The following is a 50,302-nucleotide window of genomic DNA, read 5'->3' as shown; positions in this document are numbered from 1 at the left end:
CCAACAATACTCTATAACAACTGTTCCGCACTGCGGAATCAAATTCTGCTTGACGGTTCAACTCATCGTATCAGGAAGGCAAAGAAGCGTAAAGACGAAGCGCAAAAGCGATGCGACGGGTGAATTCGCACTGTACCGGCTTGCTTGAACCCTTTAGCCGGATGAAGGTCGGAACTCATTATTAAAATTGCAATGTCCGCATGCCAGTGACCCGTTTTTCCACTTAACCTCTCATGGAAGGAGCAGATGCCATGGATGCAGCGATTGATTTCATCAATGAAATCCTGTGGAGCCACCTGCTTATCTATGGGCTGCTGGCGATCGGCTTGTTCTTTACCATTCGGCTACGCTTCGTCCAGTTCGTATTCTTTCCCGAAATGTTCCGCGCCGTCCTCGGAAGCGGTGAAAAGGATCGTGCCGGAATCACGCCATTCCAGGCGCTATGTACCAGCCTCGCCTCGCGGGTCGGCACCGGCAATATTGCAGGCGTGGCCGTTGCCCTATATCTGGGCGGACCGGGGGCGATCATCTGGATGTGGATGGTTGCGTTGGTGGGTATGGCGACCGCTTATGCGGAATCCACCCTCGCCCAGCTTTATAAGGTCCGGAATGCGGACGGCGAGTACCGTGGCGGTCCCGCCTTCTATATAACCAAGGGACTCAAGGCGCCATGGGCCGGCGCCATTTTCTCGATTTGCCTCATCCTGGCGTTCGGGCTGGTCTTCAATGCCGTGCAGGCAAACTCGATTGCCGAAGCGATGGAAGGAGCATTCGGCGTGCCGAAGATGTGGGTCGGCACGGCAATCGCCGTCATGGCAGCGATCGTCATCTTCGGCGGTATCCGGCAAGTTGCCCGCGTTGCCGAAATCGTCGTACCTTTCATGGCGGCAAGCTATCTGCTCGTCGCCCTGTATGTCGTTGCCATCAACATCACCGAGGTGCCGGGCATGCTTGCGCAAATCGTCAGGGGCGCTTTCGGCCTTGACGCGGTCAGCGGCGGCATTGCCGGAGCATTACTTAACGGCGTGAAGCGGGGTTTGTTTTCCAATGAAGCAGGTATGGGATCGGCGCCGAACATCGCCGCCGCCGCGACGCCCGACCCGCACCATCCGTCGTCACAAGGCTTGGTCCAGGCGCTCGGCGTGTTTATCGATACCTTGCTCGTCTGTACCGCGACGGCGCTCATGATCCTGTTATCCGGCGCCCTGGTGCCGGGATCGGAGGTCACCGGCGCCCCTCTGACGCAGGCCGCGATGCGGGAGCATATCGGTGTCGCAGGCGAATATTTCGTTGCCATCGCCATTCTCTTTTTTGCCTTCACCTCCATCATCGGAAATTACGCCTATGCGGAAAACGCCATGGTATTTCTCCGCGCCGGGGGACGGGTGGGCGTAACGTTGCTACGCATTTGCGTGCTGCTGATGGTGCTGTGGGGTTCCTATGAGAGCGTTACCACGGTATTCAATGCGGCAGATGCTTCCATGGGGCTGATGGCCACTGTCAACATCATTGCGATTGGCTTGCTGTCCGGTACGGTGGTCAAGCTCACGCGGGACTATCGTAACCAGCGCAAGACAGTGCGCAAGCCGATATTCGATGCGGCCGATTTTCCTGAGCTTGCGGGTGAAGTCGATACCTCGATCTGGTCGCGAAACCGCTAAAAAGGTTTGGGATCGGAACGCGACCGGTGAGTATCGGGCTCCAGCGATACACGCCGACCGTGAAGAGCAGCCGCAGAATGGTCCATGCCGCGAATCCGGGCAACGTCCAATTGGTAAAGCGATACGTCAGCTCCCGCACATGATCGCTTCACCGACTTGCGCCACGATGCGGCTCCGGTCGTCAGGACGCCAGCGGAATAAAAAGTCGCCCCGCCGCCGTGTCGGCCAGCTCGAAGCGGCAGTCGAACGCTTGTCCCAGAATATCCGCCGTCAGTGTCTCCGATGCAAGTCCCGACCAGTGACGGCCGTTCGCGAGGATCAGCACGTGGGTTGCATAGCGCGATACGAGGTTGATGTCGTGACAGGCGGCGACCACCGCTTTCGTACCCGATTGCGAGAGTTCGCGCATCAGGCCCATGACGGCAAGCTGTGATGCCGCATCCTGCTGCGCGGTCGGCTCATCGAGCAGCAGGATGTCCGGGTCCTGCGCCAGCAGGGTCGCCAGGGCGACACGCTGGCGCTCGCCGCCCGACAACTTCATGATGTCCTTGCCGGCGGCATCGGCGAGGCCAACGGCGGCAAGCGACCGCAAGGCAATCGTCCGGTCCTCCTCCTGGTCCCACCCCAGGCCGAGCTGATAGGGATAGCGCCCGGCAACCACGGTATCCAGCACCTTGCTTGAAAACGCATCCACCTGTTGCTGCGCGAGCAGGCCTCGATAATGCGCCAGGGTTTCCACCGACAGGCCCTGGATATTCTCCCCATGAATGTCGATGCGGCCGGCAACCGGGTCGATCAGGCCGGCGAGCGTGTGCAGCAAGGTGCTTTTTCCGGCACCGTTCCTTCCGAGCACGCACCAGAATTCGCCGGGAGCCACACGCAACTGGAGGCGGTCGCATAGCGTCTTCCGGCCGGCCTGTACCCGCAGCCCGGTAACCTGCAACACCGGTGCGCTCATGCCCTGCTCCTCGACAACAGCCAGAGAAATACCGGAACGCCGACGATGGCGGTGATGACGCCCACAGGAAGCTGGGTCGGCGCAACCACCGTCCTTGCCATCAGGTCGGCCAGCGTCAATACCGTACCGCCCGCGAGTGCGGACGCCGGCAGCAGGATGCGCTGGTCGTTGCCGAAAACCAGCCGTATCGCATGCGGCACGACCAGACCGACGAAACCGATGGTGCCGGCGACGGTCACGGCGACCGCGGTCGCCACCGATGCGACGCACAAGGTCGTCAGGCGCAAGCGCACCACAGGCACGCCGAGTAGCTGGGCAAAGTTTTCGCCGCGGGCCAGCATGTTGAGACTGTGGCCCTTGGATACCGACCAGCCGACGACGGCCAGCAAGGCAAGCCAGGCGGGGAGAATATAACGATTGCCCTCCAGATCGCCCAGCAACCAGAAGATCATGCCGCGCAGTTGCGCATCGGGAGCGAGACTGAGTACCAGGGTGATCAATGCACCGAATCCGGACGCGATCATGACGCCGGTAAGAATCAGGCGATGCCCGAAAACGAAAGGCGCCGAAGGCAGATGCCGCAGAGGCTGGCGCACCAGCGCGAAAAGCAGCAGCATTGCGAGTCCGGACCCGAGCGCGGCGCCCAAACCGGCGGCGCCGTCCTGCGCGATGCCGAGGTGAATGGCGCCGACCATGGCGATGAGCGCGCCTGCCGCCGCGCCGCCGGATAAGCCCAGCACATAGGGATCCGCCAGCGGATTGCGCAGCAGGACCTGCATCAACGCGCCGGCCACCGCCAGCAAACCGCCGACGGCGAACGCTGCCAGCACGCGCGGCACACGCAGCAACCGGATCACCGGATCGGCGTCGCCGGGCAGCATGCACCCGGTGCTGCCGCACAGCGCCGATCCGGCAAGCGCGAGCACCGACAGCAATGCCAGTCCGGTGAGTATGGTCAGCGCGCGCCGCATATCGTGCCGTCGGTTCAGGACCGCAGAATCACGGTTGCCAGCTCAGCCCGACGAACACGCCGCGCGGCAACTGGTTATAGCCATAGGCGGTCTGGTATTCGCGATCGAACAGGTTCTCCACCCGGCCGAAGACCGACAGGCTTTTGGAGACCGCATAGCGTGCGGTGAGATTGGCGAGCCAGTAGGAACCCAGCCGGTTGGCGGCGTCGGGCCGGCTGCCGGTATAGCTGAGGTCGCCGCCGGCCTGCCATGGTCCGAAGCTCCGGTTGGCCGACAGCGATGCCAAAGTCTTTGCACGCCGGCGCAGGCGTTGGTCGGTGATGTCGTCACGCGGGTCCTGCAATGTCAGGCTTGCCCGCAGATCGGTGTCGATCAGCTTGCCGCTGGCGCTGACTTCGACCCCGCGGTTGCTCGCCCGCGAAACATTGTCGAAGCGGTTGCTGACGAGATCGTACTGAAGCTGCTCCTTGACCCGGGTGGAGAACACGGTGGCGCGCATCAGCACCCGCTGCGCCGCATACTGCAGTCCAACTTCCGTCGAACGCGCACGCTCCGGCTTGAGCGCCGGGTTGCCGAACGAGGGCGAATAGAGGTAGCCGAGTGTCGGTGCGCTGAATGCGGACGACAGGCTGGCGATCGCCTTGACGCGCTCGCTGATGTTGTAGCCGTAGCCGAGGTAGCCGGTGCTGGCGGAATCCACATCATCAATGCGATCGTGGCGTGCATTGAGCTGCACCTGGTGTGCCCCGGCCTTGCCCTGCACGCCGGCATAGACGCTGCCGGTGTTTCGCTTGGTGCCGAACAGCGTGCCGAAGCCGTTGTCGCTGTCCAGTTCCTGCCACTGCCGCTCCACGCCGGCGGTGGCGGTCCAGTCCGCCGATAGCATGACGTCGTGATTCCATTGCAGCAGCCGCGTCTTGCTTTCGAACCTGTTCCGGCTCGGGCCGAATCCGGTGATGCTGGAATTCGCGTTTTCATCGCGCGACTCGGCGTAGGACAGGCGTGCCGTCCAGTCGGCGGAAAAGCGGTTCTGCGAAAACACCGTCAGCGTGTCGACATCGGTCTTTCCGGTATAGATATCGGTGCGGGCGCCGAAGCTGCTGTCGTAGTCGAATTTGCCCCGCGCGGCGGAAAAGCGCACGCCGATCTCCTGGTCTTTCGCCCATGCGGCCGACAGCGCGCCGCTGACGCTGGTGTTCCTGTATCCGTCATTGTCGGGATTGGTTGTCGGGAATTGCGCCGGATTGAGCGCCGAGATGCCATCGGTGCGGAAGTTGGATGCGGCCAGCGAATAGCGCACCGCGCCGGACGAACCACTGACGCCGGCCGACAGGCGCTGGGTGTCACGGGAGCCGGCCTCCGCATTGACGCTCACCCGTGGCGGGCCTTCGCCGCGCTTGGTGAATACCTGGATCACGCCGCCGATGGCGCCGGAACCGTGGATCGCCGAGACATTGCCGCGCACGATTTCGATCCGGTCGATCTGGTCGAGCATCAGGTGTTCGATGCTGGTGGTGCCGGTCGCATCCTGCTTGGTCAGCGGTACGCCGTCGATCAGGACCAGCGTCTGGCGGGTCTCGGTGCCGCGCATGAACAGGCCGGCGGCGGAGCCATAGCCACCGGTCCGGGTCAGCTGGAGCCCGGCTTCATGCCTGAGCAGCGACGGCAGGTCGACCGCCTGCGAATTACGGATATCGTCCGCCGTGAGCACAGTGGTGTGCGGCAGCGCGTCGGTCTGCAACTGCTGCGTGCGCGAGGCGGTGACGACCACCGGTGCGAGCGCCTGCTCGCCGGAGGATTGGGCTGCCGCAGGCAGGATGGAAGCGGACAGCATGGAAACCAGGGCGAGCGGCGTCCAGGCCGACTTGCCGATGCGTGAAGAGGAGCGATTCATGTGATTCATTTTCGAAAGATGCGTCCGGCCTGCTTCCCCGCAAGCCGGATTCAATGGAAGATGGGACGGCATGATCGAAAACGAATGGATGGCGGCTGGCGGACTGCACCGGGCGGCGTCGATTCGTGTTTGCGACCATCCCCGTCCGCAGCACTTCCCCCTGTCCTGGCCGGTATCCGGGCTGACAGGTCGAACCGCTCTACCTTCCCATGCGATGCACAGTGGCTTGAAGTAGCGGCCGGCCACCCTGAATGAACCGGGCGGCGCCTGTCTTACCGTTGCGGGGGCAGCACACGTTAGCTTGCCGGCCGGGCCGAAGCCGAAGCAGGCAAAACACCGTGTTTCCCGTTTAACTGCGCGCATGAACATGCGCGCGGGCACCAAAACCGGTGAAGTGTATGCCGGCAGGTGGATATCGTCAAATTGACAATGCCGGCAACCAACTTGCGGTCATGTCCGGGCTTGGTCGCAGTGATAGCCAACCGCTACACTAGTGTCTCGATTCCTTCACGGCGCAGCCAATCCACACAATGAAAAATCCAGGCGACTACTACAACCGTCAACTCAACGCCCGCGCAGCCATCCCCGACCATCCTTATATCTTCACCCGCTGGGTCAAGGAATCAGCACACGCCCGTCGCACCAACGCCGCTCTGCTGGATATCGCTTATGGCGACGCCAGCGGCGAGCGGCTCGATTTCTTTCCCGCCAGCCGTGGTGGCGCACCACTCCTGGTATTCATCCACGGCGGCTGGTGGCGGTCGCTGGACAAATCGGATTTCTCGTTCGTCGCCGGCAAATTTGTGCGTGCCGGTTTCAATGTCGCGCTGACCAATTACACGCTGGCCCCGGCGGCACCTGTGGCCGGGCTCGTTCGCCAGCAGCTCGACGCGCTGGCCTGGCTGTACCGGCATGCCGATCAATACGACTTCGACGCCCGCCGGATTGTCGTTGCCGGGCATTCCGCCGGCGCGCACCTCGCCGCGATGATGATGGCCGCCCGATGGCCCCTGCTTGGCGATGACCTGCCGTTGGATTTGGTAAAGGGAGGCATTCTGCTATCAGGCATCTACGACCTGGAACCCGTGCGCCACGCGGATTTCGTCAATGCCGATCTGAAGCTGGGCGCCGATGATGTCGGACCGCTCTCCCCCGCCTGGATGCCACAGGCGCATCCGGCGCCGTTCCTTACTGCGGTGGGCGGCCTGGAATCGGACGAGTTCAAGCGCCAAAACGGCTTGATCGCCGAACGCTGGAAGGAAAACCATCGCGCGGACATCGCGCTGCCCGACGCGAATCACCTGACCATATGCGATGCCTTTGCCCAGCCAGGCCATCCGCTGTTCGAGGCAAGCATCGGTCTGATGTCGTCGCTGGCACCGAATGCCTGAACAAAGCATGCAACAACCCGTGCATGCCGGACTTGGCTTGCCCATGGTCAAGGCTATATGATGGGGTAGCCGCGTGATGCGGATGCGGCGGCATGAAAATTAAAGAATCAGAATTTGCCGCCGTTGTTATGACACGGACTACTACCAATAAATACGGGGAAGCACTGATATGACCGAGGCGCAAGACGATTTTGAAGCATTATTTGATGAAGTGGCCGCCCAGCGGACCGAAACAGTCACATCCCCACCCCCTCCAGCCCCCGAATTCACGCCGCAGGCCGCCGCAGTTGATACTGACGGCGGCGACAGCGCCGGTCTCTCCGGCGAGGCGCCGGAAGATCAGTCCGACAAACCCATGTACGAACGTCTCGGCGGCATCGTGCGCATGCTGCACGACTCGCTGCGCGAACTGGGCTACGATCGTTCGCTGTCCGATGTGGCCAGCCAGATCACCGATGCGCAAGGCAGACTGGAGTACGTAGCCACGCTGACCGAACAAGCCGCCAACAAGGTGCTAAATGCCGTGGATAACGGAATGCCCGAACAGGATGCGCTTGCAAAAAAGGCAAAGGATATCGATGGTCGCTGGGCCGATCTGTTCAGCGGAAAAATGAGCATCGAGGAATTCAAGACGCTTGCCGGCGACTCCAGGCAATTCGCCGCCACCGTTGCCGACGCCACCGAGGCGGAGAAGGCGCGCCTGCTGGACATCATGATGGCCCAGGATTTCCAGGACATCACCGGCCAGTTGATCAAGAAGATCGTCGCCATTACCAGCACCGCCGAGAAGGAACTGGCCCAGCTGCTGCGGGATAACGCACCGCCGGAAGTAAAGGCCGCAATGGCAGCCGAACACAAGCCGGTCGAACTGATGCAGGGTCCGTCGGCGCCGGGCACCGCCATGGCACAGGACGATGTCGACAGCCTGCTTGCCGATCTGGGGTTCTGATGGATGACATGCTCAAGGAATTTGTCGTCGAGGCACTGGACCTGGCGACGAACGTAGAAGAGCATCTGCTGTCTCTGGAGCGCCGCCCGGACGACATGGATACTCTCAACGCGCTGTTCCGCTCCTTCCATACTATTAAAGGCGGCGCCGGCTTCATGAATTTGCCGGCCATCGTATCCGCCTGCCACCTGACGGAAAACCTGTTCGATGCGCTGCGTACCGGCAAGGCGCCGGTCACGCCAACCGCGATCGAAGCCAGCCTGCAGGCCAGCGGCTTCGTCGCCGATCAGCTCGGCCAGCTCGCCAATGGCGCCGCACCGGAATCGCTGCCTGCGATGCCGGCGGAATTGGAAGACATCCTCACCCATGCGATCGAAGGCGGCACCGCGCCGTCTCTCGCACCCGCGCCCGACGTCCTGGTTGAAGCGGAAGTCACGGCGGAAAATGCGGGCGATTCCGGCTCCACCATGGGCGCCGATGGACTGGATTGGGAAGCGCTTTACCGGGCCGTGGTGCCGCCAGGGTTGCGGCTGGTATCGGATGAAAGCAATTCATCGGCGCCCCCGGCAACTGCAACAACCGCCACGGCTATGGCAACCCCTCGAGCAGACGACATGGGCGCGCGTGCAATCGTTGCACCAGTCAAGGAAGACAGCATTCGCATCGATGCGGTAAAGCTGGACGCGCTCCTCGAAGTGGCGGGTGAATCGGTGCAGGCGGCCAATCAGGCGAGCGTGCTGCTGGAAAAGCTTCTGCAGTTCAAGTTCGACGGCCAGGCGGCGACGCTGATGGCCAATCTGGCGGAAACGCTGAACCGGGCATCGCGCTATTCCACCGAACTGCAACGTGCGACATTGTCCACCCGCATGCAGCCCGTCGGCCGGCTGTTCCAGAAATTCCCGCGCCTCGTGCGCGAGCTGGCGAAGGATCTCGGCAAGGACGTCGAACTGGTGATCGAGGGCGCGGAGACGGAAGTTGACCGCGTCGTGGTCGACAGTCTGTACGATCCGCTGGTGCACATGCTTCGCAATGCGCTCGACCACGGCATCGAAGATGCGCAGGCCCGCGCCGCCACCGGCAAGCCGCCAAAGGCGACCATCTCGCTCAAGGCATGGCAGGAAGGCAATAGCGTAATGATCGAATTGTCCGATGACGGCAAGGGCATGGACCCGGACCAGTTGCGGGCGAAGGCACTCGCCAAGGGACTGATCGGCGAGCATGCGGCGCAGAGCGAAGCGGAAGCCTATCAACTCGTGTTCCTGCCCGGTTTCTCGACCAAGGAAGTGGCATCGAGCGTATCCGGCCGCGGGGTCGGCATGGACGTGGTGAAGACGGCGGTGGAAAAGCATCGCGGTGCGATCAGCATCGATTCAGCGCTCGGCCAGGGCACCCGCTTTACCATCCGCCTGCCGATCGAGCTGTCGATCGTGCCGACCATGCTGGTGCGTACCGCCGGCGCCGCGCTGGCGATGCCGATGGCGGTAGTGCAACGGGTGGTGGAATTGCCGGAAGAATTCGCCGAGGTTGGCGGCGCACCGGTCCTGCGCGACCAGGGTCGTCCGCTCGCGGTGCGGTCGCTGGCCGGCATACTCGGCTACGAGCCCGGCAAGGAAAAAGTCGGCATCGTGATCGCTGCGCCGCAGCCGTACATCCTCGCAGTGGATGCGGTGGACGGCACGGCGGACTTGGTGATCAAGCCGTTGACGGCATTGACGGTACCGGGTGTGAACGGTACGGCGCGATCGGCGGAAGGTGAACTGGTGCTGGTGATCAGTCTTGCGTTTCTGCTGGATGGGTGCAAGACGACGGCGGCGCGGCTGGCGGCTTGAGGGGCTTAGTTGCCTCTGTGCAGATGCAATGCAGGTCGTTTCGCTTCACGCAGCACTGAATGGCCGCTGTCAAGCTACTACCGGAGAGCTCCTTCCCCCTGCAAGGGGGAGGGAACCTTTTCTGAGCAGCGCTGCCAGTCGGGACCGAACGGCCTTCGTCCAATTTATTCCTTCCCGCCGCCCTGCACTACCTTCTGATTAATCGCACCAAATATCGATTTTCCCTGCGCGTCCAGCATCTCGATACGCACCGTGTCGCCGAACTTCATGAACGGCGTTTTCGCTTCACCGTCGGCAATCATTTCCAGGCAGCGCTTTTCCGCGATGCAGGTGTAGCCCTTGCTACTGTCCTTGTTCGAGACCGTGCCGGAACCGACGATGCTGCCGGCGCGCGCATTGCGCGTCCTGGCCAAATGCGCAATCAGCTGCGGAAAGCTGAATACCATGTCGATGCCGGCGTTCGGTTGCCCGACGATGACCCCGTTCCAGGTGACCCGCAGAGGCAGATGCACTTTTCCGTCCTGCCAGGCGCTGCCGAGTTCGTCCGGCGTGACGGCGACCGGCGAAAAGCTTGATGCCGGTTTCGACTGGAAGAAGCCGAAACCCTTTGCCAGTTCGGTCGGGATCAGGTTGCGCAGCGAGACGTCGTTGACCAGCATGAGCAGCTTGATATGGGAGGCGGCTTGTCCCGCCGTGGCACCCATCGGCACATCATCGGTGATTACCGCGACTTCGCCCTCGAAATCGATGCCCCACTCCTCCGACCCGAGCCGTATGTCGTCGGTGGGTCCGATGAAATCATCGGAACCGCCCTGGTACATCAAGGGCTCATGCCAGAACGAGGCCGGCATTTCCGCGTTGCGTGCCTTGCGGACCAGTTCCACGTGATTGACATAGGACGATCCGTCCGCCCATTGGAAAGCGCGTGGCAGCGGCGCCATGCAGCGTGCCGGATCGAAGTCGAACGATCGCGTGGTCTTGCCCGCGTTGAGCTGCTCGTAGAGCGCTTCGAGTTGAGGCGCCATGAAGGGCCAATCGTCCAGCGCCCGCTGCAGTGTCGGCGCGATGCCGTCGGCGACATGGGCAGTTTTCAGGTCACGCGAGACGACGATAAGCTGGCCGTCACGGCTGCCGTCTTTGAGAGTCGCAAGTTTCATGCAATATCCGAAGTTAATTTTTAGTCGAGGCCGAGCTTGCGCTGTTTGATGAGCGCATGCCAGCGAGCGGTTTCAGTTCTGATGTAGTCCGCCATCTGTTCCGGCGAACCGGACAGCGGCTCAACGCCGAAGTCGGTCAGCTTTTTAGCCACCTCCGGCGCGGCGATGGCCTTGGTCAGCTCGCCGTTCAGCCTGGTGACTACCTCCCTGGATGCGCCTTCGGGAAGGACGACGCCCTGCCATGCATAGATTTCGTCATCGCCGAGTCCGACCTCCTTGAGCGTCGGTACGTCGGGTTGCAAGGACAGGCGTTTGCCGGACAGGACTGCAAGCGCGGTCAGCTTGCCGGTCTTGATATGCGGCATCGCCGTGGCCAGGTCCAGGATCATCATCGGCACCTGTCCCGCCAGCACATCCTGCACCGCCGGTCCGGCGCCGCGATAAGGAATATGGACCATGAAGGTGCCGGTTTTCTGCTTGATCATTTCCATCGCCAGATGGTGCGGACTGCCGGCGCCGACCGATGCGTAATTGTATTTGCCGGGGGCGCTCTTCATTTTTTGCAGCCAATCTTTTGCATTGGTGAAGCCGGCCCCGGGATTGGCAACGAGCAGCAACGGAAAACGGGCGATCAGCGTCACCGGCACGAAATCCCTTTGCGGATCGTAGGGCAGCTTTTTATACAGTGCGCCGTTGAAGACGAACGTGCCGTTGTCGCCGGACATGAACGTGTAGCCGTCGGGCGCGGACCGCGCTACCGACTCGGCGCCGATGATGGTGCCGGCGCCCGGCTTGTTTTCGATGATCACCGGCTGTCCGACCTGCTTGGACAATTGGCCGCCGATCGTTCGGGCGATCACGTCGGAACCGCCGCCGGGCGGATACGGCACCACCCACCGCAGCGGCTTGTTCGGATAGTCCTGTGCGTTGGTGAGGGCACTGCCGGCAGCGAAAACGATGCCGGCGACGAGTTTGATCAGGATGGGAAAGCGCATGTTGTCTCCTTGGTTGGCCGAAGCGAGAAAAGGCTTCTACAGTTCGGCTCGGATTACGTATTATTCAATCAATTCACCATTTCGTAATGGTACAAGGCATGCGAATACCAAGACAACCCACGGATGAAGACAAGCTGCGCCCCGACAAACAGCAGGGCATTCAATCGGTCGAGGTGGCCGCCCCGCTGCTGCTGGCGCTGGCGAACGCCGGCGGACCACTGACGCTTTCCGTGCTGGCAAGAAACGCCGGCATGGCGTCGGCGAAAGCGCATCGTTATCTGGTGAGCCTGATCCGCATCGGGCTGGTCGAGCAGGATGGTGCCTCCGGACTGTATGACCTTGGTCCGCTGGCGCTGGAGATCGGCCTGGCGGCCTTGGGGCGGCTGGACGAAGTCAGACTGGCCGACGAAGCGCTGCGCAGCCTGCGCGATGCAACCGGCGAGACGGTGGCATTGGCCACCTGGGGAAATTTCGGCCCGACCTACATCCGGCTGCTGCAGTCGCGCCGGCCTGTCACCGTGAACCTGCAGATCGGCAGCGTCATGCCGCTGACCTATACCGCCAGCGGCCTGTGCTTTGCCGCCTTCATGCCGGCAAACGAGGTGGCGCCGCTGCTGGAACAGGAGCTTGCGTTGAATCGCCGCGAGAAAATCGATGCGCCGTCGGATGAGGCCATGTTGGCGCCGGTGCTTGATGAAGTACGCCACTGGCGCCTTGCCCGCGTCATCGGCCGGCTTGATCCTTCCGCGGTCCGCGTGCCGGCAAGCCGGGTTGCCGAACGCCTGCTGGCGGGTTTCAACGCCTTTTCCGCTCCGGTATTTGATCATGAAGGACGGATGCGATTCGCACTGACGGTGGTAGGGTCGACTGCCCATATCGATCAGGATTGGAACGGCCTGATCGCACGACAGACGCTGGCCCATGCGCAGAAGCTTTCGCGGCGCCTCGGCTATCGGGCACCCGAATGACGCCGCATCGCTGAATTGCCCGGACCGGTGCCGGGCAAGGCGGTCCACCCCGCGTCTACTTCAGCCGGCAGGTAAGCATCCAGTAATGCGTCAGGCGCTGGATTCGGATGTCCTTCGCATACGGTCCGATCTTCTTGCGCAAGGCGCTGTCGGTCGGGAAGTTCTTGACCACTTCGAAGCGTTCGCCATCAGGGAGCGTGCGGATCTGATAAGTGTTGCCCTCATGGTCCGTACGCGCGACCGGCATATTGGCATCCTCGACGAAGGCATTGTCGATCATGACCAGCAGGCTATCCTTTTGCAGTACCTTGCGCAGCCCGACGAGAAATTTCGCTTGATCCTCACGCTTCACGTGCGACCACCAGAAGCCGGCGAAACAGGCATTGAAATCTCCCTGCACATCCAACTTGTAGGCATCAGTGACTGCGAAGCGGACCTTTTCCGCAGGAATATCTTTCGCTTGGGCGTAACGAATGACATTGGCACTGACATCGGTCGCCAGGACCGATGCGGCGCAGTCGGCGATCCGTTCGGTCCAGTATCCCGTACCGCAGGCGATTTCCAGTACATGATGATCGCGCAAGGCGTCGCATACAGATTCCTGCAGTTGCGCCAGGTCGGACTGGCGTTCCGGCTTGTCGTACACGTCCTCGAATGTCGCTGCGCGCTTGGTGTAATAGGCCACCATATCGGTGCTGTCGGTCATGTTCTTGCTCTCAGGATGGCTTGCGCCGCCTCGACGAAACCGGCACCGTACGCTTGTTCGGCAACGTAGGCCGGCGGCCTGGGCAGGCGGCTGATATGGCGGGCGACATTCGCCACGCCGATGGTTAGAGGATAGTGTGCAAACATGGTGGCGTCATTGCCGGAATCGCCGATGAATACATAATGGCGGCGGGCGTTATCGTCACTGACACCAAAAACCTCGGCAAGAATCCTTTGGGTGGTTGCCTGCTTCGAAAATTCCACCACCGACGCATGCAGGTGAATGCTGCTTGATGCAGCAAAGAAACCTTCATCACGCACAAATCCAGCCGCTTCGTCCACCAGCGGCTGCGGCAGCGGCAGGATCTGCTCGCCGATGTCGAATGTCAGGTCGCCGACTCGTTGCGGCGCGTCGGCGGCAACAGGGATGACTGGAAAGCGCTCCTGCAGACGCAATGCCAGGCTTTCCAGGGAATGACGATGCAGGAGACGCGTCGATGCGTCGGCATAGAACCATGCCTGCTGCACACCGCGGTCGTCCAGCCAGAAAGCGGAAGCACCGTTCTCGGCGATCACCGCATCGAAGTTGCATAGCCGAAGCAACGGCTGCGCCCAATAGGTCGGCCGTCCGGTTACCGCAATCAGACGCAGGCCGGCCTGCCGCAACTGCTCCAGCCTGGACAGCACTTCGGAGGTTAGCCGGCCCTCCGTGGTCAGCGTATCGTCGATATCGGTCAGCACGCCGCGAACGCCGCGCAGCTCGGCCGTCGGCCAGTCTTTCAATGCTTGCATGCGCACATCACAACTCGTAGTCATCCTTCTGCCCGGTCAGAAGCTGCTCGATCAGCTTGCGGTTGAGGGTCGGCGCCAGGAGTTCGATGAAGGTATATACATACCCGCGCAGATAAGCGCCCTGCTTCAAGGCAAGCCGGGATACATTGGTGCCGAACAGGTGGCCGACCGAGATTGCCCGCAGATTTTTGTCGCGTTCGGCATCGAAGGCCATGCCGGCGATGATGCCCACTCCCAGGCCCAGTTCCACATAGGTCTTGATGACGTCCGCATCGATCGCTTCGAGAAGCACATCGGGCTGCAGGCCGCGCAGCGAAAACGCATGGTCGATCTTTGCCCGGCCGGCGAACGCCGTGTCATAGGTGATCAGGGGATAGGCGCCGATTTCCTCCAGCGTGATCGCCTTTACCTTCAGCAAGGGATGATCCGCCGGCACGATCACCACGTGCTCCCATTGGTAGCAGGGAATGGTGATCAGATTGTTGATGTCAGCGATCGCCTCGGTCGCGAGCGCCACGTCGGCCTGATCCTTGAGAACCATATCGGCCACCTGCTTCGGATTACCCTGAAGCAACGAAAGCCGGACCTTCGGATATTTTTGCGTGAATGCCTGCACCACTTTCGGCAACGCATAGCGCGCCTGGGTGTGCGTGGTTGCAATGGTGAAGCTGCCGGAGTCCTGGGCGGCGAATTCCTTGCCGATGCGCTTCAGACCATCGATCTCCTGCATGATCAGCTCGACCGATCTCAACACCGCCCGTCCCGGTTCGGTCAGCCCACGGATGCGCTTGCCATGCCGGGTGAATATATCCACGCCCAGTTCTTCCTCCAACTCGATGATCGCCTTGGAAACCCCGGGCTGTGAGGTGTAGAGGGCTTTCGCAGCTTCCGTCAGGTTGAAATTCTGCCTGACTGCTTCCCTTACGAAGCGCAATTGGTGCAGGTTCATCGGTTTTTGGCCTTATTGCTTATCAAGCAATTATTTGCATAAATCCATATACCGCATAAGCATATAAGCAAATAAATACTCTGTAGTTTGTAATAAGAAATTAGTTTATTACGATTCATGCTACTTTGCGTGGGGGTATATGACTCTTTCTTATGTGGTTTCCGGATTTGCTGTCGGCCTGCTGGTTGGATTGACAGGGGTGGGCGGCGGCTCGCTGATGACGCCACTGCTGACGTTGTTCTTCGGCGTCTCCCCTACCGTCGCCGTTGGCACCGACCTGGCATTCGCTTCCACGACCAAGGTCGCAGGAACATTTGCCCACCGCTTCCGCGGTACCGTGAAATGGGACATTGTCCGTCATTTGTGCATCGGTGCCCTGCCTGCCGCCGTGCTGGCCGCCATCTCCCTGAAATACTTCGGCGCCCTCGACAAGGAAATCGGCCAGATCATCCGTTATTCGATCGCCGGTTCCGTATTGCTGACCGTTGTGGCCCTGCTGTTTCGCGGCCGCATGCAGGCCTGGGTCGTCGCTCACCCGGAAAAGCAGTTGCAGGGACGCAACCTCGTCATCACCACGATCATCATCGGCGCGATACTCGGCACGCTGGTCACCGTGTCATCGATCGGTGCCGGTGCCATCGGAGCAACTTTGCTCGTGCTGCTGTATCCTCGCCTGTCGCCCGCGGAAATTGCTGGCACCGACATTGCGTACGCCGTACCATTGACCGCCATCGCGGCGGCCGGCCACTGGTGGCTCGGCTCGATCAACTGGGAACTGCTCGGCACATTGCTGCTCGGCTCCGTCCCCGGCATAACGATCGGCTCACTGGCTGCACGTGCCGTACCCGAAAAAATCTTGCGTGCGCTCCTGGCAACCACACTGACCGGCGTGGCCGCAAAACTCGTTTTTTAAGGACTGAAGATGTATCGCTACGACAAATATGACCATCAGATCATCAAGGAGCGCGTCGCCCAATACCGCGACCAGGTTCGCCGCCGCCTTGCGAATGAACTGACCGAAGAGGAATTCCGTCCGCTGCGCCTCCAGAACGGCCTGTACCTGCAGCGCCACGCCTATATGCTGCGGATCGCCGTGCCTTACGGACTTCTGTCGTCCAACCAGATGCGCATGTTCGCCCACATCGCCCGCGAGCATGACCGCGGCTATGGTCACTTCACCACGCGCCAGAACATCCAGTTCAACTGGATCGACATGGAAGAAACGCCAGCCATCCTGGAAAAACTCGCATCAGTGGAAATGCATGCGATCCAGACATCCGGCAACTGCATCCGCAACATTACTTCCGACGAATACTGCGGCATCGCGCCGGACGAAATCATCGATCCACGGCCGTATGCGGAAATCCTGCGCCAGTGGAGCACCTTCCATCCGGAATTCGCCTACCTGCCTCGCAAGTTCAAGATCGCGATCAACGGCGCGCTGGAAGATCGCGCGGCGATCGCGGTGCATGACATTGGACTGTCGGTCATCAAGAACGAGCAGGGCGAAATCGGTTTCCGCGTGCTGGTCGGCGGCGGCATGGGCCGCACCCCGATTCTCGGCAGCGAAATCCGTTCCTTCCTGCCCTGGCAGCATGTGATGAGCTATATCGAAGCCATCATGCGTGTCTATAACCAATACGGTCGTCGTGACAACATTTACAAGGCCCGCATCAAGATTCTGGTGAAGGCCATCGGGATCGAAGAATTCGCCCGACAGGTCGAGGAAGAATGGCAGGACCTGAAGGACGGCCCGAGCACGCTGACCGAAGAAGAGCTCCAGCGCGTGGCCGCCTATTTCCCGGCGCCCCCCTACGAAACACTGGCGCCGGTCGACGACGCGGTCGAAAAACTCAAAGCGGAAAACAAGGCGTTTTCGAACTGGCTCAAGCGCAACGTCAAGCCCCACAAGATCCCGGGATATGCAGCCGTCGTCCTGTCGCTGAAAAAAACCGGCGTGCCGCCAGGCGACGCCACCGCGGAACAGATGGATTTCATCGCCGATCTCGCCGACCGGTTCAGCTTCGGCGAACTGCGGGTGACGCATGAACAAAACCTGGTGCTGTCCGACGTAAAGCAATCGGATCTGATCACCGTCTGGAACGAAGCCAAGGCACACGGACTGGCGACGCCGAACATCGGCCTGCTGAACGACATGATCTGCTGCCCCGGCGGCGATTTCTGCGCGCTGGCGAACGCGAAATCGATTCCGATCGCGGCCGACATCGCGGAGCGCTTCGACAATCTCGACTTCCAGCATGACATCGGCGAGATCGAGCTGAACATTTCCGGCTGCATCAACTCCTGCGGACACCACCACGTCGGCCATATCGGCATTCTCGGCGTCGACAAGGATGGCGCCGAGTGGTACCAGGTGTCGATCGGCGGTGCGCAGGGCAATCAGTCGAGCATCGGCAAGATCATCGGGCCATCCTTCTCCGCACACCAGATGCCGGAAGTGATCGACCGCATCCTGAAGGTGTACCTGAAAGAACGCGTGGAGGATGAGCGCTTCATCGACACGGCCCGCCGTATCGGTGTTGCACCGTTCAAGGAGTTCGTCTATGCGACTCCCATCAAGACTCACCATGCAGCGGGAGAAGACGCATATGCGTGACATCATCAAGAACAGAGCAGTCGTCGCGGACGACTGGACCGTATTGCGCCTGAATGAAGGTGAAACGCCCGAAGCGGTGACTGTCCCCGAGGGCAAGGTCATTGTGCCGCTGAAGGTCTGGCAGGTGCAACGGGCCGCACTCGACAACCGCGCCGAACTCGGCGTATGGATCGGCAGCAGCGAACGCCCGGAAGAATTGAAAGGTGAACTTGACCGCTTCAAGGTGGTGGCCGTCGATTTCCCGAAATTCGCGGACGGACGCGGTTACTCGATCGCCTATAACCTTCGCGCCCGGCTGGGCTATGCCGGCGAACTGCGCGCCATCGGCGACGTGCTGCGTGACCAGCTGTTTTATATGTCGCGCGTCGGCTTCGACGCCTTCGCGGTGCGCGCCGACCGTGACGTCCACGATGCGCTGAAGGGCCTGACCGATTTCTCCGAGCCGTATCAAAGCTCGTGGGATAGGAAGTCGCCGCTGTTCCGCCGCGTGCAACGCGCAGGAGAACCGGCATGAGCGACTACGCTGCGCTGGTAGCGGATACGCGGGCAACGCTGGAGCGCATCGCGCGCGACTTCACCCCGGCGGTCTTCGCATCCAGCTTGGCGGCGGAGGACATGGTGCTGACCGACATGATCCTGCGCGCAGGCCTGCCAATCCGCATCTTCACGCTGGAAACCGGCCGCCTTCACAAGGAAACCATCGAGGTGCTGGACCGCATCAAGGAAACCTATGGCCATGACGTCGAGCTGTACAAGCCGGATACGTCGGCCGTCGATGCCTACGTGCGCAACAACGGCCTGAACGCTTTCTACGACAGCATCGATATGCGCAAGGAATGCTGCCGCATTCGCAAGGTCGAGCCGCTGAACCGCGCGCTCGCCGGCAACAAGGCCTGGATCACCGGCCAGCGCCGCGCTCAGTCGACGACCCGCGCCGCACTCGATGTGCAGGAAAACGACGAGGCGCACGGCATGACGAAGTTCAATCCGCTGGCGGACTGGTCTGAGCAGGACGTATGGAACTACATCCGCGCCAACAGCGTGCCGTATAACCAGTTGCACGACAAAGGCTATCCATCCATCGGCTGCGAGCCGTGCACCCGGGCGATCCAGCCGGGCGAGGATGTGCGCGCGGGCCGCTGGTGGTGGGAAAACCCGGAAACCAAGGAATGCGGCCTGCATGTGGTGGACGGGAAGCTGGTGAGAATCAAGGCCGTACCCGTAGCATAGAAAGAACGTCCCTCCTCCTTCAAGGGGGAAGCCAGGCAGGGGGCGGGTTGTGTCAGACGCATATCGAATGACAATCCGCCCCGTCCCTCCTGTTCAAGCAGAGGGAGTCCATCAATTCATCGACCCGAGCAAAACCTATGAACACTGCAGTCGAAAAACTCTTCCTTGATGCCGCCAGCAATCGTCATCTCGATTGGCTGGAATCGGAAGCGATCCACATCATGCGCGAGGTTGCCGCCGAATGCGTCAACCCTGCCTTGCTCTTTTCCGGCGGCAAGGACTCCATCGTTCTGCTGCGCATTGCGGAAAAGGCTTTTCGACCCGGCAAGTTCCCGTTTCCCCTGGTGCATATCGATACCGGACACAACTTCCCCGAAGTGATCGCCTTCCGCGACAAGCGCGTGGCGGAACTCGGCGAGAAGCTCATCGTCGGTTCGGTGGAAGACTCCATCAAGCGCGGCACTGTGCGCCTGCGCAATCCGCAGACCGATTCACGCAACGCCGCCCAGGCAGTCACGCTGCTGGAAACCATCGCCGAGCACAAGTTCGACGCCTGCATCGGCGGCGCCCGCCGCGACGAGGAGAAGGCACGCGCCAAGGAACGGATCTTCTCTTTCCGCGACGAGTTCGGCCAGTGGAATCCGAAAGCGCAACGCCCCGAACTCTGGGACCTCTACAACACCCGCGTCCACCCGGGCGAGAACATGCGCGTGTTCCCGATCTCGAACTGGACCGAGCTGGATGTCTGGCAATACATCGCCCGTGAAAAACTGGAACTGCCGCAGATCTATTTCGCCCATGAACGCCAGGTCATCCCGCGCAATGGCCTTCTGGTACCGCTGACCGACCTGACGCCACCGCGCGAAGGCGAAGCGGTGGAAACCCGCATCGTGCGCTTCCGTACCGTAGGCGACATTTCCTGCACCTGCCCGGTGGCGTCGGACGCGGCGACGGTGGACGCGATCATCGCCGAAACCGCCGTCACCCAGATCACCGAGCGCGGCGCTACCCGCATGGACGACCAGACATCGGAAGCATCGATGGAAAAACGCAAGAAGGAAGGATATTTCTGATGAACGCAATCGCCGAAACAAACCTGTCGAAACCTGCCCAAGCCGAACGCGGCCTGCTGCGGTTCATCACCGCCGGCTCCGTTGACGATGGCAAGAGCACGCTGATCGGCCGTCTGCTGTTCGACAGCAAGGGCATCTTCGCAGACCAGCTCGACTCGATCTCCCGTGCCAAGCACAAGCGCACCGTCGGCGACACCATCGACCTGTCGCTGCTGACCGACGGCCTCGAAGCGGAACGCGAGCAAGGCATCACCATCGACGTCGCCTATCGTTATTTCGCGACGCCGAAGCGCAAGTTCATCATCGCGGACACGCCGGGGCACGAACAGTACACACGCAACATGGTGACCGGCGCATCCACCGCCGACGCGGTGATCATCCTGATCGACGTGTCCAAGGTGAAGCTGGGCGCCGACGGCAGCGTGGAACTGCTGACGCAGACCAAGCGGCATTCGACGATTGCCCATCTGCTGCGCATCGAGCATGTGATCGTTGCGGTCAACAAGATGGACCTGGTGAATTACGATCAGACGACCTACGACCGCATCGTCGGCGCTTACAAGGCGTTTGCCGGCCAGCTCGGATTGAAGGACATCCATCCGATTCCGCTCTCCGCACTTGCCGGGGACAACGTCGTCGACGCCGGCGACAACATGCCCTGGTACAAGGGACCGACCCTGATCCAGTTGCTGGAATCGCTGTCGGTGTACGACGAATCGCACGATGAGCCCTTCCGCTTCCCGGTGCAACTGGTGGCCCGCCACAATGGCCACGAAGCCAATGACTTCCGCGGTTATATGGGCCGCATCGAAGCCGGCAAGGTCAGCAAGGGCGACAAGCTGGTCGTGCAGCCGAGCGGCCAGACCGCGACGGTGAAAGACATCCTGACGCTGGACGGCTCCCTGGACTTTGCAGTCGTCGGCCAGTCAATCACGCTGCTGCTGGACGAATACCGGGACATCTCGCGCGGCGACATGCTGGCCGCCGCCGACAGCCCGGCGACTCTGCTGAAGACAGTGAAAGCGGAAGTCTGCTGGCTCTCGGAAGAGCCGCTCGACATGCGGCGCAAGTACTGGCTGAAGCACACCACCAAGCAGGTTGCCGTACGGGTCACCGGCATCGACACGCTGCTGGACGTGAATACCCAGGAACGCCGCAGTGCGGATTCGCTGTCGCTGAACGATATCGCCACCGTGTCGATCAACGTCCAGCAACCGCTGGCGGCAGACGCCTACGACGCCATCCGTGCCACCGGCGCCTTCATCCTGATCGATGAAGTCACGCACCAGACGGTCGCCGCAGGCATGATCAGGCTGGCCTGAATATTCTGCTGCAGCAGACGCACCCCGGAACCGCTCGATGAGTTTTGGCAAGGTATTTCTCGTCGGCGCAGGACCGGGGGTGGCCGATCTGATCACGGTTCGCGGGGCACGCATCCTCGCGCAGGCCGAGGTCGTGCTGCACGACGCGCTGGTAACCGAAGACATGCTGCAACTATGTCCGCAGGCGGTTCTTATCCCGGTTGGCAAACGTTCGGGGCAGAGATCGACTGCCCAAACCCTGATCAATCAGCAATTGATCGATTGCGCCCGGCAATATCGGCTTGTCGTCAGGCTTAAGGGCGGCGATCCGATGATGTTCGGACGCGCCGATGAGGAATTGCGGGCGCTGGAAGCGGCCGGCATCGAGGTGGAAATCGTTCCCGGCATTACGGCTGCGCTTGCCGCCGCCGCATCGACTCGACAGCCGCTGACAAAACGCGGGGTTGCCCGCAGCGTTGCCTTCTTCACTTCCAGCACCGCGCCCAATCACCCGGAACAAACCACCCTTCCCGATTGCGATACGCTGATCCAATACATGGGCGGCAAGGAAGCGGTCACGACGGCGCAGAAGTTGATGGAACAAGGCCGTCCGCCGACGCTCCCGGTGATCGTGGTGGAGAATTGCAGCCGGCCCGATGAGCGGGTGATGCACTTGCAGCTGTCCGAACTGGAGCGTGGACTGGCGCAGTGCCATGGTCCGGTGCTGGTGATGTTTGGCGAGGCGCTTGGGGTGAGGCGCTTGGGGTCAGGCGATGACTGACTGGCCGTGAATGCCGGCGGATCGCAAGTCGTCGCAAAATTGACGGCTTTAAAAGGCGAACGGATATAAAGAAGGAAGTTTCGCTCACCGACAAGCTCCTTTCCCCTGCCAGGGGGCGTAGCAGGGAGTGAGCAGGGGATTCAGACGGCATGCTGTCCGCCTGCGCAGCGGATTGTCCATAAGGGCCATCTTCTCGCTTGGGATGGAACGGCCCGCGCAAGGATAGTGAGGTCGAGCTACTGCATACAGACCCCACTACCTCTGCGCGGGCCGCGCCACCTTACGTCGCCCTCCTACCCCTCCTCCTGCAACGATGAGGAAAACCTACCGATATTGACTGAACGGAGTATGCTTTGCAGCGGCACTGCAATCGTCACTGCGACCCCAAGCTATCAACACAATACTTCGCAATCGCATTCAACACCCCATCATCCTCCCCCACCGCACCGGCGACCTTCATCGTCAGCTCCGGATGATCATGCTTCAATTGCGCGACCATCTCCGGCAGGTCGCGCAGCAAATGCCCGCCCCGGCCAAAAAATACCGGGACGATGGTCACTTCCGTGATCCCCTTGTCTTCCAGCCCCTGCACCAGTTCCGGCAGGCGCGGCGTCATCAATTCCAGAAATGCCAGTGCCACCTCGGCATCCGGCGACTGTTGCTGGACCAATGCCTGCAGCCGTTCGAACGGAACGGCCCAGCGGGCGTCTCTCGCGCCATGGGCAAACAGGACGAGTGCTCGGGTTTTCATCGTTAATGCCTTTCAACCCACCATAACGCCCCGATCGCAGCCAGCAGGAACATGGCGCTGGGCAGCACGGCGGTAACCGGCGCCGGCCAGGTATTCAACAGTCCGAGGTGGGAGAACAGGCTGTTGATCAATTGGAAGCTCACGCCGATCATGATGCCGACGAAAATCTTCAGGCTGACGCCGCCGGCCCGGAAATGCAGGTAAGCGAATGGCAGCGCCAGTGCCATCATCACCAGGACGGCGAACGGGTAGATCATCTTTTTCCAGAGCGCCATTTCATAGCGGTCCTTGTCCTGATTGTTTTCCGCCAGGTGCTTGGTGTAGGCCGAAAGATTGCGGGCCGACATGCGGTCCGGATCGGCGAACAGGACCGACAGAATGTTCGGCGTGATCTCCGACACCAAATCCCGCGCCTTGGCGGTTTCAGTCGTTACCTTGGTCTGCGGTCCGGACGGCGCTCGCGGAAAGGTGGTTTCGGAGACATTGACCAGGCGCCAGGTGTTTTCACCGACGTATTGCGCATGATCGGCAGTGACCAGCGCGGTCATGCGGAAATCGCGATCGAACTCGTACATCTTGACGCCCTTCAGCTGGCCGTCCGGACTGACTTCCCTCACATTCAGGAAGCGCGATCCGATGGTGGCGCCGGTCAGGCCGTTTTCCCGGATCACATCCTTGGTCCACAGGCCCGATCGAAATGCCTGCGACACCGACGAGCCCTGGGCCTGCAGCTTGACCTTTTCCGCCATGGCGCTGGTGACGGGAGCGATCACTTCGCCGAACAGGAAGGTCAGCGCGACGAACAGCAAGCCGACTTTGGCCAGTATCAGGCCGGCGGTTCTGGTCGACATGCTGGACACCCGCATGATGGTGAATTCCGACCGCGCCGCGAGCTGCGCCAGCGCATAAATCGTGCCGATGAGCGCGGCGATCGGCATCAGGTCATAGGTGTAGCCGGGCATTCCCATCAGGACATACAGGAAGGCATGCTGCACCCGGTAGCCGCCGCGCCCCACATCCTTCAGTTCGCCGATCAGGTCGAAAAATGCGAACAAGGCCAGGAAGGCGATGAGCACGAAGACAACCGAACTGACGACTTCCTTCGTCAGGTACTTATCGATCACCCTCATGACGCCGCCGCCTTCTTCGTTGCAAGCGACCTCCGGAACCTGCCCCACAGGGTCGCGGGATGATAGCGGCTGTTCACCTTCACCCGCCAGGCGAAGAGCAGCACGATCATCGTCAGCGCAAGCAGATGCATGGGCCACCACGCCAGCATGATGGACATGCGTCCCTGCACCACCGCCGCCTGGAACACGCTCACCATATTGCTGTAGACCACCGCCAGCACCAGCGCGATCATCAGGTTGGCGGAACGGCCCGCGCGCGGATTGACGAAACCGAGCGGGATCGCCAGCAGCATCAGCAACAGGCACATCAGCGGCAGCGAACAGCGCCAGAGCAATTCACCGAGGTTGAAATTGTTGGGGGCCGCCAGCAGTGCCATCGTTGACAGCGACCGGGCGGAGGTGTCGCCGACGAGGGCTTCGGACTGGCGTGCGACCAGCATGCCGTAACGCTCGAATTCCATCATCCGGAAATCCGACTGGTCCGGCACGCCGTCGTAGCGACGACCCTGGCTCATCACCAGGAACTTGTCACCACGCGGGTCGATTTCAATCGTGCCCTCTTCGGCGACCACCACGCTGGTTCGTCCGTCCTTGACCGTATTGACGAAGACGTTCTTTACCTTGGCTGCATCGCCTGTCACGGCCTCGACGAAAAAGATGCGGTCGGAGGACGACGACTCCTGGAACTTCCCGGGAGACACCTTGGAGATATCTTCCCGCTTCTGGAAGCGTTCACGGAATTCGGCGCTCTGCCGGTTGGCCCACGGCGTGAGCACGAAGCTCAGCGCGGCGGTCAGCACGACAATGGGAATGCCGAAGGACAGCACCGGCTTGATCCATCTGGACAGGCTCAACCCGGAGGCAAACCAGACGACCATCTCGGAGTCCTGGTAGCTGCGGGTGACGACCAGGAGCACCGAAATGAATCCGGTGAGAATCAGGATGATCGGCAGGTAATTGAGTGCGGCGAAACCGATCAGTGCCACCACGTCCTGCGAAGCGACCCGGCCGCCCGCGGCCTGTCCGAGGATGCGGATCAGCATGATGGTGATGGTAATCGTGAACAAGGTGGTGAAGACCGCGCCGGCAGTGCTTGCCAATTCGCGGCGGAGTGCGCGCTGAAAAATCATTCGGGATAAGGCCTATTTCAGTACGTGAATTCGGATCATTGCATCAGCAGCCATTCCGGGCCTGCGCGAAGCGGCGGGTGTAGGCCTCGATGCAAACATGGCAATGCAAACCGGCTTTTGATTATTTGACGTGCGTCACGTTCCTGCACGATCACATCGGCGTTGCTGCCCATTGCGGCTGTTCTTGCGGGGTTTCGCGCATTGTCGATATCCGGATACGCTCTATAATTGCGGCTGGATAAGGAGTGACTCATGGACTTTAGCATAAAAACTATCGACGCCAAAACCGGCGTCTCCAGCATCAAATCCGGCTGCATCGCGGTCGGCGTTTTCGAAAACAAAAAGCTGTCCGACACTGCCCGTGAACTTGACCGCAAAGGCGCCATCACCGCCGCCATGAAATCGGGAGACATTTCCGGCAAGCCTGGATCAACACTGCTTCTTCGTGATGTCGACGGCATTTCCGCCGAACGGGTCCTGCTGGTAGGCATGGGCAGCGACGATGCAGTCACTGAAAAGAATTTTCTGACCGCAGCACAGGCGGTCGCCAAGGTATTTGCGAGCCTCGGCACGAACGACGCGCTGATTGCATTGCCTGTCGATAAGATGAAGGACAGGGACACGGCATGGGCCGTACGGGCGACGGTTATCGCGCTGCGTGACGCGGACTACCGGTTCGACGCCCTGAAGAGCAAAAAGGAACCCCAGCAGGCTGGCGTGCGCAAAGTCGCCATTGCCGCATCGGCAGCCGACACCGCCGCACTCAAGACCGTGGTCGCCCAGAGCGTCGCTCTCGCCAACGGCATGGATCTCACCAAGGATTTGGGTAATCTGCCCGGCAATGTCTGCACGCCAACTTATCTTGCCGATACCGCCAAGAAACTCGCGAAGGAATTCAAGCTGGGCGTCGAAGTGCTTGACCGCAAGCAGCTAGAGGCACTTAAGATGGGCAGCTTCCTCTCGGTTACCCGGGGCACCGACGAGCCGCCCAAGTTCATTGTGCTCAAGCACATGGGCGGCAAGGCAAAGGATGCTCCTGTGGTTCTGGTTGGCAAGGGCATCACCTTCGACACCGGCGGCATCTCCCTCAAGCCGGGCGCGTCGATGGACGAAATGAAGTACGACATGTGCGGCGCCGCGTCGGTACTCGGCACGTTCCGCGCCATCGCTGAAATGGATCTGAAGCTTAATGTCATCGGCGTCATCCCCAGCTGCGAAAACATGCCGTCCGGCCGCGCCACCAAACCGGGCGACATCGTGACCTCGATGTCCGGCCAGACCATTGAAATCCTCAACACCGATGCCGAAGGCCGGTTGATCCTGTGCGATGCGCTGACCTATGTCGAGCGCTTCAAGCCTGCAGCCGTCATCGATATCGCCACCCTCACCGGCGCCTGCATCACCGCGCTCGGCCATCACAATACCGGCCTGTTTACCCGGCACGACGACGCGCACGACGAACTCGCCGACGACCTGCTTGCCGCAGGCAAGGCCACCGGCGACACCGCATGGCGCATGCCGATCGAAGACGCCTACCAGGAACAGTTGAAGTCCAACTTCGCCGACATGGCCAACATCGGCGGCCCGCCGGGCGGCAGCATCACCGCCGCCTGCTTCCTCGAACGCTATACCCGTAAGTACACGTGGGCGCACCTCGATATCGCGGGCACCGCCTGGAAGAGCGGCGCGGCCAAAGGCGCGACGGGACGCCCGGTGCCGCTGCTGACCGCCTACCTCCTCGACAAGGCCCAGGCGACCAACGGCAGGAAGTCGGCATGAGCGTCGCTGCATGAAGCTCGCCACCTGGAACGTCAATTCGCTGAAGGTCCGCCTGCCCCAGGTATTGCAGTGGCTGGCGGACAATCCCATCGATGTGCTGTGCCTTCAGGAAACGAAGCTCACCGACGATAAGTTCCCGGTGGCCGAGATCGAGGCTGCAGGCTACCACGTTGTCTTCACCGGCCAGAAGACCTACAACGGCGTCGCGATCCTGTCGAAGCATCCGATGAGCGACGTGGTGAAGAACAATCCGCGCTTCGAGGACGAGCAGCAGCGCATCATCGCCGCCACCATCGAAGGCATGCGGGTGGTTTGCGCCTACATTCCGAACGGGCAGTCGATCGATTCGGACAAATACCAGTACAAGTTGCGCTGGCTCGACGCGCTGCATGACTGGCTTGCGGATGAACTCAGGCAGCATGATGGCGTCGCCCTGCTGGGGGATTACAACATCGCGCCGGATGATCGCGATGTGCACGATCCTGTGGCATGGAAGGACCAGGTGCTGGTGTCGGGACCGGAGCGGGCGCAATTCCGGCGCTTGCTGGAACTTGGATTCAAGGATTCATTTCGCCTGTTTGAACAGCCGGAGAAGATTTATAGCTGGTGGGATTATCGAATGATGGCGTTTCGGCGGAATATGGGGTTGCGGATTGATCATATCCTGCTGTCGCCGGCGCTTGCTGCGCGGTGCACCGGGTGCGTGGTGGATAAGGTGCCGAGGAAGTGGGAGCAACCGTCGGATCATACGCCGGTGGTGGCTACGTTGTCTTGATGTGGTGGATGGTTTGATGCATTTCTTCGATGATGCAACTCCGTTTTCTCTTCGAAGAGACTAGCCGGGACTGGCCACGGCTAGCATCCACGGAGAACAACACGCGTTGAATCACCGAAGAAAAAACCCCCACAATCACCCCTTCACCACTCCCCGAATCTGCTCCAACGACGCTGGATCTTCAATTGTCGTCAAATCCCCCGGATCCCGACCTTCACAGATTGCCTGGATCGACCGCCGCAGCAACTTCCCCGACCGCGTCTTCGGCAGCAAGGTAACGAAATAAACCCGGGCCGGCCGCGCCACCGAGCCAAGGGATTTGTCCACCACCGCCATCACCTCGCCCTCCAGCGCCAGCCGGCCTTCGGTCGTCGCAATCGCCTCCGCGTTCTTCGGAATCGCAAACGCCACCGCCACCTGCCCCTTCAGCTTGTCTTCAATGCCGACAACCGCCACCTCCGACACGTTCGGATGACTGGAAATGCTTTCCTCGATCTCGCGCGTGCCGAGCCGATGCCCGGCAACATTGATCACATCGTCGGTGCGGCCAAGGATGAAGTAGTAACCGTCCTGATCGCGGATGCCCCAGTCGAAAGTGGAGTACACCTGCTCGCTGGCGAAATTCGACCAGTAGGTATTCACGAAGCGCGCGTCGTCGCCATACACCGTCTGCATGCAGCCGGGCGGCAGCGGACCTTCGATGACCACGACGCCCTTCTCGTTCGCGCTACACACCGCCCCGGTGGATTCGTTCAGGATCTTGACCTTGTACCCGTGCATCGGCATGCCGGGACTGCCGAGGCGGGTCGGCGTATCCTCGACGCCCTTGGCAACCGACAGAATCGGCCAGCCGGTCTCGGTTTGCCAATAGTTGTCGATGACCGGAACGCCGAGGGCGGATGCGATCCACTCCGAAGTGGTTTCATCGAGCGGTTCGCCGGCAAGGTAGAGCGCCTTCAGCGACGACAGATCATATTTCCGCATGAATTCCGGCGGCTGCTTCTTGAGAACCCGCACCGCCGTCGGCGCCGAGAACATGCGCGTGACCTTGTACTTTTCGACCAGCCGCCACCAGATGCCCGCGTCCGGCCTGATCGGCAGGCCTTCATACATGATGGTCGCCATGCCGGCGATCAGCGGGCCATAGACGATGTAGGAATGGCCGACAACCCAGCCGATGTCGGACGTGGAGAAATACGTCTCGCCGACCTTGCCGCAAAAGATATGCCGCATCGACGACGCCAGCGCGACCGCATAGCCGCCGACATCGCGCTGCACGCCCTTCGGTTTGCCGGTCGTGCCGGAAGTGTAGAGAACGTAGGACATCTCGTTCGATTCCAGCCAGGTCACCGGCACGTCGGCATGCAGATAGCGTTCGCGCGCCGCCGCGTAGTCAATGTCGCGCCCGGCTTTCCGCTCCATCGGCATCAGGCCGCGATCGACCAGGATGACATGCGCCGGCTTGTGCTGCGCGATGTCGATTGCCTGGTCGAGAAGCGGCTTGTAGGCGACGCTCTTGCCGCCGCGCGAGCCGGCATCGGCGGAGATGACGAGCTTGGGCTTGGCGTCGTCGATGCGGGTGGCGAGGCTGTTGGATGCGAAGCCGCCGAACACCACCGAATGAATCGCGCCGATGCGCGCGCACGCCAGCATCGCGAATGCCGCTTCGGCGATCATCGGCATGTAGATCAGCACCCTGTCGCCGCGCGTCACGCCAAGCGAGCGCATGATTGCCGCCATGCGCATGACTTCGGCTTGCAGCTCGCGGAAGGAATACACTTTTTCGGTATCGGTCTCGGTCGAGACCATGATCAGCGCGGGCTCATCGCCGCGCGTCGCGACCCAGCGATCCACCGCGTTATGACACAGGTTGGTTTCGCCGCCGACAAACCACTTCGTGAAGGGCGGACGGGAATAGTCCATTGCCTGGTCGAACGGTTTGTGCCAGTCGATCAACCGGGCCTCGTTGGCCCAGAACGTTTGCGGATCATCGATCGATTGCCGGTAGAAATCTGCAAAATTCATGGCGTCTCCGTGTCGTTATGGATGGCAGGCGGGATCGGGCAATGTGCGACACCTGCATGCCCGGATGCTGCAGCATGTGCAGCATGATTTTTGCGCGGCTGACTTACTCCCTACTTACGAATCTTAAAAACATAAAAACGATTGTTCTTTGCATTACGATTGCCATTCGGAAAACAGTTGATGCATGCAGCTATTCCCGTTGGTGCTGCGCCTGCAGGCGATGGAGTGCATGACACACCTCTCATCGCCTGATGATCAAATGCACCGGATGGTCCGGTAACCGTTAGAACGTATCGCCTGGCACGCGCACCCAGCCCTCCATCAAGACCCGCGCGCTGCGGCTCATGACCGCCTTCTTGACTACCCATTCGCCATCGACCTGCGCGGCCTCGGCACCGACTCGCAGGGTGCCGGACGGATGGCCGAAACGGACCGCGTCGCGTGAACGTCCGCCGGCGGCGAGGCTGACCAGCGTGCCCGGTATTGCTGCGGCGGTGCCGATGGCGACGGCCGCCGTGCCCATCATCGCGTGATGCAGCTTGCCCATCGAGAGCGCGCGCACGAGCAGGTCGATATCGTCGGCGGAAACCTGTTTGCCGCTGGACGAGATGTAGCCGGCCGGCTTGGCGACGAAGGCGATTTTCGGCGTGTGCTGGCGCTTGACCGCTTCCTCGATGTGTTTGATCAATCCCATGCGCATCGCGCCGTGCGCGCGGATGGTCTCGAACATGGCGAGCGCCTTGGGGTCGCCGTTGACGGCATCCTGCAATTCGGTACCGGTATAACCGATGTCTTCGGCGTTCACGAAAATGGTCGGGATGCCGGCATTGATCATCGTCGCCTTCAGCGTGCCGATGCCGGGAACCTCCAGGTCGTCGACCAGGTTTCCGGTCGGGAACATCGATCCGCCCGCGCCCTCCTCTTCGGCCGCCGGGTCCATGAACTCGAGCTGAACTTCCGCCGCGGGAAAGGTCACGCCGTCGAGTTCGAAGTCGCCGGTCTCCTGCACTTCACCGTTGGTGATGGGAACATGGGCAATGATGGTCTTGCCGATATTGGCCTGCCAGATACGCACGGTGGCCATGCCGTCCTTCGGAATCCGGCTTGGGTCGATGAAGCCGTTGCTGATGGCGAACGGCCCGATGGCGGACGACAGATTGCCGCAGTTGCCGCTCCAGTCGACATAGGCGGCATCGATCGCGACCTGGCCGAACAGGTAGTCGACGTCATGGTCCGGCTTGCTGCTTTTGGCGACGATGACCGTCTTGCTGGTGCTGGACGTGGCGCCGCCCATGCCGTCGATCTGCTTGCCGTAGGGGTCGGGGCTGCCGATGACGCGCATCAGCAGTGCGTCGCGCGCAGGGCCGGGGATTTGGGCGGCTTCGGGGAGGTCCTGGAGGCGGAAGAAGACGCCCTTGCTGGTGCCGCCCCGGATGTAGGTGGCGGGGATTTTGATTTGGGGTGGGTGGGACATGGGTGAGTTCCTGATTTTTTCTAACGAATCGATCACTTATGGACGCATTGAGTGCTCTTGCAGGTCCCCTCCCCCTCTCAGGGGGAGGGTTAGGGTGGAGGTAGTGAGGTCGATCGACTGCATGCCGAAACCCAACCTTCACACCCCCATCCCAACCTTCCCCCTAAGAGGGGGAAGGAGCCGGTTCGCTTACAACCTTTCCACGTCGCCGCTGGCAGGCGGATTCGATTCTCGCGGCACAAAGCAGTGCTTTGTGAAACCCCGCTCTCATCCACATCGCCGCTGGCAGGCGGCTCCGATTCGGCCAGCGCAACGCATGCGTTGCGAAACCCGGCTTCATCGGCCTTTACGCAACCGCCTTTTCAGCCGACGCCAGGAAGTCCTGCGCGAACCGCTGCAGCACGCCGCCCGCTTCATAAATCGACACTTCCTCCGCCGTATCCAGCCGGCACGTCACCGGCACGCCCAGCTCTTCGCCGTTCTTGCGGTGAATGACCAGCGTCAGTGTCGCCCTTGGCGTGCGTTCACCGATCACGTCGAAGGTTTCGGTGCCGTCGATGCCCAGCGTCAGGCGGTTGACGCCCGGCTTGAACTCCAGCGGCAGCACGCCCATGCCGACCAGGTTGGTACGGTGGATGCGCTCGAATCCTTCGGCCACGATGGCCTCGACGCCTGCCAAACGTACTCCTTTTGCTGCCCAGTCGCGCGACGAGCCTTGGCCGTAGTCGGCGCCCGCGATCACGATCAGCGGCTGCTTGCGTTCCATGTAGGTTTCGATGGCTTCCCACATGCGGACGATCTTGCCGTCCGGTTCGATGCGGGCCAGCGAGCCGGCCTTCACCTTGCCGTCCACCACCACCATCTCGTTCTTCAACGTCGGGTTGGCAAACGTCGCGCGCTGCGCCGTAAGGTGATCGCCGCGATGGGTCGCATAAGAGTTGAAGTCCTCCTCCGGCAGGCCCATTTTCGCCAGGTATTCGCCGGCCGCGCTGTTCATCATGATGGCGTTGGACGGCGACAAGTGGTCGGTGGTGATGTTGTCACCCAGCACAGCCAGCGGGCGCATGCCTTTCAGCAGGCGCGGATGTGCGGCGAGCGCACCCTGCCCTTCCTTGTCCCAGTAAGGCGGGCGGCGGATGTAGGTGCTCTGCGGCCGCCAGTCGTACAGCGGGCTGACCTTCTCCCTGGTGTCCACGCTGATCTTGAACATCGGTTCATAGACCTTGCGGAACTGTTCCGGCTTCACGCTGGCGGTGATAACCGCATCGATTTCCTCGTCGCTCGGCCAGATGTCGGCGAGGCGGATCGGCTTGCCGTCGGCGCCGGTGCCGAGCACATCCTTCTCGATATCGAAACGGATGGTGCCGGCAATTGCGTAGGCCACCACCAGCGGCGGCGAGGCGAGGAATGCCTGCTTCGCATACGGATGAATACGGCCGTCGAAATTGCGGTTGCCGGAGAGAACGGCGGTGGCGTACAGATCGCGCTCTACCACTTCCTTCTGGATCACCGGGTCGAGCGCGCCGCTCATGCCGTTGCAGGTGGTGCAGGCGAACGCCACGACGCCGAAGCCGAGCTGCTCCAGTTCCGGCATCAGTTTCGCCTCCTCCAGGTACAAGGCAACCGTTTTCGATCCCGGCGCAAGTGAGCTCTTCACCCACGGCTTGCGCTTGAGGCCCAGCTTGTTGGCGTTGCGGGCGAGCAGGCCGGCGGCGATCATGTTGCGTGGGTTATTGGTGTTGGTGCAACTGGTGATGGCGGCGATGATCACGGCGCCGTCCGGCATCAAGCCAGGTTCGTTTTCGACCTTGCCGCTGATGCCGCGCGCAGCCAGCTCGGACGTTGGCACGCGGTTGTGCGGATTGCTGGGTCCGGCGATGTTGCGCACGACCGTCGACAGATCGAATCGCAGAGTCCGTTCGTACTCCGCGTTCTTCAGGCTGTCGGCCCAGAGGCCGGTTTCCTTCGCATAGGTTTCCACCAGCTTGACGAGTTCATCCTCGCGGCCGGTCAGCCTCAGGTATTTGATGGTCTGCTCGTCGATGTAGAACATCGCGGCGGTGGCGCCGAACTCGGGCGCCATGTTGGAAATCGTCGCGCGGTCGCCCAGGGTCAGTGCGGAAGCGCCTTCGCCGAAGAATTCCAGGTAGGAAGAAACCACCTTCTGCTTGCGCAGGAACTCCGTCAGCGCCAGCACGACGTCGGTCGCCGTGATGCCCGGCTGCGGCTTGCCGACCAGCTCCACGCCGATGATGTCAGGCAGGCGCATCCATGAGGCGCGACCGAGCATCACGGTTTCGGCTTCCAGGCCGCCGACGCCGACGGCGATCACGCCGAGGGCGTCCACCATCGGGGTATGCGAATCGGTGCCGACCAGCGTATCCGGGAAGGCCACGCCGTCCTTTACCTGCACCACGGGCGACATGCGCTCGAGGTTGATCTGGTGCAGGATGCCGTTCCCCGGCGGGATCACGTCAACGTTCTTGAACGCCTTCTTGGTCCAGTTGATGAAATCGAAGCGGTCTTCATTGCGGCGATCTTCGATGGCGCGGTTCTTCTCGAAGGCATCCGGATCGAACCCGCCGCACTCCACGGCGAGCGAATGATCGACGACGAGCTGTGTCGGCACTACTGGATTCACCATGGCGGGGTCTCCGCCTTGGGAGGCAATGGCGTCTCGCAGGCCGGCGAGGTCGACCAGCGCGGTCTGCCCGAGGATGTCATGACACACCACCCGCGCCGGGAACCAGGGGAAATCCAGTTCGCGCTTGCGCTCGATGATCTGGGTGAGCGAATCGGTCAGCGTGGCCGGGTCGCAGCGGCGCACCAGGTTTTCGGCGAGCACGCGTGATGTGTATGGGAGCGTGTCGTAGGCGCCGGGCTTGATCGCGTCGACCGCTGCACGGGTGTCGTAGTAATCCAGCGTGGTGCCGGGTAGATTTTTGCGGTATGCGGTGTTCATGGCTCGGTGAGGAAATAGAGAGAAACTGCCTTCCATGTCATTCCCGCGAAGGCGGGGATCCAGGGGACGCCCTGGCTGACAATCCCAGAGCGCTACTGGATTCCCGCCTTTGCGGGAATGACGGCTGAGAATGCGTTGAACTTACTTGCGTTCCTTCAGCGGTACGAATTTCAGATCCTCCGGCCCGACATAATTCGCGCTCGGCCGGATGATCTTGTTGTCGATGCGCTGCTCGATGATGTGCGCGGCCCAGCCGGACGTGCGCGAAATGACGAACAGCGGCGTGAACATCGCGGTCGGCACGCCCATCATGTGGTACGACACCGCCGAAAACCAGTCGAGGTTCGGGAACATTTTTTTCACGTCCCACATGACCGTTTCCAGGCGCTCAGCGATATCGAACATCTTGGTGGAACCGGCCAGCGCCGACAGGTCGCGGGCGACTTCCTTGATCACCTTGTTGCGCGGATCGGAGACAGTGTAGACCGGATGGCCGAAGCCGATGATGACTTCCTTGTTCTCGACGCGGCGGCGGATATCCGCTTCCGCTTCGTCCGGATTGTCGTAGCGCTTCTGGATCTCGAAGGCGACTTCATTGGCGCCGCCGTGTTTCGGACCGCGCAGCGCACCGATGCCGCCGGTGATGGCGGAATACATGTCGGAGCCGGTGCCGGCGACCACGCGACAGGCAAAAGTGGACGCATTGAATTCATGCTCGGCATACAGGATCAGCGAAGTATGCATTGCTTTCTCCCATGCCGCCGACGGCGCCTTACCGTGCAGCAGGTGCAGGAAATGCGCGCCGATCGAATCGTCGTCAGTCTCGACCTCGATGCGGCGGCCGTTATGGCTGAAGTGATACCAGTACAGCAGCATCGAACCGAGCGAGGCCATCAGCTTGTCGGCGATGTCGCGCGCGCCCGGGATGTTGTGGTCGTCCTTCTCCGGCAGTGCGCATCCGAGTGCCGATACGCCGGTGCGCATCACGTCCATCGGGTGCGATGCGGCGGGCAGGCATTCCAGCACCGCCTTCACGTTCGCGGGCAGGCCGCGCAGCATCTTCAGCTTGGCCTTGTAGCCTTTCAGCTCGCCGCTGTTGGGCAACTTGCCGTGCACCAGCAGGTAGGCGATTTCCTCGAACTCGCAGGTGTCGGCCACATCGAGGATGTCGTAGCCGCGGTAATGCAGGTCATTGCCGGTACGACCCACCGTGCAGAGTGCGGTATTGCCCGCGGTAACGCCGGACAGGGCGACGGATTTCTTTGGTTTCGGACCAGCAGCTTGTTGCTCGCTCATATTGTCTCCAAGGGTGATAGCAATTATTTGGCTTTTTGCTGGGCAAACAGCGCGTCCAGCTTTTGCTCGAAATCGTGATAGTTGATGCGCTCGTACAGTTCCATGCGGGTCTGCATGGTGTCGACCACGCTTTGCTGGGTGCCGTCGCGGCGGATCGCGGTATAGACGTTTTCGGCCGCCTTGTTCATTGCACGGAACGCCGACAGCGGGTATAGCACCAGCCCGACGTTCACGCTCTTCAGCTGATCGACGGTGTACAAGGGCGTGGCACCGAACTCGGTAATGTTGGCCAGCACCGGCACTTTCACCGCATCGGCGAAGGTCTTGTACATCTCCAGCTGCGTGATCGCTTCCGGGAATACCATGTCCGCGCCGGCTTCGACGCAGGCAATCGCACGGTCCAGTGCGGCATCGATGCCTTCCACCGCGAGGGCGTCGGTACGTGCCATGATGACGAAATTCTCGTCGGTGCGGGCGTCGACCGCCGCCTTGATGCGGTCGACCATTTCCTGCTTGCTGACGATTTCCTTGTTGGGCCGGTGGCCGCAGCGCTTGGCGCCGACCTGGTCTTCGATGTGCATTGCGGCGGCACCGAACTTGATCATCGACTTCACGGTGCGGGCGACATTGAATGCCGAGGAGCCGAATCCGGTGTCCACATCCACCAGCAGCGGCAGGTCGCAGACATCGGTGATGCGGCGCACGTCGGTGAGCACATCATCCAGGTTGGAAATGCCCAGGTCGGGCAGGCCTAGCGACCCGGCTGCGACACCGCCTCCGGAAAGATAGATCGCCTTGAAACCGGCGCGTTTGGCGAGCAAGGCGTGATTGGCGTTGATGGCGCCGACGACCTGCAATGGGGATTCTTCCTTGACGGCTTGCCGGAACGCGGCACCTGGGGATAGGAGAGGCATGTAGATTCCTTAATTACGGATGTTTCAATGTTGCGGGCAGATTCCTTATTGCAATCGGCGTGCCATTGAAGCTTTTTAAGACGTCATCTGCAAGCGCCTCGGCGCGGTCTATAAAAATCAATGACTTGCACTTTAGTGTCGATCCATCTTGAAATATTCAAATGCTCTACGCAAGAGCAAACGTTTCATGGTGTGTTACATTCAACGCAATGAAACATAAATGAAACAATTTTGAAACATGCGCCGTCCTCCCCATCCCCATACCGACCCCGCCGACAAGCCGAGCTTCTGGACTGTCTCGATTTCCCGCCTGTCTGACCTGTTCCGCGATATCACTCTCGAATTCGACGACCGGGCGCTGATCGAACCCATCCACCTCGGCTTCGAGGATGCAGTGCGCCATATCCGCGAACGGCTTGCCACTGAGCACTGCGATGCGGTCATCGCCGCCGGGTCGAACGCGGCCTACCTGAAGAGCCGCCTGTCGCTGCCGGTAGTGATCGCCAAGGCAAGCGGCTTCGATGTGATGCAGGCACTTGCACGCGCCCGCAAGATCAGCCCGGAAATCGGCCTGGTGAGCTACCAGGAAACCATGCCGGAACTCGCCGAATTCCAGGCTGCCTTCGGCCTGAAAACCGTCCAGCGGACCTACGTCACCGAAGAGGATGCGCGCGCGCAGATCAACGAACTCAAGGCGGCCGGCATCAAGGTAGTGGTTGGCGCAGGCCTGGTCACCGATCTCGCCGAGGAAGCGGGACTGGCCGGGGTATTCGTCTATTCCGCCGCATCGATACGGCAGGCCTTCGACGATGCGCTGGAGATTGCCCGCTTCACCCGCCTGGAAACCGGCTCGGGACGACCGCGGGCCGGCGATACATTGCGCGCCAAGCACGGCGTGAACGACCTGCGCGGCGACTCCGCGGCGATGGAGGCGGTACGGCAGTCGATCACCCTGTTCGCCAAGTCGCCGGCCAGCGTCTTGATCCAGGGTGAGACCGGCACCGGCAAGGAACTTGCCGCCCAGGCGATCCACCGGGAAAGCGCCCGTGCGCGCCATCCGTTCGTCGCCATCAATTGCGGCGCGGTGGCGGAATCGCTGCTGGAATCGGAATTGTTCGGCTATGAGGAAGGCGCCTTCACCGGCTCACGCCGGGGCGGCCATGCCGGGCTGTTCGAAGCCGCCCATCGCGGCACGCTGTTTCTCGACGAAATCGGCGAGATGCCCCTTGCATTGCAGACCCGCCTGCTCCGGGTGCTGGAAGAGCGCGAAGTGGTGCGTGTCGGCGGCACGCGCCCCATTCCGGTGCATGCACGCATCATCAGCGCCACCCACTGCGATCTCGATGAACGGGTGCGCGACGGCCGGTTTCGCCGCGACCTGTTTTACCGCCTTGCGGTGCTGCGCGTCACGCTGCCGCCGCTGCGGGAACGCAGCGAGGACCTAGCCATCCTCGCCGAGTGGAGCCTCAAGAATGCGCTGGCGGCACTCGGTGCGCGGCCGCATGCCAACCTGCATGCGGAACTGGTCGCATGTGCGCCGCTGCTGGCTTCGTATGCGTGGCCCGGGAATGTAAGGGAGCTGCGGAACCTGATGGAACGGGCGGCGCTGTTTCTGGCGGCGGAGCCTTTGCAGGCGTTGACGCCGGGGTTCATTGCGAGGATTGCCCCGGAACTTGGCGGCGTTCCCAGGGTCGCGGCACAGCCGGCGGTAGAAAAAGCGCCGCCGGATATTGAAGAGGTGCTGGCACGATTCAACGGCAACCGGGAGGCGGCTGCGAAACACCTCGGCATCAGCCGCACGACGTTGTGGAGGAAGTTGAAGGGGTGAATGGGACGATTAAGAAACCCGGCTCAGTATCAAGTGTCTCCGGAAAGTCCCTTCCCCCTACCAGGGGGAAGGTTAGGATGGGGGTAGTGAGATCGAGCAATTGGATGCGGCAGTTCTACCTCACTCCCCCACCCTCCCATGGCAGGAGGAGGGAACCCGCCGGACTCTCGCTCAATGGTAGTCTCATGCATCACCTGCCGTCTAGCATCACCTGCCGTCTATAGTGCGATCTCGCACTTCGAATCGACCCTGCTCAAACAAACGGCTCCCCCAACCCCTCCGCATCAAACGCCGCCTTCACCGCAGGCCGCGCCAGCATCGTCTGCTGGAACCGTGACAAATGCGCCCGGTTGCGTGCCGGATTGCCCATCATGCGGGTCCACCGCGAGAGCATGAACAGATACGGATCAGCCGCGCTAAAGCGTTCGCCAAGCAGATAACCGCCGACCCGCTTCGCCAGGTGCTCTTCGATCAGATCAAGCATCACACCCACCCGCGCCTCCGCATGCGCCTTCACCTGCGCGGTCGCCGCACCATCGTCGGCAAGCCGGTGCGGATAGAAATAGGTGATCAGCTCGGCATGCAATGTATTGGCCAGGTAGAACATCCATTTGTAGAATTCGGCACGTTCATTCGTGCCGACCGCCGGTGCAAAGCCGGCCTCGGGATGACGATCGACCAGGTGGAGGCAGATGGCGGCCGTTTCGTACAACACCAGATCGCCATCAATCAGCGTGGGTATGCGGCCATTCGGGTTGAGCTTCAGGTATTCGGGCTGCAGATGTCCGCCGCCAGGCTGATCGACGAGCACCAGTTCATGGAGAACGCCTAGTTCTTTCAGCAACATGTGTGGTGCGAGATTCGCACTGCCCGGATTGTAGTAGAGCCGATACATCGTTTTCCCCTATCATGGTCGTTTTAAGGCCGTCATTATGCAAAATTCCGAAGCATCCCGCCCCGACACGCCCTGCGTCGCCGTCTGCTCCACCACCTTCGATGATGTATGCCGCGGGTGCGGACGCACGGTCGCCGAGGTCGCGAACTGGGTGTTCATGACCGATGAGGAAAAGGAAAAAGTGTGGGTTCGCATTACCGCCGAAGGTTATCCGCGGCGCAATACCTGAATTGACCGGCTGCCGCGTTACTCAAGCTCCCGCTAGAGCTGCTGCCCGATCAGCGACATCGACTGCTCTAGAAGTTTTTCGGTCCATGGCCGCGCCCGCCACATCTCCAGCGTAATGCGCCTGCTGCGCGCCAGATCGTTCTCGAAGACGCGCGTCATCTCTTCCGCGAAGCCGTTGTCGTAGATGTTTAAGTTCGCTTCATCGTTCAGGCGGAAGGAACGGTTGTCGAAATTCGTCGATCCGGTCGATACCAGGAAACCGTCGACGATCATGATCTTGCAATGAAACATGGTGTGCTGGTATTCGTGAATCTCGACGCCGGCTTCCAGCAGCTCTCCCCAGCGCGCCCGCGATGCGCGCCGTACGATCCCGGTATCGATGTGTTCGCCCGGCAGGATGATTTTCACCTTTACCCCGCGCCTTGCCGCTGCCGTCAGCGCCCTGATCGCCAATTCGTCCGGCACGAAATAGGAATTTGACAGCAGTATGCTCTGCCCCGCCGACGCGATCGACAGCAGGTACATGAGATGCATGCTCTCGCTGCCGCCGGTGGGCGAACTGCTGAACATCTGGGCCGGCATCTTCCCGCCATCCGGGGTTTTCGGAAAATAATCGGCCGAATGCACCACCCTGCCTGTCGCCTTCATCCAGTTATCCATGAACACCGCCTGAAGCTGGAGCGCGGCAGGACCTTCGATCCGGAAATGCGAGTCGCGCCAGTGCGCGCTGTCCTGCGCATTGCCGGTCCACTGGTCCGCGATGCCGACACCGCCCGTGAAACCCACCTGCCCGTCGATGACCAGCAGCTTGCGATGGGTGCGGTTGTTCATGCGGGTGAGATGCGTCCATGACGGCTTGTGATATCGCTCGACTTCGACGCCGGCATTCTCCAGCGCATCGATCAATGCCTGGTCGATCTTGGCGCTGCCGACCCAGTCGAGCAGCACATGCACCTTCACGCCCGCTTTCGCCCGCTCCTGCAAGGCCTCTGCAAACGTCTGGCCGATCTCGCCCGACCAGTAGATGTAGGTCTCGAACGTGATCGTCTTCTTGGCGGAGCGAATGGCGTCGAGCATCGCCGGAAATATCCGGTCGCCGTTCTCGAGATGCTCGACGTGGTTTCCCTCGATGATCGTCGGCCCGAGCAGCACACCCATCGAGCGCAGATATTGCGGATCACGCACGGTATAGAGGCTTGTCACCTCGCTTTCGATATGCTTTTCGCCTTCTGTGAGATTTGCCGCAAGCAGTGTCAGCACAAGCGTCAAGGCGACGGCGATGCCGATGTGCAGGTAGTTCACATGATGTTTCAGGCGGAGCGGACGATCCTGCAAGTCTTTACCTCATTGGTGGTTTTTCGGTGCGCAGGCGATGGAAACCGATTTTCCGATCGTACGCGCCTGCGAAACGGCCACATTGCGCTGGGTAAAACTTTATGTCCGGTACGGGCAGAAAGCAGAACCGCCCGGCCGGAATGCATCCGGACGGGCGCAAAAAAGGAGCGATGCTTGTTTAGGTGACTAACGACGCGTGCATGCCGGCATGATCCTCATGCATCGTCGCTGGCGCCATCGATGCCGAGTTCATGGATTTTCCGCGTGATCGTGTTGCGGCCGATGCCAAGGCGGACGGCTGCATCGTTCTTGCGGCCATGGGTGTGCTTGAGCGCCGTCTTGATCAGAGCGGATTCGAACTGGCGTCCGAGTGCATCCATCACTTCCGGCTGCCCGGCCGACAGCAGTTGCGCCGCCTCCGATTCCAGAAGGCTGATCCAGCTCGGCTTGTGCTCGCCGCTGCCGTTCATGCCGGAAGCCGGAACCGGGGACGCCGGCAGCAAGCCGCCGGCCGTACCCGCCATCGGCGGCGCTTCCGGCATGGCTGAAAACGATGTCGCCTGTGCAGCGCCCGACGAAGCTGACATCGACGGCATGCTTTCCTTACCGTGCGTCAGATCCTGAGGCAGGTCCTTCACTTCCACCGTCTGCCCGGGCGCCATGACGGTAATCCAGTTGCAGAGGTTTTCGAGTTGCCGCACGTTGCCCGGCAAATCCAGGCTGGAAAGGAACTGCATCGCCGCGTCGGACATGCGCTTGGCTTCCACCCCGAGCTGCTTGGCGCTTTGCGCAAGGAAGTGACGCGTCAGCAGCGGAATGTCTTCGCGCCGTTCGCGCAGGCTCGGCAGCCGTAGCCGGATCACGTTCAGACGGTGATACAGGTCTTCGCGGAACAGTCCTTCCCGCACCCGGTGCTCCAGGTTCTGGTGGGTGGCGGCAATGACCCGCACATTTGCCTTCAACGGCTGGTGTCCGCCGACCCGGTAGAAATGGCCATCGGACAGCACCCGCAGCAGGCGGGTCTGCAGGTCGAACGGCATGTCGCCGATCTCGTCGAGGAACAGGGTGCCGTTTTCCGCCTGCTCGAAGCGGCCGCGCCGCGTCGCCTGCGCGCCAGTGAACGCGCCGCGCTCGTGGCCGAACAGTTCGGATTCAAGCAAGTCTTTCGGGATCGCCGCGGTGTTCAATGCGATGTAGGGCTGCGTGGCGCGCGGGCTATGCTTGTGCAATGCGCGCGCGACCAGTTCCTTGCCGCTGCCGGATTCGCCTGTGATAAGAACGGTCACGTTCGACTGCGAGAGGCGGCCGATTGCACGGAACACATCCTGCATCGCGGGCGCCTGCCCCAGAATCTCCGGCGTCTCTGCCGATACCTGCTCGACGTCGGCTTCGCGCAGACTTTCGTCAAGCGCGCGGCGGATCAGTTCCACCGCCTTGTCAACGTCGAAGGGCTTGGCGAGATATTCGAATGCGCCGCCCTGGAAGGCCGCAACAGCGGAGTCAAGATCGGAAAATGCAGTGATGATGATGACCGGCAGGCCGGGATGTTTCGCCTTCACCGCCTGCAGCAGTTCCAGGCCCGATTCACCGGGCATTCGTATATCGGAGACAAGGACCTGCGGCGTACTATTTTGGAGCGCGTCTATCGCTTCGCGTGCATTCGAGAAGCTCCTGGTGGCGAGGTTTTCGCGCGCCAGCGCTTTTTCGAGTACCCAGCGAATCGATTCATCGTCGTCAACAATCCAGATTGGTTTCATGTATGTACTCGTTCGCTCCGATGGTTACCGCCTCGTTGTTCAAGGCAGCGGAATCAAGATCCTGAAATCGGTGCATCCCGGACGGCTCTCGCATTCGATCACGCCCATGTGCTGTTGCACGAAGGTTTGCGCAAGCGTCAGTCCGAGTCCGCTTCCGCCGTCGCGCCCCGATACGAGCGGATAGAAAACGCGGTCTTGAATCTCGGCCGGGATGCCCGGTCCGTTATCAATGATATGCAAGTCTAATGCCAGCCTGTAACGCACTTTTGCGAGCGTCACTTGCCGCGCAATGCGCGTGCGAAGCGTGAGCATCGCATCGCCATTCTCAATGCGTTCGGATAAGGCCTGCGCAGCATTGTGCGCAATGTTGAGCACAGCCTGGATCAGTTGCTCCTTGTCGCCACGGAATTCGGGCACTGACAAATCGTAATCCCTCTTGATCGTAAGGCCATTGGGGAATTCAGCCACCATCAGGCTGCGCACCCGCTCGCAAACTTCGTGGATGTTGACGTCGCCGACGATATGCGGCCGCCGGTGCGGCGCGAGCAGGCGGTCAACCAGGGTTTGCAGGCGATCCGCTTCCTTGATGATGACCTGCGTGTATTCACGCAGCTCTTTCAGATGACGCTCGGGCAGCTCCAGCTCCAGCAGTTGCGCCGCGCCGCGAATGCCGCCGAGCGGGTTCTTGATTTCATGCGCCAGGTTGCGGATCAGCTCTTTGTTCGCCTGGCTCTGATCGAGAAGACGTTCCTCGCGATCAAGCTTCAGCTGCTGTACATTTTCGCGCAGCTCGATGAGTACCGGTGTTTCCCTGCTGTCGAGCGCGGCGACCACGACGTGTACCTGCAGCGGCTCGCGGCCGGCACGTTCGAGCGTGAGATCGAGACGCTTGTCGGCGAATTCATGGCGCACCGCTTCATTGAACACTTCCGCCAGGTTCTCGCCGTTCAGGAACAACTCATCGAGCTTGCGCTTGACGAGCGCCTTGTAGGACGTTTCCAGCAGGTGTTCGGCAGCAGCGTTGGCATAAGTAACCCGGCTGGCTGCATCGAGAATGATGACGGCGGACGAAAGCAGGTCGAGGCCGTCGAGCGAAGGAAGTGTTGTTTTCACAGGTATGGAAAAAGTAAAGGCCGCATGACGCGGCCTTATTCAAGCAAGCGCTGTACCACTTTACTTGATGTTGGCCAGCTCCCGTTTCAGCGCCTCGATATTTTTTTCGGTACGCCCGATATCGTCTTTCAGCAGGCCGACGCGCTCCTGGTATTTTGCATAATTGCGCTCGTCGCCACGGCGCTCCGGTTCACCGTTGTTGAACTCCTTTTTCAGGTTCGCAAGCTTCTGTTCCTCGGTCTTCACTTCATCCATGAGGATCTGCTTACGGTCGCTGTCGCGGGCTTTTTGAGTATCCGAATCCACCTTGGGGAAATCGGACGGGGTGGATGCCGATGTCGTCTTGACGGCAGCGGTCTGCACGACGGCTTTCTTGGGAACAGGTGCGGCCGGGACCATGGTCAGGCTGGGAAGGTCGATTTTCTTGCAGCCTTTGGTCTCGCCGGTATTCTTGTATTCCTTCTTGCCAGTGCCGTCGACGCATAGGAACACATCCGTTTGGGCATGCGCGCCGCTTACTGCCGCCGCAAGCGCCAACATCGCAAAAAGTTGTGATTTCATAATCTTTCTTCAAAGAAACTAGCTTGACGCCTATCAGTTTAGGACAACTGGCCGGGCAACACAAACAATGAACACAAGAATTTCTTCCAAGGCAACACATTATTGAAAGACAGTGGGCCGTATAGACGGGCGCAATAAAAAAGCGGGAAGGCTTTTCGCCTCCCCGCTCCTGATTCACGCCAGATCTGTTTCCGGATTACAGCGAGTAGTACATATCGAATTCGATCGGATGCGTTGTCATGCGGAAGCGCTGAACTTCCTGCATCTTCAGTTCAATATAAGCGTCGATCATGGTGTCGCTGAAAACACCGCCGCGGGTCAGGAATTCACGATCCTTGTCGAGGTACTCGAGCGCCTGGTCGAGCGACGAGCAGACGGTCGGGATCTTCGCGTCTTCTTCCGGCGGCAGGTGATACAGGTCTTTCGACGCTGCTTCGCCCGGATGGATCTTGTTCTGGACACCGTCCAGGCCTGCCATCAGCAGGGCTGCGAAACCGAGATACGGATTCATCAGCGGATCCGGGAAGCGTGCCTCGACACGGCGGCCCTTCGGGTTCGCGACGTGCGGGATACGGATCGATGCCGAGCGGTTGCGAGCCGAATAAGCCAGCTTGACAGGCGCTTCGAAGCCAGGAACCAGACGCTTGTACGAGTTGGTGCCCGGATTGGTGATCGCGTTCAACGCGCGTGCATGCTTGATGATGCCGCCGATATAGAAGAGCGCGAAATCGGACAGGCCGGCATAGCCGTCGCCTGCGAACAGGTTCTGGCCGTCTTTCCAGACCGACTGGTGCACGTGCATGCCGGAACCGTTGTCGCCAACGATAGGCTTCGGCATGAAAGTAGCGGTCTTGCCGTAGGTATGCGCGACATTCCAGATCACATACTTCATGTTCTGTGTCCAGTCGGCGCGCTCGACCAGGGTCGAGAACTTGGTGCCGAGCTCATTCTGGCCGGCGCCTGCGACTTCGTGGTGATGCACTTCGACCGGGATGCCCATGGCTTCGAGGATCAGCGACATTTCAGAACGCATGTCCTGGAAGCTGTCGACCGGGGGTACCGGGAAATAGCCGCCCTTGACGGTCGGACGGTGGCCGGTGTTGCCGCCTTCCAGCTTTTCGCCGGTGGTCCAGGAAGCTTCCTCGGAATCGATCTTCACGAAGCAGCCGGACATGTCCACCTTCCAGCGCACGCTGTCGAAGATGAAAAATTCGGGTTCCGGACCGAAGTAGGCCGTGTCGCCCAGACCGGAGGACTTCAGGTAGGCTTCAGCGCGCTTGGCGATGGAACGAGGGTCGCGGTCATAGCCCTTGCCGTCGGAAGGTTCGATGACGTCGCACTGCATGAACATCGTGGTCTCTTCCATGAAGGGATCGATGTTGGCCGTGCTCGGGTCGGGCATCAGCAGCATGTCGGATGCTTCAATACCCTTCCAGCCGGCGATCGACGAGCCGTCGAACGCATGGCCGGAATCGAACTTGTCCATGCCGAACTGGGAAACAGGAACGGTTACGTGCTGCTCCTTGCCCCGGGTGTCAGCAAAGCGAAAATCAACGAATTTGACTTCGTTTTCTTTCGCCATCTTCAAGACCTCTGCGGCCGTCTTTGCCATGCGAATCTCCTAAAAATTTGCAAAGTGATGTGGTACGTTGATGTAATGCGTGATATTGCGAATCGGTTGTGAGCGCGCCGGGCACGTAGTATGGTGGTACGGATTGAAACACCAGCAAGTTGCGGTCAGAACTCAGCGGCAGATGATAGCAGATTCCATGCCACTTCCTTGCGTTTAGACAAATCGGATGCACCGTCATAATGCAGCCAAGATAGCGGCAATAGAGTGCAATTAAAATCTTTTAAGCAAATCCGAATTCCGTTTTATTCTCACCATTTAGGTGCAAAACTCTGATGATGCACCGTTATTGTGCACCACGGTATTTCGGCGGCAAATTTTGCACCATCTTTGTACATTTTCGTTTATTGTTTATTTCCTCATAACATTCACCATGACACCGTCCGAAATTCTTGCTATTGCGCGTCAACGTGGACAAAGCGGCCAGACCCCTTATGCGGGCGCGGTCACACCTCAGGAAGCCTATTCCCTGCTGCAGCAGCAGCCTGACATCAAAATCGTGGATGTTCGTACGGATGCGGAGCGCGATTGGGTAGGTCGCGTCGCGGTACCGGAAGCCCAGCATGTCGCTGTCCAATGGAACCTCTACCCAGGTGGCAAACCCAATCCCGATTTCCTTCCTCAACTGGAACAGGCGGCGTCCAAGGACCAGGTGCTGCTGTTTCTATGCCGTTCCGGGGTCCGCTCCCGCCATGCCGCCAAGCTGGCGACCGAGCACGGCTACGCCAACTGCTTCGACATTCTCGAGGGCTTCGAAGGCGACAAGGATGGAGAGAGTCACAGGAAAACCGTGGGTGGCTGGTGCAAGGCAGGACTGCCCTGGACGGGCGCCTGAACGGCGAATCAAGCCGCTTCCGATTTCATCAGCCACAGAATCCGCTTGCGGACAAAGTTGATATGGCTGCGCAGCCCATACAATTCTTCGGCAAACGATAACGGGATCGAGATACGGTTCACGCGTTCTTCGATATCATTCAGCCGCGCAAGCTGTTCCGGATAGACATGCGGCTTTTTTTCAGCGGGCACATCCTCGATCGACTGCTCGACCGCCCGCAACTGGCCATACCATCGGTACACCCTTGAACGCACCTTCCAAACATAGAGCGGGGGAACGATGCGCGACAGCGGCAGGATCAGTGCGCCGAAGGCCACGACCAGCACCCACATCCGCTCAAAGAAATTGGCCAGCCAGAATGGCAAGTAGCGCTGCAGGAATGGCGGACCGTCCTTGTAAAACTTCTGCGCGACCGGCGATACGGGAATTTCGGTGTAATCGGCATTCGGAAACTCGTTCTTCCGGCTAAACCAGCTCCCGCCGCCATGAATCTGCGAGGCCGACTGCACGAACAGATCGACCAGCGCAGGATGCAGATCCTCTCGTGCCACCAGCGTCGCCGTCGGCGCAATCAACCGGTAATCGCGCGGCGGCATGTCGCGGCCGAGATCGACAATCCCGCGTGGCAGGACGACGTGCGAAAGAAATGGAAAGCGACGGGTATAGGCTTCCGCCTGCGCAAAGTCGAACAGGCGGATTCCCGGCGTTTGCAGCAGCATCTGAATCAATACCGCATCGGGCGCGGAACTGAATACCAGGGCGTCGATCCTCCCTTCCAGGAGTTCGACCGTGGCCGGGGTGTTTTCCAGCGCGCCAAGCGTCAGGTCCTTCGGGTCGAGTCCATTCACCGCCAACAGGTTTTTGAACAACCCCGGCACACCGGTGCCTTCCGGACCCACATTGATTTTCAATCCCTTGAATTGCTTGAGTTCCGCCAGCTCCTTTTTTCCACGGTAGAACAGCCATAACGGTTCAGTGAACAGACTGCCCAGCGACACCAGGCCGGTGCGTTCGGCCTCCGCATGTTCTGTCGATCCGCTCTGCACGAAAGCAATGTCAACCATGGAACTCGGCTCCTTCAGGCGTTGCATATTTTCGTGGGAGCCCAGGGACGGCTGCAGAGACACGGTGATACCGAATCTTGCCAAGGCGGCAGCATAACGCTTGCCGAAGGTTTCATAAGCGCCATTCTCCTGCCCGGTCGACATGGTGACGCGTGAAGGCGGGGCCGGATCGACCAGCCAATAGGCCAGCAGGCAGAGCACGGCAATCGCGAGCGCCGTAGGCGCCGCCGCCACGACAAAGTCCGGCAGGGAAAATCGGGTGAACTTGAGAATCTTGGGCATGCGTGACCTGAGGAATTTCATGGGCCACACCATGCCAAGATTTACGGCACTATGCAAGGGGCGGTTGCCCCCAATGACCGACGCTCAGGCGGCGAATTTAAGACAATGGCAAGAGCGACTGAAGACGGAACTATCTCACCGCATGCTGAATTGATTCGCTGCGGCCGGCGCAACCACGTAATGCGGCGTACGACTCTGGCGCGTCAATGCCCGCTTATCGTCGGAGAGAAATTTTTCGGCAACCGCAAACCACTCTTCCACCGAAAGCACGCGCTGCGCAAGCGGAAACAGTTCGGTCTCTTCCTTGTTCAGCCGGATCGCCATCTTTTGGCAGTACAGATCCAGAGAGCCATGCGTTTCTATCAACTGATCCCGATCGACAAATCGTCGTCCGATGACATCGCCGGCCGAGCGCAGCAGCTTTGATCCGGAGGCGCTCAACAGGTCCAGTTCGGCAAGCAGGCTGTCGGCGGCATGCGTTACGGCTTTTATTGCCGGGATCAGGTAGCGCTCTACTTTGCGCGCATGGCAAAGCATATCGAAATGCGTAACTTGTTCGAATACCGTCCTCAATGCGATCAGGTCGACCTGCTGCATATTCCTGCGAAGGGACTGGATGCTTTGCTGAACCTTGCGGAGAACGCGCTGGATGGCATTCTGTTCGTTCGAAATGGCGATCAGGGAATAAGTTGCTGTCAACATCGTTACTCCTTGAATGCTTGAAAATGGGGATACTCCGTGATTGCCTGCATAAAAAATTGCGGCAACGTCAGAGCTGGAGGAAGAAAAACCGGGGTAAAAAACCGTTGCGTGAGTATAGGATGCAGCCCCTGTTGGCATTTGACATAGATCAAATGCCAATGGCTGGATGGAGACTTGTCGATGTCGCGGCGCGGCGATGAAACAAAAATGTTATACGCCCGGACAAAAAGGTTGTTTGTGATGAAAGAACCCGATTGGGTTCCTTCATCGGCAAGTTCAATCAAGCTTGGCGGCGTGTTCCCGCGTAGCATGGAATACCAGCTTCGGCCAGCGTTCCTGGGTGAGCTTCAGATTGACGCCGGAGGTTGCAAGATACGCCATGTTGCCTGCGGCATCATAGGCAATATTGCTTCCCGCCGACGACTTTTCAAAATCCGCGAGCGTCCGCTTGTCATCGCAGGAAATCCAGCGTGCACTGCTGATGCTGGTTCCTTCGAACACCGCATCGACGCCATATTCATTCAGCAGCCGGCTGGCGACGACTTCAAACTGCAGTACGCCGACGGCGCCGAGGACGAGGTCGCCGCTGTGAACCGGCTTGAATACCTGGACCGCGCCCTCCTCGCCCAGCTGCTGCAATCCCTTGTGCAATTGCTTGATCTTCAGAGGATTACGAATGCGCACCGAGCGGAAGAAGTCGGGAGCGAAGTATGGAATGCCGGTGAACTGCAACAGTTCACCTTCGGAAAAACTGTCGCCGATCTGCATGTTGCCGTGGTTTGGCAGGCCGATGATGTCGCCCGCATAGGCCTCTTCCACCTGCTCGCGGCTGGACGCCATGAAGGTGACCACACTGGACACCTTGATCTCCCGGTTCAGGCGCAGATGCTTGATCTTCATGCCGCGCTCAAACCGACCGGAACACACGCGCAGGAACGCGATGCGGTCGCGGTGAGCAGGGTCCATGTTGGCCTGTATCTTGAATACGAACCCGGAAAATGGCGCTTCGGTCGGCTCCACTGCCCTGACCGTTGCATCGCGATGGCGCGGTGCCGGTGCCCAGTCGAGCAGTGCATTGAGGATTTCGCGCACGCCGAAATTGTTGATGGCGGAACCGAAGAACACCGGCGTCTGGGTACCTGCGAGAAAAGCATCCAGGTCGAATGGATGCGAGGCGCCATGCACCAGCTCCACTTCCATCTTCAGTTGCTCGATCTCCAGCGGAAACATCTCGGTCAGGCGTGGATTATCGATACCCTTGATGACTTCGAACTCCTGGTCGGCGCGCTCCTCTCCCGCCTTGAACAGCAGGATTTCATCGCGCAGGAGGTGATACACACCACGGAAATTCTTGCCCATGCCGATCGGCCACGTGACCGGTGCGCACTGGATCTTCAGGACCGATTCAACCTCATCCAACAACTCAAGGGGATCGCGGGTTTCACGATCCATCTTGTTCATGAAGGTCAGGATGGGCGTCGCCCGCATCCGGCAGACATTCAGCAATTTGATGGTCTGTTCCTCGACACCCTTTGCGGCATCAATCACCATCAGCGCAGAGTCGACGGCAGTCAGCACGCGATAGGTATCTTCGGAAAAATCCTGGTGGCCCGGC

43 protein-coding genes and 1 riboswitch are annotated in these 50,302 nt (G+C 60.6%); of the genes, 17 read left to right on the top strand and 26 right to left on the bottom strand.

All coding sequences use genetic code 11. The features are described from left to right. Positions 1 to 251: 251 nt before the first annotated feature. On the top strand, positions 252 to 1,661 hold the full coding sequence (locus VGU61_RS02590) for an alanine/glycine:cation symporter family protein (protein ID WP_326857539.1): 1,410 nt from the start codon (positions 252 to 254) through the stop codon (positions 1,659 to 1,661). 181 nt (positions 1,662 to 1,842) lie between these two features. Here VGU61_RS02590 and VGU61_RS02585 read toward each other — a convergent pair whose 3' ends face one another. From VGU61_RS02585 to VGU61_RS02575, 3 genes are read right to left on the bottom strand one after another with little or no spacing between them, the layout of a single operon-like run. Then, positions 1,843 to 2,619, bottom strand: coding sequence for an ABC transporter ATP-binding protein (locus VGU61_RS02585; RefSeq protein WP_326857538.1), 777 nt, complete (start codon positions 2,617 to 2,619; stop codon positions 1,843 to 1,845). Then, positions 2,616 to 3,590 (bottom strand): iron ABC transporter permease, encoded by a 975-nt coding sequence (locus VGU61_RS02580; protein WP_326857537.1) that lies wholly within the window; start codon positions 3,588 to 3,590, stop codon positions 2,616 to 2,618. Before VGU61_RS02580 ends, VGU61_RS02585 begins: the two co-directional genes overlap by 4 nt. A gap of 28 nt (positions 3,591 to 3,618) precedes the next feature. Next, on the bottom strand, positions 3,619 to 5,484 hold the full coding sequence (locus VGU61_RS02575) for a TonB-dependent receptor plug domain-containing protein (RefSeq protein ID WP_326857536.1): 1,866 nt from the start codon (positions 5,482 to 5,484) through the stop codon (positions 3,619 to 3,621). Between the two features lie 150 nt (positions 5,485 to 5,634). Then, positions 5,635 to 5,884: riboswitch (cobalamin riboswitch) on the bottom strand. A gap of 130 nt (positions 5,885 to 6,014) precedes the next feature. Between VGU61_RS02575 and VGU61_RS02570 the strand changes: the two genes are divergently transcribed. From VGU61_RS02570 to VGU61_RS02560, 3 genes are all read left to right on the top strand, one after another. Then, positions 6,015 to 6,875, top strand: coding sequence for an alpha/beta hydrolase (locus VGU61_RS02570; protein WP_326857535.1), 861 nt, complete (start codon positions 6,015 to 6,017; stop codon positions 6,873 to 6,875). Positions 6,876 to 7,044: 169 nt separating this feature from the next. Continuing rightward, the gene (locus VGU61_RS02565; protein WP_326857534.1) at positions 7,045 to 7,824 is read left to right on the top strand and encodes a protein phosphatase CheZ; all 780 of its coding nucleotides are present in this window, start codon (positions 7,045 to 7,047) and stop codon (positions 7,822 to 7,824) included. Then, positions 7,824 to 9,653, top strand: a complete 1,830-nt coding sequence (locus VGU61_RS02560) for a chemotaxis protein CheA (RefSeq protein ID WP_326857533.1) — start codon at positions 7,824 to 7,826, stop codon at positions 9,651 to 9,653. The genes VGU61_RS02565 and VGU61_RS02560 overlap by 1 nt, the downstream gene beginning before the upstream one ends. Before the next feature lie 164 nt (positions 9,654 to 9,817). On the opposite strand, the gene VGU61_RS02555 is transcribed toward VGU61_RS02560, so the two are convergent. Next, complete coding sequence (locus VGU61_RS02555; RefSeq protein WP_326857532.1) at positions 9,818 to 10,810, bottom strand: fumarylacetoacetate hydrolase family protein; 993 nt, start codon at positions 10,808 to 10,810, stop codon at positions 9,818 to 9,820. A 20-nt stretch (positions 10,811 to 10,830) separates the two neighbouring features. After that, positions 10,831 to 11,805, bottom strand: a complete 975-nt coding sequence (locus VGU61_RS02550; RefSeq protein ID WP_326857531.1) for a tripartite tricarboxylate transporter substrate binding protein — start codon at positions 11,803 to 11,805, stop codon at positions 10,831 to 10,833. 98 nt (positions 11,806 to 11,903) lie between these two features. Between VGU61_RS02550 and VGU61_RS02545 the strand changes: the two genes are divergently transcribed. Further along, positions 11,904 to 12,773, top strand: a complete 870-nt coding sequence (locus VGU61_RS02545) for an IclR family transcriptional regulator (protein WP_326857530.1) — start codon at positions 11,904 to 11,906, stop codon at positions 12,771 to 12,773. 55 nt (positions 12,774 to 12,828) lie between these two features. Here the strand turns inward: VGU61_RS02545 and VGU61_RS02540 are convergent, their stop codons facing one another. From VGU61_RS02540 to VGU61_RS02530, 3 genes are read right to left on the bottom strand one after another with little or no spacing between them, the layout of a single operon-like run. After that, positions 12,829 to 13,479 (bottom strand): class I SAM-dependent methyltransferase, encoded by a 651-nt coding sequence (locus VGU61_RS02540; RefSeq protein ID WP_326857529.1) that lies wholly within the window; start codon positions 13,477 to 13,479, stop codon positions 12,829 to 12,831. Continuing rightward, on the bottom strand, positions 13,476 to 14,270 hold the full coding sequence (locus tag VGU61_RS02535) for an HAD family hydrolase (protein ID WP_326857528.1): 795 nt from the start codon (positions 14,268 to 14,270) through the stop codon (positions 13,476 to 13,478). The genes VGU61_RS02540 and VGU61_RS02535 overlap by 4 nt, the downstream gene beginning before the upstream one ends. A 7-nt stretch (positions 14,271 to 14,277) precedes the next feature. Continuing rightward, on the bottom strand, positions 14,278 to 15,219 hold the full coding sequence (locus VGU61_RS02530) for a CysB family HTH-type transcriptional regulator (protein ID WP_326857527.1): 942 nt from the start codon (positions 15,217 to 15,219) through the stop codon (positions 14,278 to 14,280). Positions 15,220 to 15,358: 139 nt separating this feature from the next. Between VGU61_RS02530 and VGU61_RS02525 the strand changes: the two genes are divergently transcribed. The 7 genes from VGU61_RS02525 (at position 15,359) to cobA (ending at position 22,221) form a co-directional block, all read left to right on the top strand. Continuing rightward, a complete protein-coding gene (locus tag VGU61_RS02525) occupies positions 15,359 to 16,132 on the top strand; it encodes a sulfite exporter TauE/SafE family protein (RefSeq protein WP_326857526.1) in 774 nt (257 codons plus the stop codon). 9 nt (positions 16,133 to 16,141) lie between these two features. Next, positions 16,142 to 17,836, top strand: coding sequence for a nitrite/sulfite reductase (locus VGU61_RS02520; RefSeq protein ID WP_326857525.1), 1,695 nt, complete (start codon positions 16,142 to 16,144; stop codon positions 17,834 to 17,836). After that, complete coding sequence (locus VGU61_RS02515; RefSeq protein WP_326857524.1) at positions 17,829 to 18,350, top strand: DUF934 domain-containing protein; 522 nt, start codon at positions 17,829 to 17,831, stop codon at positions 18,348 to 18,350. The genes VGU61_RS02520 and VGU61_RS02515 overlap by 8 nt, the downstream gene beginning before the upstream one ends. Beyond that, positions 18,347 to 19,066 carry a phosphoadenylyl-sulfate reductase gene (locus tag VGU61_RS02510; protein ID WP_326857523.1) on the top strand — a complete coding sequence of 240 codons (720 nt, stop codon included), beginning with the start codon at positions 18,347 to 18,349 and terminating at the stop codon, positions 19,064 to 19,066. The genes VGU61_RS02515 and VGU61_RS02510 overlap by 4 nt, the downstream gene beginning before the upstream one ends. Before the next feature lie 137 nt (positions 19,067 to 19,203). Beyond that, the gene (cysD, locus tag VGU61_RS02505) at positions 19,204 to 20,139 is read left to right on the top strand and encodes a sulfate adenylyltransferase subunit CysD (protein ID WP_326857522.1); all 936 of its coding nucleotides are present in this window, start codon (positions 19,204 to 19,206) and stop codon (positions 20,137 to 20,139) included. Continuing rightward, positions 20,139 to 21,461 carry a sulfate adenylyltransferase subunit 1 gene (locus VGU61_RS02500; RefSeq protein WP_326857521.1) on the top strand — a complete coding sequence of 441 codons (1,323 nt, stop codon included), beginning with the start codon at positions 20,139 to 20,141 and terminating at the stop codon, positions 21,459 to 21,461. The genes cysD and VGU61_RS02500 overlap by 1 nt, the downstream gene beginning before the upstream one ends. Before the next feature lie 37 nt (positions 21,462 to 21,498). Beyond that, positions 21,499 to 22,221 (top strand): uroporphyrinogen-III C-methyltransferase, encoded by a 723-nt coding sequence (gene cobA, locus VGU61_RS02495; RefSeq protein ID WP_326857520.1) that lies wholly within the window; start codon positions 21,499 to 21,501, stop codon positions 22,219 to 22,221. Positions 22,222 to 22,594: 373 nt separating this feature from the next. Here the strand turns inward: cobA and VGU61_RS02490 are convergent, their stop codons facing one another. From VGU61_RS02490 to lptF, 3 genes are read right to left on the bottom strand one after another with little or no spacing between them, the layout of a single operon-like run. Continuing rightward, positions 22,595 to 22,972: a CbiX/SirB N-terminal domain-containing protein gene (locus VGU61_RS02490; protein ID WP_326857519.1), complete on the bottom strand. Its 378-nt coding sequence runs from the start codon at positions 22,970 to 22,972 to the stop codon at positions 22,595 to 22,597. Between the two features lie 2 nt (positions 22,973 to 22,974). Continuing rightward, positions 22,975 to 24,102, bottom strand: coding sequence for an LPS export ABC transporter permease LptG (gene lptG / locus VGU61_RS02485; RefSeq protein WP_326857518.1), 1,128 nt, complete (start codon positions 24,100 to 24,102; stop codon positions 22,975 to 22,977). Next, the gene (gene lptF / locus VGU61_RS02480) at positions 24,099 to 25,232 is read right to left on the bottom strand and encodes an LPS export ABC transporter permease LptF (protein ID WP_326857517.1); all 1,134 of its coding nucleotides are present in this window, start codon (positions 25,230 to 25,232) and stop codon (positions 24,099 to 24,101) included. Before lptF ends, lptG begins: the two co-directional genes overlap by 4 nt. 252 nt (positions 25,233 to 25,484) lie before the next feature. On the opposite strand from lptF, the gene VGU61_RS02475 reads away from it, so the two are divergent. After that, complete coding sequence (locus VGU61_RS02475; RefSeq protein ID WP_326857516.1) at positions 25,485 to 27,011, top strand: leucyl aminopeptidase; 1,527 nt, start codon at positions 25,485 to 25,487, stop codon at positions 27,009 to 27,011. Between the two features lie 10 nt (positions 27,012 to 27,021). Then, positions 27,022 to 27,786: an exodeoxyribonuclease III gene (gene xth / locus VGU61_RS02470; RefSeq protein WP_326857515.1), complete on the top strand. Its 765-nt coding sequence runs from the start codon at positions 27,022 to 27,024 to the stop codon at positions 27,784 to 27,786. Positions 27,787 to 27,921: 135 nt separating this feature from the next. Here the strand turns inward: xth and VGU61_RS02465 are convergent, their stop codons facing one another. The 5 genes from VGU61_RS02465 to prpB all read right to left on the bottom strand — a co-directional run bounded on the left by VGU61_RS02465 (position 27,922) and on the right by prpB (position 36,457). Then, positions 27,922 to 29,811 carry a propionate--CoA ligase gene (locus tag VGU61_RS02465; RefSeq protein ID WP_326857514.1) on the bottom strand — a complete coding sequence of 630 codons (1,890 nt, stop codon included), beginning with the start codon at positions 29,809 to 29,811 and terminating at the stop codon, positions 27,922 to 27,924. A 283-nt stretch (positions 29,812 to 30,094) separates the two neighbouring features. Then, a complete protein-coding gene (gene prpF / locus VGU61_RS02460) occupies positions 30,095 to 31,285 on the bottom strand; it encodes a 2-methylaconitate cis-trans isomerase PrpF (protein ID WP_326857513.1) in 1,191 nt (396 codons plus the stop codon). A 346-nt stretch (positions 31,286 to 31,631) separates the two neighbouring features. After that, the gene (gene acnD / locus VGU61_RS02455; protein WP_326857512.1) at positions 31,632 to 34,247 is read right to left on the bottom strand and encodes a Fe/S-dependent 2-methylisocitrate dehydratase AcnD; all 2,616 of its coding nucleotides are present in this window, start codon (positions 34,245 to 34,247) and stop codon (positions 31,632 to 31,634) included. Between the two features lie 141 nt (positions 34,248 to 34,388). Then, positions 34,389 to 35,543: a bifunctional 2-methylcitrate synthase/citrate synthase gene (prpC, locus tag VGU61_RS02450; protein ID WP_326857511.1), complete on the bottom strand. Its 1,155-nt coding sequence runs from the start codon at positions 35,541 to 35,543 to the stop codon at positions 34,389 to 34,391. A gap of 23 nt (positions 35,544 to 35,566) precedes the next feature. After that, positions 35,567 to 36,457, bottom strand: coding sequence for a methylisocitrate lyase (gene prpB, locus VGU61_RS02445; protein WP_326857510.1), 891 nt, complete (start codon positions 36,455 to 36,457; stop codon positions 35,567 to 35,569). Positions 36,458 to 36,695: 238 nt separating this feature from the next. Between prpB and prpR the strand changes: the two genes are divergently transcribed. Continuing rightward, positions 36,696 to 38,285, top strand: a complete 1,590-nt coding sequence (prpR, locus tag VGU61_RS02440; RefSeq protein WP_326857509.1) for a propionate catabolism operon regulatory protein PrpR — start codon at positions 36,696 to 36,698, stop codon at positions 38,283 to 38,285. Between the two features lie 253 nt (positions 38,286 to 38,538). Here the strand turns inward: prpR and VGU61_RS02435 are convergent, their stop codons facing one another. Next, a complete protein-coding gene (locus tag VGU61_RS02435; RefSeq protein ID WP_326857508.1) occupies positions 38,539 to 39,180 on the bottom strand; it encodes a glutathione S-transferase family protein in 642 nt (213 codons plus the stop codon). 37 nt (positions 39,181 to 39,217) lie between these two features. On the opposite strand from VGU61_RS02435, the gene VGU61_RS02430 reads away from it, so the two are divergent. Then, entirely contained in the window at positions 39,218 to 39,409 is a 192-nt protein-coding gene (locus VGU61_RS02430) for a DUF1289 domain-containing protein (RefSeq protein WP_326857507.1), read from the top strand. A gap of 32 nt (positions 39,410 to 39,441) precedes the next feature. On the opposite strand, the gene cls is transcribed toward VGU61_RS02430, so the two are convergent. The 5 genes from cls to glnA form a co-directional block, all read right to left on the bottom strand. After that, positions 39,442 to 40,743 (bottom strand): cardiolipin synthase, encoded by a 1,302-nt coding sequence (gene cls, locus VGU61_RS02425; protein ID WP_414691584.1) that lies wholly within the window; start codon positions 40,741 to 40,743, stop codon positions 39,442 to 39,444. A 215-nt stretch (positions 40,744 to 40,958) separates the two neighbouring features. Further along, positions 40,959 to 42,500 carry a nitrogen regulation protein NR(I) gene (gene ntrC, locus VGU61_RS02420; RefSeq protein WP_326857506.1) on the bottom strand — a complete coding sequence of 514 codons (1,542 nt, stop codon included), beginning with the start codon at positions 42,498 to 42,500 and terminating at the stop codon, positions 40,959 to 40,961. A gap of 39 nt (positions 42,501 to 42,539) precedes the next feature. Further along, on the bottom strand, positions 42,540 to 43,613 hold the full coding sequence (gene glnL / locus VGU61_RS02415; protein WP_326857505.1) for a nitrogen regulation protein NR(II): 1,074 nt from the start codon (positions 43,611 to 43,613) through the stop codon (positions 42,540 to 42,542). A gap of 60 nt (positions 43,614 to 43,673) precedes the next feature. Then, positions 43,674 to 44,174 (bottom strand): DUF4124 domain-containing protein, encoded by a 501-nt coding sequence (locus VGU61_RS02410; protein WP_326857504.1) that lies wholly within the window; start codon positions 44,172 to 44,174, stop codon positions 43,674 to 43,676. Positions 44,175 to 44,370: 196 nt separating this feature from the next. Further along, positions 44,371 to 45,786 carry a type I glutamate--ammonia ligase gene (gene glnA, locus VGU61_RS02405; RefSeq protein WP_326857503.1) on the bottom strand — a complete coding sequence of 472 codons (1,416 nt, stop codon included), beginning with the start codon at positions 45,784 to 45,786 and terminating at the stop codon, positions 44,371 to 44,373. A gap of 391 nt (positions 45,787 to 46,177) precedes the next feature. On the opposite strand from glnA, the gene VGU61_RS02400 reads away from it, so the two are divergent. Then, positions 46,178 to 46,639, top strand: coding sequence for a rhodanese-like domain-containing protein (locus VGU61_RS02400; RefSeq protein WP_326857502.1), 462 nt, complete (start codon positions 46,178 to 46,180; stop codon positions 46,637 to 46,639). A gap of 8 nt (positions 46,640 to 46,647) precedes the next feature. Here VGU61_RS02400 and VGU61_RS02395 read toward each other — a convergent pair whose 3' ends face one another. The 4 genes from VGU61_RS02395 to VGU61_RS02380 form a co-directional block, all read right to left on the bottom strand. Next, positions 46,648 to 47,985, bottom strand: a complete 1,338-nt coding sequence (locus VGU61_RS02395) for a TAXI family TRAP transporter solute-binding subunit (RefSeq protein ID WP_326857501.1) — start codon at positions 47,983 to 47,985, stop codon at positions 46,648 to 46,650. A 135-nt stretch (positions 47,986 to 48,120) separates the two neighbouring features. After that, positions 48,121 to 48,687, bottom strand: a complete 567-nt coding sequence (locus VGU61_RS02390; RefSeq protein ID WP_326857500.1) for a hypothetical protein — start codon at positions 48,685 to 48,687, stop codon at positions 48,121 to 48,123. A gap of 2 nt (positions 48,688 to 48,689) precedes the next feature. After that, entirely contained in the window at positions 48,690 to 48,971 is a 282-nt protein-coding gene (locus tag VGU61_RS02385) for a hypothetical protein (RefSeq protein WP_326857499.1), read from the bottom strand. Beyond that, positions 48,964 to 50,302: peptide chain release factor 3 (locus VGU61_RS02380; protein WP_326857498.1), on the bottom strand; the 1,339-nt coding region annotated here is incomplete at its 5' end. The genes VGU61_RS02380 and VGU61_RS02385, both read right to left, overlap by 8 nt.

Source organism: Noviherbaspirillum sp., assembly GCF_035944575.1.
In the GTDB taxonomy this organism is placed as follows: Bacteria; Pseudomonadota; Gammaproteobacteria; order Burkholderiales; family Burkholderiaceae_D; genus Noviherbaspirillum.
The sequence above is the reverse complement of the archived record's forward strand: the minus strand, read 5'-3'. Positions and strand labels throughout refer to the sequence as shown.

Bases quoted from the DNA above. Each gene is read 5' to 3' on its own strand.
- VGU61_RS02515 (WP_326857524.1), top strand. From the start codon at position 17,829: ATGCGTGACATCATCAAGAACAGAGCAGTCGTCGCGGACGACTGGACC.
- VGU61_RS02430 (WP_326857507.1), top strand. From the start codon at position 39,218: ATGCAAAATTCCGAAGCATCCCGCCCCGACACGCCCTGCGTCGCCGTC.
- VGU61_RS02530 (WP_326857527.1), bottom strand. From the start codon at position 15,219: ATGAACCTGCACCAATTGCGCTTCGTAAGGGAAGCAGTCAGGCAGAAT.
- VGU61_RS02560 (WP_326857533.1), top strand. From the start codon at position 7,824: ATGGATGACATGCTCAAGGAATTTGTCGTCGAGGCACTGGACCTGGCG.
- ntrC (WP_326857506.1), bottom strand. From the start codon at position 42,500: ATGAAACCAATCTGGATTGTTGACGACGATGAATCGATTCGCTGGGTA.
- glnA (WP_326857503.1), bottom strand. From the start codon at position 45,786: ATGGCAAAGACGGCCGCAGAGGTCTTGAAGATGGCGAAAGAAAACGAA.
- lptG (WP_326857518.1), bottom strand. From the start codon at position 24,102: ATGAGGGTGATCGATAAGTACCTGACGAAGGAAGTCGTCAGTTCGGTT.
- VGU61_RS02550 (WP_326857531.1), bottom strand. From the start codon at position 11,805: ATGCGCTTTCCCATCCTGATCAAACTCGTCGCCGGCATCGTTTTCGCT.
- VGU61_RS02520 (WP_326857525.1), top strand. From the start codon at position 16,142: ATGTATCGCTACGACAAATATGACCATCAGATCATCAAGGAGCGCGTC.
- VGU61_RS02540 (WP_326857529.1), bottom strand. From the start codon at position 13,479: ATGACCGACAGCACCGATATGGTGGCCTATTACACCAAGCGCGCAGCG.
- VGU61_RS02510 (WP_326857523.1), top strand. From the start codon at position 18,347: ATGAGCGACTACGCTGCGCTGGTAGCGGATACGCGGGCAACGCTGGAG.
- prpR (WP_326857509.1), top strand. From the start codon at position 36,696: ATGCGCCGTCCTCCCCATCCCCATACCGACCCCGCCGACAAGCCGAGC.
- VGU61_RS02575 (WP_326857536.1), bottom strand. From the start codon at position 5,484: ATGAATCGCTCCTCTTCACGCATCGGCAAGTCGGCCTGGACGCCGCTC.
- cobA (WP_326857520.1), top strand. From the start codon at position 21,499: ATGAGTTTTGGCAAGGTATTTCTCGTCGGCGCAGGACCGGGGGTGGCC.
- VGU61_RS02565 (WP_326857534.1), top strand. From the start codon at position 7,045: ATGACCGAGGCGCAAGACGATTTTGAAGCATTATTTGATGAAGTGGCC.
- VGU61_RS02475 (WP_326857516.1), top strand. From the start codon at position 25,485: ATGGACTTTAGCATAAAAACTATCGACGCCAAAACCGGCGTCTCCAGC.
- VGU61_RS02590 (WP_326857539.1), top strand. From the start codon at position 252: ATGGATGCAGCGATTGATTTCATCAATGAAATCCTGTGGAGCCACCTG.
- prpC (WP_326857511.1), bottom strand. From the start codon at position 35,543: ATGAGCGAGCAACAAGCTGCTGGTCCGAAACCAAAGAAATCCGTCGCC.
- VGU61_RS02410 (WP_326857504.1), bottom strand. From the start codon at position 44,174: ATGAAATCACAACTTTTTGCGATGTTGGCGCTTGCGGCGGCAGTAAGC.
- VGU61_RS02580 (WP_326857537.1), bottom strand. From the start codon at position 3,590: ATGCGGCGCGCGCTGACCATACTCACCGGACTGGCATTGCTGTCGGTG.
- prpF (WP_326857513.1), bottom strand. From the start codon at position 31,285: ATGTCCCACCCACCCCAAATCAAAATCCCCGCCACCTACATCCGGGGC.
- VGU61_RS02525 (WP_326857526.1), top strand. From the start codon at position 15,359: ATGACTCTTTCTTATGTGGTTTCCGGATTTGCTGTCGGCCTGCTGGTT.
- acnD (WP_326857512.1), bottom strand. From the start codon at position 34,247: ATGAACACCGCATACCGCAAAAATCTACCCGGCACCACGCTGGATTAC.
- VGU61_RS02585 (WP_326857538.1), bottom strand. From the start codon at position 2,619: ATGAGCGCACCGGTGTTGCAGGTTACCGGGCTGCGGGTACAGGCCGGC.
- xth (WP_326857515.1), top strand. From the start codon at position 27,022: ATGAAGCTCGCCACCTGGAACGTCAATTCGCTGAAGGTCCGCCTGCCC.
- VGU61_RS02390 (WP_326857500.1), bottom strand. From the start codon at position 48,687: ATGTTGACAGCAACTTATTCCCTGATCGCCATTTCGAACGAACAGAAT.
- prpB (WP_326857510.1), bottom strand. From the start codon at position 36,457: ATGCCTCTCCTATCCCCAGGTGCCGCGTTCCGGCAAGCCGTCAAGGAA.
- VGU61_RS02490 (WP_326857519.1), bottom strand. From the start codon at position 22,972: ATGAAAACCCGAGCACTCGTCCTGTTTGCCCATGGCGCGAGAGACGCC.
- VGU61_RS02570 (WP_326857535.1), top strand. From the start codon at position 6,015: ATGAAAAATCCAGGCGACTACTACAACCGTCAACTCAACGCCCGCGCA.
- VGU61_RS02435 (WP_326857508.1), bottom strand. From the start codon at position 39,180: ATGTATCGGCTCTACTACAATCCGGGCAGTGCGAATCTCGCACCACAC.
- VGU61_RS02555 (WP_326857532.1), bottom strand. From the start codon at position 10,810: ATGAAACTTGCGACTCTCAAAGACGGCAGCCGTGACGGCCAGCTTATC.
- VGU61_RS02395 (WP_326857501.1), bottom strand. From the start codon at position 47,985: ATGCCCAAGATTCTCAAGTTCACCCGATTTTCCCTGCCGGACTTTGTC.
- VGU61_RS02500 (WP_326857521.1), top strand. From the start codon at position 20,139: ATGAACGCAATCGCCGAAACAAACCTGTCGAAACCTGCCCAAGCCGAA.
- cysD (WP_326857522.1), top strand. From the start codon at position 19,204: ATGAACACTGCAGTCGAAAAACTCTTCCTTGATGCCGCCAGCAATCGT.
- VGU61_RS02465 (WP_326857514.1), bottom strand. From the start codon at position 29,811: ATGAATTTTGCAGATTTCTACCGGCAATCGATCGATGATCCGCAAACG.
- VGU61_RS02400 (WP_326857502.1), top strand. From the start codon at position 46,178: ATGACACCGTCCGAAATTCTTGCTATTGCGCGTCAACGTGGACAAAGC.
- VGU61_RS02535 (WP_326857528.1), bottom strand. From the start codon at position 14,270: ATGCAAGCATTGAAAGACTGGCCGACGGCCGAGCTGCGCGGCGTTCGC.
- VGU61_RS02545 (WP_326857530.1), top strand. From the start codon at position 11,904: ATGCGAATACCAAGACAACCCACGGATGAAGACAAGCTGCGCCCCGAC.
- lptF (WP_326857517.1), bottom strand. From the start codon at position 25,232: ATGATTTTTCAGCGCGCACTCCGCCGCGAATTGGCAAGCACTGCCGGC.